This window comes from Actinospica durhamensis (assembly GCF_018139695.1).
GTDB lineage: Bacteria > Actinomycetota > Actinomycetes > Streptomycetales > Catenulisporaceae > Actinospica > Actinospica durhamensis.
In genome coordinates, this window is sequence record NZ_JAGSOG010000045.1 from 1 (window position 1) to 41,784 (window position 41,784).

Below are 41,784 nucleotides of genomic sequence, written 5' to 3' on the forward strand. Positions count from 1 at the left end.
CAACTACTACGGCGACCACGACCTGTGGCGCGAGCCGCAGGCGGACGACTCCGACACGACCGCCGCGGACTACTGGGCCGCCGAGCACCGGCCCGTGTTCGAGGCCGCGGCGCCCGGTGCGAAGATCCCGCCTGCGCGCCGTCCTGTCCGCCGCCGGCTTCGAGGTCGACCGCGATTTCCCCCACCTGCGCGGCGACACCACCGTCTCCGACGAGCCCTTCCTCACCCTAGGCCGCCTGCGCCCGGTCGTCGTCGAGGACCTCCTCGTGCTGCTGTACTGATAGAGTATTCTGATTTGATGCCGCGTCAGCGTATTGTCTGCTGGCTCAAGTAATTCAGTGGATATAATCCATGGTTTAGCTGGATCGTTTTAGGTACGGATGCGCAGGGGGAACGGGGCCGGTGTCGCGGGGAGGCCTCTCCGGAGGGTGAGGCGTCGAACGCGGGCGCGCGGAGGGCGCGCGGCGCGGCGCGCTACCGGCGTATCGCGTGGACCAGCTGACAGACACGCAGATGGCCGTATTCGTGCGCTATCAGGCGACGTAGCCGGGACGAGCCGGGCCGCGCAGCGGCGAAGGGGAGGCGTTTTCCTCAGCGATTGGCCCGGTTTCGCGGACTAGTACGCAGTCGGACTTCGTGATCTGACACCGGGTCGTGCGATGAGCGCGTAGCGTAGGCGGTGGTAGTGCCAGAGGGCTCGGGCCTGATGGCCTCGGCGCCAAGTGGACCAGGCGAGACAGTCGCCTACATCTGTGTTCCTGCGGTTTTGTCCGGGCAGCAGGGCGGGCAGGAGCCGCTGGAGTTCCGGGACGGTCAGCGCGATCATGCCGCAGTCTTTCGGCGCGGGCTGCTCGTCGTACTCGGGCAGCACGGGGGCCGGGTGCGTGGTCCTGGCCTGGGCGGCGGTGACGGCCGGGAGCGCGTAGGCCGCCATCACGAGGGTGACGTGGCGTTTCCACGCCCGGTAGCCGCGCACCTGGGTTCCGTCGAGGCAGGTGGCCTGCTTCGAGTTCTGCACGTACAACTCCCGATCGGCCAGCCCGTGCCCGAGCGGTGTGGCGTAGGTCGCGTAGACCGCGACGACGGCGTTCTCGATGCGTCCGGCGGTGCCGGTGTACTGTCGGCCCGCCCGCCCTTACACGCGCGGCGCAGGCCGCTCCGTATTCAGCTTGCGTCACACGATGACGATCAGTGCGGCTGCTTGTGCGCCAACCTTCTACCGGCCTCGATAGCCGAGGGGGCCCTCACGGCTCACCACGACTGACGGGGCACCAGGCGCGGAATGCGTGCGCGCAATCGGCCCCGTCGGAGCGGACTCGAATGGCCGTCCACGCCGTAGTCAGTGGCGGATGTTGGAGAATTCCCCAGGGACTCGGAGGTGGCGATGACATCGGGAAACGGGCTTGCGGAACTGCTGCGTACCGTCGCGACGCCGACGCTGCGAACATATGGATTTAAACGGGACAAGAACTACTACTACCGTTTCAACGACACCGGTGACGAAATGGTCGTGTGCTTCGACAACGCCATCGGAGCCCCGCCCGGCACGCCGTACGGCCCCGCCACGGAGATCGGTGCCGGCTACTTCCCCCGCTACTTCCTCGAAGACCTCCGCACGAGGTTCAAGGGAAAGAACCAGGCACCGCATTGGACCATGGCCCTGTTCTACTGGCGCGTGATCGCGCCGACCGAAGTCTCCTATGCCTCCGGTGGCGGGCAACCGTGGGATGAATGGTGGGCACTGGGCGAACGCACCGCGGACAGCGGCCGGGTGCTGGCCGGCATCCTTACCGAGAACGTACTCCCGTGTCTGGCACGGCTCGAGCCGCTCGAAGCCCAGTGCGCTGCCGCGGGCGGGACCGGGCCCGACGCGTTCACCTTCAGCGGCAGTTGGCACGGGCCGGTCTACGCGAGACTCGGCCGTGCCCCGCGCGCGGAGGTCGAGGCCACCCTCGTCTCGCTCGCGCCCGTCGGCTTCGACCAGGAAGACGTCGCACGGTTCACCGAAAGCATCCGCGGTCGGCTCGATGCGATCTACCCAGAGTAGGCCGCCTCACGTACTGGAGTAGATCAGCGGCAACTCCCCACCGCGCGTCCTGGACCAGTCCGAACGATGGCAGAAGTCGCCATCAGGCCCGTGCCCCCCGGCTCCACGACCACCTACGCTACGCGCTCATCGCCCAACCCGTGTCAGATCACGAAGTCCGACTGCCGTACTGGGTCTCGGCCGGCCGTCAGCGTATCTCCTACTTATCGCAGTGTGCTGGCGCGTCGAGAGCCCACTTCTGCGGAGGCGCTGGTGGGTTCGCTCTGTGTGTTCGCGGCGCGCACCTTGTCCAAGGAGTTGGCCCGGGGTACGCCCTCCACGGCTACGCAGATCCCGAACACGCGGTCGTGGCTCGTCCAGCCGTTCACGCGCCCGCGATTGTTGCTGATCTGCACCCGCTTCCGGGCCGGATCCAGGGACGAGACCAAGTGTAGATATACCGTGCCGGATACGCGGGCGAGGACGATGTCCCCGACCTCGAGCTTCGCGGGATCGACCGGCGCCACCACTACCGACTGCCGGCTGCGTATCAGTGGGACCATGGAAGAGCCGGTGGGCTTGAACTCAACGGTCGCTCCAGCCGCGATTCTGTCCGCTACTGCCTCCAACATGCCCATGCCCACAGCGTGGCGGGTCAGCCGAGGCGGCTCAACTGAGTTTCGAGTACGGGTGCGCAGGGGGAGCGGGGTTGGTGTCGTGGGGAGGCTTCTCCGGAGGGTGAGGCGCCGGACGCGGGCGGGTGGAGGGCGCGTGGTGCGGCGCGGTAGCGTCTGCGCGTGGACGAGCTCGCAGGTGGGCAGACGGCCGTGTTCGTGCGGTATCAGGCGACGCAGCCGGGGCGGACCGGGCTGCGTAGCGGCGTGTTCGGGCTGGTCAACGGGCTACACAAGCGAGGCGAGCTGACGCCCGAACAGGCCGAGTTCCGCCGGGTGGGCAACGCCTGGTACCACGCCCATCTGAGCGATCCCGGCGCGCTCGCGCCCGAGGTCTACGACAGGGCTCTTCATCCGCGGTCCTCAGCCTGGTTCAAGGAATCGGCCGTCGAGATGATCGAGCAGGTCGCCGGATATCTGGAGATCCTGGATGCGCACGGCGTGGCTTGGGAGTTGGTGCGCAGCACCGACCCGGGGGAGATCTTGTACGAGGACGTACACCAGGTCATCGCCGAGCCGCGTCAGGCGGTGCCGTCCGCCGGAACCGCGCCGCTCAGGTCGTCCGGGTGCCGGTGAGTGTTCCGGAGGCCAGGACGTGTCCGGCGAGGGCCGACGGCACGGCTTGCATGTCGGGGACGTCGGCGAAGTCGACGGCGGTGTCGAGGGCGTAGAGGTGGTAGCGGTAGCGGTGTGTGCCGTGGCCGGGAAGCGGCCTGGGACCGGCGTACTTGGCCTGGCCGCGGCGGTTGGGGAGGAAGTGGAAGCGCGGGTCGTCCGGGGTCAGGGCGCCCTCCGGAAGGCCGCCTTCGGTCGCCGGGAACGCGGCGATCGTGTGGATGCCGGGTACGGCGCCGGGGTTGTCGAGGTCTTCGAGGACGAAGACCAGGCCCTTCGTGCCCGCGGGCAGGGCGCTCCAGGTGAGGGCGGGGGAGATGTCCTGGCCGATGAACTGGCCGCAGTGCTTGGCGGGCACGACCTGGCCGTCCTGGAACGCCGGCGACGTCAGAGTGATGCGATGATCGGTCGCGAGCTCGGGGGCGTTGGCAATGCTCGCGGTCTCGTCGGGGCGCTTGTTGCGCAGCAGCCGGCCGACGGGGAGCAGCAGGGCTTCTATCGGATGCATGGTGGTCCTGTTCAGGAATCGGCGATGCGGAGCAGGAGTGGGGCGATCCGGAGGAGGTCGGCGCGTTCGGCGGCGGTGAGCTCGCCGAGTCGGGCGTTGAGCCAGTCCTGCCGGTGGCGGCGCGAGGCCGTGGACGCCTGCTGGCCCTGTTCGGTCAGGGCGAACACGACTTTGCGCCGGTCTTCCGTGTCGCGGGACTTGGTGATGTACGCGAGTTGTTCGAGCCGCCGAACCGTCTGGCTGATGGATCCGAGCGTGACCTTCGCGGCCGCGGCCAGGTCGCTCAGGCTCATCCCGCCCTGCTTGTCGAGGGTGATCAACACGAGGAGCGCTTCCTCGGAGACCTCTCCCTCCACCCGCTCGGAACGGAATCGGCTGTAGAGCCGTACGGCCGCGCGTCGCAGTTCCGCGCCGACCTCGTCGATGTTCTCGGGCACCGCGCACCTCCAGTTGCTTAGTAGACCATAGCATCTGCTTAGTAGTACTAATCAAATCGAGCGCGTGCTGAACCGGCTGACGGCGCGCCCTGCGTTCTACTGCAGTGCGTCGCGTAGGTCGGTGAAGGTGCGGAAGTGGATGGCGGGCATGCCGAGGGCGCGGGCGGCGGCTACGTGGCCGGGGGTGTCGTCGACGAAGAGGCAGTGGGTCGGGTCGACGCCCACGGTGCGGGCGGCGGCCTGGAAGACGCGGGGGTCGGGCTTGGCGAAGCCCAGGTGGGAGGTGTTGACGACGAAGTCGGCGATGTCCTCGATGCCCTGATTCCGAAGGTCGTCCTCGAGGCGGGTGGTGGCGTTGGAGACCAGGGCGACCGGCATGCGCTCGCGGGTGCGGCGGAGCAGGGCCACTACCTCGGCGTCGACGGGCGGCAGGACGGCCGACCAGGCTGCCACGACGCCTTCGGCTGCTGATATGCCGTGGTCGCGCGCGAGGGCGGCGGTGACGTCGGCTCGCCACTGCGGGTCGGTCGTGCCGCCGGTGATGGCCGGGATCAGGCGCTCGGCGGCGAACGCGGTTGCGGACAGGACGCCGGTGGGCAGGCCGTGCGCCGCCTCGATCTCGGCCATGCTCGGCCAGTGCCGCACTACGCCGTCGACATCACAGAGCACCGCTTGGATCTTGGTTCCGGTCATGCGGGGAGCTTATCCGGCGGGCTGATCGCGTGCGGTGGGTGTGGTGGGTGCGGTGGGTGTGGTGCGATCCGGCGATGCGATGCGATGCACAGCACAGCACCACACCACGTTCGGCCGCCCCCGCGCCCGTCACGCCCCGCGCCCATCAGCCCCCGCGCCTCAGCACGGCAGCGCGAGTTCGAACCAGACGCTCTTGCCGCCGGTCGTGTGGCGGGTGCCCCAGCGGTGGGAGAGTTCCTTGACCAGGTGCAGTCCGCGGCCGCCGTCGTCGTCGTGGCCTGCGGCGCGCAGCCGGGGGACCTCCTCCGAGGCGTCGTAGACCTCGCACAACAGGGTCCTGTCACGCATCAGGCGGACGCTGATCGGGCCGTTGGAGTACAGCAGCGCGTTGGTGACCAGTTCGCTGGCCAGCAGCTCCGCGGTCTCCTCGAGCTCGGCCAGGCCCCAGTCGCTGAGTGTGCTGCGCACGGCGCGGCGGGCCCGGGCCACTGCGGGCAGCTCGGGCTCGACCACCCACTGCGCGGTCGCGGTGGACGGGACGCCGCGCACGCGGGCGATCACCAGTGCGGCGTCGTCCATGGTGCGGTCGCCGCGCAGGCCGCTGATGACGGTGTCGGCGATGGCCTCCAGCGGCAGCGACGGGTCCTTGATCTCGCGGGCGAGGTCGCTCAGGCCGTCGTCGATGTCCCGGCCGGGCGCGCGGCTCTCGACCAGGCCGTCGGTGCACAGCACCAGCAGGCTGTCGTCCTCGAGCTCGATGTCGCGGCTCTCGAAGGTGTGCCCGCCCACGCCCAGCGGCACGCCCGGGGGCAGCTCGATCAGCTGCGGCGGGCCCTGGGCCGGGACCATCAGCGGCGGGATGTGCCCGGCCCTGGCCATCCGGCAGATCCGCGTGGTCGGGTCGAACACGGCCACCAGGCACGTGGCGAAGAGTATCTCGCCGTCGCCCAGGTGCTCGGCCAGCTCGTCGAGGTGGTGGAGCACCTCGGCCGGCTGCAGGTCCAGGCTGGCCACCAGGGTGCGGGTGGCGGTGCGCAGCTGGCCCATCACGGCGGCGGCGCGCACGCCGTGGCCCATGACGTCGCCCACCACCATCGCCACCCGCCCGCCGCGCAGGCCGATCACGTCGTACCAGTCGCCGCCGACGCCGGTCAGGTCGCTGGCGGGCAGGTAGCGGTGGGCCACGTCCACACCGGTGTGGTCGCCCGAGTCGGCCGGCAGCAGGGCGCGCTGGAGCATCAGGGCCGTGTGCCGCTCGTGGCTGTAGAGCCGGGCGTTGTCCACGCACAGGGCGGCGCGGGCGGCGAACTCCTCGCCCAGCACGGCCTCGCCGCCGGAGAAGGGGCGCCGGTCCGGGCCGCGGGTGAACATCGCGATGCCGAGCACGGCGCCGCGCGCGACCAGCGGCACCACCAGCATGCAGTGGCCTACCAGCAGCGGCGCGGGGGAGGGGTCGGACTCGGGCCACAGCTTCTGCGTGGCGGCCTGGTCCAGCGCCGGCAGCGTACGCGGCCGGCCGGAGCGCAGCACCTGGCCGAACACCGAGTTCTGGCCGTGCACCACGGTCTGGTCCACCGGCAGCAGCGCCTCGAGCGCCGGGTCCTGGGCCCGGGCGGCCACCCGGCGCACCCGCACCTCGTTGTCGGGGCGGGCCATCGGCAGCTCGAACTCGTCCACCACGGTCTCGAGCAGCGCCACCGACGCGGTGTCGGCGAATCGCGGCACGGCCACCGCGAGCAGCTCCCGCGCGGTCTGGGACATGTCGAGGGTGGTGCCGATCATGGTGTTGGCCTCGGTCAGCAGCTGCACCCGGCGCATCATGGCGACGGACGCGGCGTGCTCCTGGAACTGGCCGATCGCGGCGAGCGCGGCCTCGGCCGTGCCCAGCGGCGCGGGCTTCGCGGCGGGCGCGGACTGCCCGACCCGGTCGGTGACGACGATCAACGCCCCCGGACGGCCCCGTCTGTCCTGGATCGGCTGCCAGCCGCACTCCACCGGATGCACCAGGCCGTCGGCGTCGAGCAGGGGGAGCGAGCCGGACCAGCTGCGGCCGGTGAGCACGGTGCCGAGCAGCTCGTCGAGGGCGGAGCGGTCCTCCGGCCGTACCATCAGGGTCCGCATACGTCGCCCGCAGGCGCGGCCCGCGGACAGCCCGAACAGTGCCTGCGCACCGCGGCTCCAGCTGGTGATCCGTCCGTCCGTACCGACGGTCAGTGTGGCCGGCCACGGACGCTGCGGGGCTGCCGGGGCGGTTTCACCCCCGAACGCCCTGTTCCAGGGTGTTGCCCCCATTTCGAGCTCACTCTCGTTGTCCAGGTGGGCGGTCGGAAGTATACCGTCCTGTCAGGGTCGTGAATCAAGGGAGGCGGGCGAATTCGCAGGTGACCGCGGCCCTGGGACCGCCGCATAGGGCCTGTCCTCGCCCTACCCTGGCCACTCGGCGCACATGCGGGCGCGGTGGGGGCGCACGGAGGCTCGCGACGGCGTCCGGGGTGGTGCGCGCCGCGAAAAGCGCCCCCGCCGTGCCGAGGCGTACTCGGCACGACGGGGGCGCTGAGGGGCGCCGAAGCGCGCGACGGCGCGGGGTGGATCAGGGTTCGGAGACGGGGACCTCGGCCGCGTCGGCCTCGATCGCCGACGCCGGTGCGCCCGCGGTGACGGGCACGAGTCCGGCCGAGCTGAGCGAGTCGCTCGGATAGACGACCTCTTCGTGGATGGCCAGGTCCCCGGTTTCCAGTACGGAATCGGGGAGTCTGAGTTTGACGAACAACCCGACGCCCTTGAGGATCAGGAAGGTCATCAGCGCGGTCCAGCCGATCACCGTCAGCGCCGCGCCGGCCTGCACTTCCAGCTGATGCCAGGAATGCGAGCCGTAGAGCAGGCCGGTGACCGAGAACGGTGCCGTCTTCGTATCCTTACCCAGATACACCAGGACGTTCGGATCGGCGAAGATGCCCACCAGCAACCCGCCGCACAAACCCGCGATACCGTGCGTGTAGACCACCCCGAGGGTGTCGTCCACCTTCGCGAAGAACCACTTCTTGGACAGCTTGTACCAGCTGAGCCAGACGATCGCGGAGGTGATCGCGCCCAGGCAGATCGCGCCGAGGCCGTTGACGTAGCCGGCCGCCGGGGTGATGGTGACCAGGCCCACGATCATGCCGTTGATCGAGCCGAGCAGCGTCGGCTTCTTCGACGGGCTCCAGAACATGTCCATCAGCAGCCACACCAGCAGCGCCACCGCGGTGGCCAGGTTGGTGTTGACCACGGCCTCGGCCGCGTCCGCGCCGGCGAAGTACGGGTCACCGCCGTTGAAGCCGTTCCAGCCGAGCCACAGGATGCCCGCGCCGGTCGCGCACATCAGCAGGTTGTTCGGCGCGCCGTGTTCTCGGTCCTTCTTCAGGCGCGGCCCGATCACGGCCGCCGCCACGAAGCCGGCCGTGCCCGCGGACAGGTGGATGACGTAGCCGCCGGAGTAGTCCACCGCGCCGAGGCCGGCCCAGAAACCGCCGCCCCACAGCATGAACGCGTCCACGGTGTACACCAGCGTGGTCCACAGCGGGACGATGATCAGCCACGCCTTGAAGCTCATCCGGCCGATCACCGAGCCGAGCCACAGCAGCGGGGTGATCGCGGCGAAGACGAACTGGAAGTAGAACAGCGCCGACTCGGAGAAGTTGAACGGCGGCATCAGCCCATTGAGGAGCGGGACGTTCGCCTGCGCCTCCTGCCCGGCCCCGAGCGAGGTGCGGGGCAGGCCGACGAAGCCGCTGGGGTTGCCCGAGGCAGTGGTCTTGATCCAGGGACTGCCGAAGCCCATGTTGAACGCCCACAGCGCCCAGACCAGCAGCACCAGGGAGAATGCGCTGAACGCCATCAGCATCGTGTTGACGGCCCATTTCTTCTGCACAAGCCCGCCGTAGAGCACGGCCAGGCCGGGCAGGCTCATCAGGCCCACGAGCGTCGCGGCGGTCAACTGCCACGCCGCGTCGCCCGAGGAGTACCCGGTGGAGGGGTACGGGATGTAATCGAGGTGCACTGTGCGCTCCGTTCGTCATGGCGTGGAGAACGTAGGGCAGGCCGACGGCCTTCGTGCGAGCTGCGAAAACCGTGTGCACACGGGCATTTCCGCAACGTTGCGCGCACCTTGGCAGCGCGCCGTGACGCGGCGGTGGCGGATCTGTTTCCGGCCCGCTACGAAAGGCGCAGGGTTGTTACGTTCCGGGAAACCGGGGTGGAATGCCGCGATCCGGCGCGTAGGCGGTGTCTTCAAGCCGGCGCCGGGGCCGCGACGCCGGCTTGAAGACGCGGCCTAGCCCTTCGACTCGGCCTGGGCCAGCAGCGAGCCGACCCAGTCGCTGAAGTACGAGGCGTAGGTGACGTCCGGGGTGTCCCCGCCCGCCTCGAAGCCGCCGATCACGCCGACGACGGTGCCGAGGCCGGTGTTCGCGTCCACGTCGCGCAGGAACGGGCCGCCGCTGGTGCCGCCGGGGTAGTTCTGGCAGTCGAACTGCAGCTGCGGGGTCGTGAGCGACGGGTCGGACACCTGGGTCGTCATGTTGGTGCAGGTGATCGGCTTCTCCGTGTCCTGCGGGTAACCGACCACCTGGGTCAGCCCGGAGTAGGCCGGATCGAGCTGGAGCTGGTCGCCGCCGACCACGTCCTGGATCCGGGTGTTCGAGCCGGACTCGTGCACCACCAGGAAGGCCACGTCGTAGTCCGGGTCCTCGCTCGAGGCCCACTGCGCCGGGACCACCACGTCCGCGGGCGTCCACACGCCGTACGGGTCCTGGCCGTCGTGGTAGTCGGGCACGAAGGCCAGGTCGGTGTACGCGCCGTTGGTGTCGTAGACGCAGTGCGCGGCGGTCAGCACGATGTCGCCGTGCGGGCTGTTGATCACCGAGCCGCTGCAGTAGTGGCCCTGGCCCTGGACCGAGCCGTTGGACGCGCTGAACAGGGCGCCGATCTGGGGGGAGCCGCCGAACGGGGAACTGGCCAGCGGGTCGGACACGGCCATGGGGGAGCCGCCGGCCAGCACGGCCTGCTCGGCCTGGTCCCCGCTGCCGCCGGGCACGGGGCTGGGCAGGGCCGGGGTGGCGGCCAGGCCGTCGGCGGCGGTACCCGAGCCCGCCTGGGCGCTCGCGTTCGCCGTGCCGAGCCGTCCGGCCCAGTACGAGGCCGCGGCGTCGGCCGCGGCCGAGGGGATCGGGATCACCCCGCCGTTGGACTGGGCGTACGCGCCGCCGGGCCCGGCCGCGGCAGGCCACAGCAGCACCGCGGCGACGACGAGGACCGCCGCTCCGGTCGCGGCCAGTCCGAGGGAGCGCCTTCTGGCTCCCTCGTGCCGAACTCGGCCCATGGTCAGGTTCCCGCCGTCCGAGGAGTGTTCAGCCGCGACCGCGCACCGGCGCCCGGCGGCACGGATCACGACAAAGGCCATGATCCCCGCTGCCGGGCGCCGGCGCCAGATCCGACACCTGAATTACTCAGAAGCCCTTCGCGGCGCGGATGGACTCCCTCAGTGAACCCACGGTGGCGAGCACGGCCGAGGGCTCGTAGCCGCAGTGCGCCATGCAGTTGTCACAGCGCGGGTCCTTGCCGCGGCCGAACTTCTCCCACTCGGTGGTCTCGATCAGCTCCTTGTATGTCTTCGCGTACCCGTCGTTGAGCAGGTAGCAGGGCTTCTGCCAGCCGAACAGGGAGTAGGACGGAATGCCCCAGGGGGTGCACTCGAAGTCCTTCTTGCCCTCCAGGAAGTCCAGGAACAGGGGCGAGTGGTTGAACCGCCACTTCTTCCTGCGGCCGTCCGCGAAGGCCTTCTTGAACAGCTCCCTGGTCTGCTCCACGCCGAGGAAGTGCTCCTGGTCCGGGGCCTTCTCGTAGGCGTAGGCCGGAGAGATCATCATCTGATCGACCTTCAGGTCGTCGTTCAGATAATCCATCACGTCGATCACGGACTGCGCGGTGTCGGTGTTGAAGAAGGTCGTGTTGGTGTTGACCTTGAACCCGGCCTCACGCGCGATCCGGATGCCCTCGACCGCCTCCTCGAAGCCGCCGTCCTTGCACACCGACTCGTCGTGCCGCTCCTTGAGGCCGTCGATGTGCACGACCCAGGCGAAGTACGGGGAGGGCTTGAACTTGTGGATGTGCTTCTTGATCAACAGGGCGTTGGTGCACAGGTAGACGAACTTCTTCCGCGCGATCAGCTGCCGGACGATCTCGTCGATCTGAGGGTGCATCAGCGGCTCGCCGCCCGCGATGGAGACCATCGGGGCGCCGGACTCCTCGACCGCGCCGACGGCTTGCTCCACCGGCATGCGCTGCTTGAGGATCGAGGCCGGGTGCTGGATCTTCCCGCACCCGGCGCAGGCCAGGTTGCAGGCGAACAGCGGCTCGAGCTCGACGATGAGCGGGAACTTCTTGACCCCCTTGATCTTGTTCTTGAAAAGGTAGGTGCCGATCTTCGCGGACTGGCGCAGTGGAACGCCCATGATTCCCCTCTAGATTCTCTTCGTCGACGGCAACGCGGGCATCGGGGGGAGGGAGAAGCGGTAGGTCTCCTCGATCCCTGCGGGCTCCTCGCGGCGGATCGGGCCGAGCGCGGCGAGCGCGTCGACCACCGCCTCCACCAGCTGTGCGGGCGCCGAGGCGCCCGCGGTGATCCCGATGACGCCCGCTCCGGCCAACCAGTCCGGGTCGATCTGCTCGGGGCCGTCGACGAGGTACGCCGCCGCCCCGGCCCGCTCGGCCACCTCCACCAGACGCAGCGAGTTGGAGGAGTTCGGCGAACCGATCACCAGCACCACGTCCGCTTCGGCGGCCACGTCGCGGATCGCGCGCTGCCGGTTCGTGGTCGCGTAGCAGATGTCCGAGCTCGGCGGTTCGCCGATGCCCGGGAAGGCGGTGCGCAGCGCGTCCACGACCTGCGCGGCCTCGTCCTCGGCCAGGGTGGTCTGCATCAGGTAGGCCACCCGCTCCCGGTCCGGCACCTCCAGTGCCTTGGCCTGCTCCGGCGTCTCCACCAGGTGGATGCGCGGGCTGGCCGGATCCGGGTCCTCGCCCATCAGTCCCTCGGACTCGTCGTGGTGCGGGTGCCCGATGAACACCACCGTGTTCCCGTCCCGCAGCGCCCGCCGGGCCTCGGTGTGCACCTTGGCCACCAGCGGGCAGGTGGCGTCGACCACGGCAAGGCCGCGCGCGTCCGCCTCCAGCCGCACCGAGGGGGCCACGCCGTGCGCGGAGAGCACCACCGGCACCCCGTCGGGCACCTCGCTCAGCTCCTCCACGAAGACCGCGCCGCGCCGCTCGAGGTCGGCCACCACGAAGGTGTTGTGCACGATCTGGCGGCGCACGTAGACCGGCGGGCCGTAGCGCTCGAGCGCCTCGGCCACGATGTCGATGGCCCGCTCCACACCCGCGCAGAACGAGCGCGGCGAGGCCAGCACCACGCGCCGCTGCGGATGCGCCGCGGCGCCCCAGGACTCGAACGCCGCCACCATTCGGGTCAGGGTGCGCAGCGCGGCCCGGCCGCGGCTGAGCGTGGCCGGGTGCCACAGGCCCGTGCGCGCGTCGTCCACCACCACCCGTGCGGTGGCGAACGGCGCGTCGGTGAGCGTGCCGAGCACCGAGGCCTCCATGTCCACGGCGAGGTAGCCCTCCGCCGCGAGCCCGGCCCTGGCCTTGCCGTGCACCACCCGGTCGCTGGTCACGGTCGGGCCGAGGTGGATGCGCACGTTCCGCGGCAGCACCCGGCGCAGCGCCGCGGCCAGCAGCGGGGCGGCCGGGCAGCGCACCACGGCGCCGTCCGGGCCGTGCACCTCGGTGGAGACGACCACGTCGCCGGAGCGCACCTGCGGGTCGAGGCCGCCGGCCACGCCCGCCAGGACCACCGGAGCCCCGTCGCGCGGAAGCACCCGGGCGGCGCGCCCGGCCCGCATGCCCACCTGGACCACGCCCGTCTCGAGACCGGCCCCGCGGCGCAGCGCCCGGGCCTCCAGGGCCAGCGCCGCCGCGACCGTCACCGGCGCGCTCATCGGCGCTCCAGGCGGTCGAACTGGGCACTGTGCTGCTGATTCACACTGTAAAAGTGTACGGCGCGACCCAGCGCGGTCAGCGGAAAGACAAGCCGGTAGAGGTGGTAGTTGATGTAGAAGTCGCCCGGGAACCCGGTGCCGGTGAACAGGTCCTCGTCCCAGGTCCCGTCGGTGCGCTGAGTGCGGGTCAGGTACAGCACCCCGCGGTCGATCGCCCCGCGCACCTCGGCGCTCGCGCCGCTCGGATCCTCGGCCAGGGCCAGCAGCGCCAGCAGCGACCAGGCGGTCTGCGACGCGGTCGACTCCCCGCGCCCGATCCAGGCCGGGTCGCCGTACGAGCGCAGGTCCTCGCCCCAGCCGCCGTCGGCGTTCTGATGCTCGATCAGCCACCGGCTGGCCCGGCGCAGCGCCGGATGCCCGGCGCTGACCCCGGCCGCGGTCAGCGCCGGGACCACCGCGCCGGTGCCGTAGACGTGGTTGGCGCCCCAGCGGCCGAACCAGGACCCGTCCGGCTCCTGGTGGTCGAGCAGCCAGCGGATCCCGCGCAGCGCCCGCGGGTCGTGCGGCCGGCCCAGCACCGCGTACGCCTCCACGATGTGCGCGGTCACGTCCGCCGAGGGCGGGTCGATCACCGCCCCGAAGTCGCAGAACGGCAGCTTGTTGATGAGCGTGCGGGTGTTGTCCGCGTCGAACGCGCCCCAGCCGCCGTCCTTGCTCTGCATCCCGCCCATCCAGGCCGCGCCGCGGTCCATCGCCGCGCGGATGCGCCGCTCGCGCACCGGCTCGCCGTCGGGGTTGCGGGTCCGTTGCAGCGCCAGCAGGATCTCGGCGGTGTCGTCGGTGTCCGGGTAGCCGCTGTTGGCGAACTCGAAGGCCCAGCCGCCGGCCGCGAGCTGCGGACGGCGCACCGCCCAGTCGCCCTTGACCGTGATCTCCTCGCCCAGCAGCCAGTCCGCGGCGCTCACCAGGGCCGGATCGGAGGCGGGCACGCCCGCGTCGTAGAGCGCCACCACCGCGAGCGCGGTGTCCCACACCGGGGACTGGCAGGCCTCGAGCCGGCGCATCGGCCCGTCCGGACCGTCCTCGCGCACCAGGAAGCCCTCGAGCCCGGCCAGCCCGGCCCGCATCACCGGGTGGTCGAGCGAATAGCCCATCAGATCCAGCGCCATCATCGAGTAGACCCAGGGCGGCTGGATCCCGCCCCAGCCGCCGTCGGCCTCCTGCCGGGCGATGATCCACTCCGTGGCCTGGCGCAGCGCGGAGCGGCGCACCGAGCGCAGCGGGCGCCGCTCGTAGCGGTGCAGCAGCCGGTCGGCCCGGCGGAAGAACGCGGCGATCCGGTCCTCGTTCTCGGGCGGCTCCGGGATGACGCCGGTGCGCAGCTCGTCCACCCCGAACGGCAGCGGCCGGCAGGGTTTGAAGTGCCACATGATCGTCAGCGGCACCACGGTCTGCCGGGCCCAGCAGCCCCAGTCGTAGACGTTGAACGGCACCTGGGGCGGCAGGAAGATCAGCTCCGGCGGCATGGCCGGGAGCCGGTCCCAGTCCCACAGCCCGAACAGGGCCAGCCAGATCCGGGTGAACACCCGGGTGGCCTCCACGCCGCCGTTGGCCCGGATCCACTCCGCGGTGCGCGCCATCTCCGGGCCGGCGATCTCGTCCCCGGCCAGTTTGAGCGCCACGTAGGCCTCGACCGTGGTGGACAGGTCCGCGGGGCCGCCGTGGAAGGTCGCCCAGGTCCCGTCCGCGCGCCGCTGGGACCGGATCCAGCGCGCACTGAGCTCGATCGTGCGCGGGTCCCCGATGCCGAGGAACTCGCGCAGAAGCAAGTCCTCGGCGTCCATGGTGACGTTGGTCGCCAGCTCCCCCTTCCACCAGCCGGCCGGATCCTGCAGCCCGAGCAGATGCTCGCGCGCGGCCTCGGCAGCCTGATGCGCCGCCTCGGGCAGGCCCGGGGGGCGGCCGGTGTCCACCGGCCGTTCCGCAATCGCAGTCATGTCAGCGTGCCTCCTCGGCACGCCCCTTACCACGTCCGCGAGAGAAGAAACCTGGTGACTTCAGCGAGATCGGCGAGCGCGCGGGGGTGCGGCGCCAAACGGTCCAAGCGAGCTAAGGCCTCACGAGTGTGCAGGTCGGCGCGGTCCTGGGTCCAGGAACGACCCCCCGCCTGCTCCACCAGGTCGGCCGCGAGCACAAGATCGGCGTCGCTCAGGTCGCCCTCGGAGGCGAGTACCGCGCGCAGCCGGGCGCTCGCCGCGCTGCCCGCGGAAAGGGCCGCGACGACCGGTGCGGAACGCTTGCGGGCGTAGAGATCGGCGGCCACCGGCTTGCCCGTGGTGCCCGTCTCGCCCCAGATTCCGAGCAGATCGTCCACCAGCTGGAAGGCCATGCCGAGATGGTGGCCGTACTCGGCCAGCAACTGCACCTGCCCGCTCGCGGCGCCGTACGCCTGCGCACCGAGCGAGGCGCTGAGCGAGAGCAGGCTGGCGGTCTTGCCCGCCTCCATCTCCAGGCACTGATCCACCGTGGCCGCGTCGTTCCCGGCCAGATCGAGGTCCTCGCTCTGGCCGGCGATCAGCCACTGCACCGAGGCGCCCAGCGACGCGATCGCATGCGGGCTGCGCTCGGTGAGCACCTGGAAGGCCAGGGTCTGCAGGGCGCAGCCGGCCAGCAGGGTCTGGTCCACGCCGTAGACCGTCCACGCCGTGGGCCGGTGCCGCCGGGTGCGGTCGCCGTCCATGATGTCGTCGTGCAGCAGGGAGAAGTTGTGGATCAGCTCCACCGTGCACGCCGCGTCGAGCACCGCGGGCTCGTCACCCTCGGCCCCGACCGCCCGGGCGCCGAGCACGGCCAGGGCCGGGCGCAGCGCCTTGCCGCCGGCCCCGGCCGGGTCGGGCGTGCCGGCCGCGTCCTGCCAGCCGAAGTGGTAGCGGGAGATCCCGCGCATCGTCGGGTGCAGCGCGTCAAGGCGCCGCTCGAGCTGCGGGTCCACCAGCTTCTTGATCTCGGCCAGGATCTCGGCGGCGCCACGTGCGGCCACCGGGGTGTCCGTCTGGGCCCCCGCGAGGGTGTCGGTGCCGCCTTGCGTCTCGCTCAAGCCCGTGCTCCTGTCCGATGCCCGTTCGCTTTCTCCCACTGTTCTTGCGCAACCCGGGCCGCGTTAATCCCACTGCGCACCGCGCTTTCCATGGTGTCCGGCCAGCCGGTGGCGGTCCACGCCCCGGCCAGCAGCACACCGGGCGCCGCGGTCGCCGGCTCGGGGCGCAGCCGCGCGCTGCCCGAGGCCTGGCGGAAGGTCGCGTGTTTCTCCCGGGTGACGAAGAACTCCTGCACCGTCGCGCCGCGGGCGCCCGGCAGCAGACGGGTGAGTTCGTCCTCGAACAGCGCACGCAGCTCGGCCACCGGCTGCTCGATGTAGCGCTCCGCCGCGGAGACGGTCACCGCGACGTAGTGCCCGCGGCCCGGCAGCCCGCTCGGCCCGGTCCGGTCGAAGATCCACTGGGCCGGGGAGTCCACCCCGGCCAGGAAGGGCTGCCCGTCGAGCACCGGCCGGTCGTAGCGCACGTGCACGTTCAGGATCGGGCTGTGCCCGAGCCCGGCGAAGGGCGTGGGCAGCTCGGCCGGCAGCAGCGCGGCGGCCGCGTCGTGCGGCACCGCGAGCACCACCGCGTCCGGACGGGCGGACTCCTGCTCCCCGTCCCGGCCGCGCAGCCGCACGGTGCGGTCCGCGTCCACGGACAGCACCTTGGTCGCCTCGCGCACGGTCACGCCCGCCGCCTCCAGCGCCGTACGTGCCCGCACGTCGTGGATCTCGCCGAGCGGCACCGCGGCGTAGCCCAGGTCGGCCCCGCGCGAGTCCTCGAGCAGGCCGGTGCGGAAGACCTTGGCGGCCAACGCGAGTGACGCCGCGTCGGGATCGATGTTGAGCGTCGCGGTGCTGATGACCGACCAGAGCCGGTCCACCGCCGCCGTGCTCTGCCCGTGCTTGCGCAGGAAACCGCCGAAGCCCTGCTCGTCCACCCGCGCGTCGGCCGGGTCGGTGCGCCGCAGCGCCACCGCCGCGCGGCCCAGCGGCACCCGGTCGCGCCACCCGAGCAGCCCGTACCCGGCCAGCGAGCCGGCCAGGTGCAGCGGGGCCGGCGCACCGGTGCGCCGCAGCCGGGCCGAAGCGCCGTCGGGGGAGCGCAGCGGGATGTCGAGCCGCTCCTGAAGCACCGTCAGGCCGGTCTCCGGACCCGCGCCGAGGCGTTCGAGCAGGCCGCGGTAGGCGGTGCAGCAGCGCAGGAACACGTGCTGGCCGTTGTCCACGACCAGGTCCCCGCGCCGGTAGGAGGTGGCCCGGCCGCCGAGCCGTGGCCTGGCCTCGGCCACCGTCACCCGCCAGCCGCGTTCGGCCAGCACCAGCGCCGCGGTGATCCCGGCCAGGCCGCCGCCGACCACCAGCGCGCTCGGCGCGTCCCCGTCGGCCTGGATCCGGGCGGAACCCGCCGGCCGACTCATCGGCCGCGCCGGGTGTCGGCGGAGCCGTCGGACGAGGCGGCGGGCGCGGCGGCGCGGGCGCTCGAGCGCGGGGCGAACGGCCGGGGCGCGAGCGCGCGGGCCGCGACCGCCAGCTTGGTCGAGGTCGGCACGGACATCCGGGCCCCGAAGGTGGCCTGCGGGTCCGCCGCGATCTGCCCGAGCAGCGCGTGGTAGATGCCGGAGAGCGCGCCGCAGCACCCGCGCGAGCGCCAGTCCAGCAGCGGCAGCAGGTCGAGGCCCTCGGCGTAGAGCGCCTGCGCCCGCGCCGCCTCGAACCGCAGCGCCGCGGCCAGCCGCCCGTCCTGCGGGTCGAGCGTCCCGTCCTCGCGCAGCACGAGCTCGCACCCGTGGGCGTCGAGCGTCTCCTGCGGCAGGTAGACGCGCCCTCCCTGCAGGTCCTCGCGCACGTCGCGCAGGATGTTCGTCAACTGCAACGCGAGGCCGAGCCGGTCGGCGAGTTCCTCGGTGGGCTTGGGATCGGTGTGCAGCGCCGGCGGATTGAACACCGCGAGCGAGAGCCGCCCGATGGACCCGGCCACGTTGCGGCAGTAGAGCGAGAGCTCGTCCCAGGTCTGGTAGCGGGTGCCGACCTGGTCCATCTCGCACCCGTCGACGAGTTCGCCGAAGCACCCCAGGTCCAGCGGATAGCGCCGCGCCGTGTCGGCCAGCGCGACCAGGACCGGATCCTCCGGGAAACGTTCGGGATTCTCCGCCTGGCGCCGGGTCTCGGCCAACCCCGCCAGCTTCTGATCCATCGGCAGGTCTCCGTCGCCGATGTCGTCCACCCTTCGGGCGAACGCGTAGATCGCCGAGAGTGCGCGCCGTTTGGGTCCGGGCAGGAGCCTGATGCCGTAGGAGAAGTTCTTCGCCTGACTCCCGACGATCTGCTCGCACAAGGCGTAGGCGGCTGCAAGCTCTGTACTGCTGGTCACCCGGGCATCCTACGCCGTGTGTCCCCGGCGTACGGCGCGTCCAGCACGCCGGATCGGCCGATTACGCCAGTTGACCGCCGAACGGTCGTTCGAAGTCGGGGCGCCGGTGGAACTCGCGTGACGCGGTGCCCGGCGGTGCGCGATCCTGCCGCGGTGAGCACTCTGCGCCCCGTCGCCGCACTCGACTCCGGCGATCCCGTCCCCTGGTGGCCGGTCCCGTCCGACGCCCCGTTCCGGGTGCTCGTCCTGGACGGCCGGACGCCTCCGCTCGAGATCGGGGCCCTCGTGGGGCAGCTGGCGCGAGCTTGCCGGCCGGAGAGCGCGCCCGAGGATGACGCGCGAGTCTCGGCCGCTCAGGCCGTGGGGTGGATCCTGGCCGCGGGCGAGGAGTGGCCGATGGTCCCGGGCGGTCTGCGGGTCGAGGACGGGGCGGGCGTCCGCATCGATCCGGGCTGCTGCGCCGACCTCGACGACTGGCGGGAGCGGACCGGATTCCGCGACCGCAGCCCGGCCTGGTGGCTCGGCCACGACCCCGACCCGTGGGTGGAGTACCGCGAAACCGGCCTGCGGGTGCATCCCCGCGGCGGCCTCGAAGCCCCCGGCGCGAGTGAGCCGGCCTCGTCCGGATTCGTCGAGTTCTCCTACGGCGAAATGCCCGGGGCCCTGGAATCCGTGCGGCGCGACCTGCTCGCCTTCCTCGACGCGCTCGGCGACTGGGCCCGAGGGGTCGTACCGGACCAGGCCGCCGCGCTGGCGGCGGCCCTGGACCAGCGGATCGGGATCGGCCCGCCGCTCGCGTGAGCGCCGGGCCGATCCGCGGCCGTCTGCTGCCAGTCGGGCGGCCCGGCGCCTACCGCTTGCGCCCGGCCAGCACGCCCAGGGCCGCGCGGACCACGCCCTGCTTGGTCGTCTCCGGCGCGCCGGCCAGCACGTCGTAGTCGATCTTGCGCAGGGCGCTGAGCGCGGCGCGGCCGCCGGCGACGTAGCCGATGACGGCGGGCCTGGCCCAGCCGCGCAGCCGGCGGGTGAGCGGGACGCCCTTGCTCAGCATCACCGCGGCCCGGCCGGCCTCCCAGCGCAGCAGGGCCTTGAGATCCTCGTCGGAGTGCGGGAAGTCGAGCTCGTCCTCGCGCACGCCGAACGCGGTCAGGTCCTCGCGCGGCAGGTAGACCCGGCCGTTGCCGCGGTCCTCGGCCACGTCCTGGATGTGCTCGACGATCTGCAGCCCGGTGCACACCGCGTCCGAGTCGGCCACGTTCTGCGGCGTGGCCTGCCCGGCCAGGTGCAGCACCACCCGGCCCACCGGGTTGGCCGAAAGGCGGCAGTAGGAGACCAGCTCGGCGAACGTCGCGTAACTCGTCTTGTACTGGTCCATCAGGTTCGCCGCGACCAGGTCGTGGAACGGCTCGATCGGCACCCGGCCGTCCGCGGTGATGCGGGCGAGACCGCGCACCGGGTCCAGCTTCGGCGTTCCGCCCGAGGCCAGCCGGCCGAGGTCGGCGTCGACCTCGCCCAGCGCGGCCACCCGGTCGCCGGTGTACTCGTCGCCGATGTCGTCGACGTAGCGCGCGAAGACGTAGAACACCGCCAGGTCCTCGCGCACCGCCTTGGGCAGCATCTTCAGGGCGACCGGGAAGTTCTCGGCCGAAGCCTGCTCGGCCGCCTTCGCGGCGAAATAGGCAGGATCGTCGGTGCGCGCGGGCGCCGGCTTCGGCTGGGCCGGTTCTATCGTCACTTCGTCCTCTTCGTCGAGGTGGACGTGATTACGCACGGGCACGGAGGACGTGCTCACCCCCGCCGCACCGCCTGCGTCACCAGCGTGCGCCCGAAGTCCCACATGAGGCCGGTGCCCTTGTGGGCGTCGCGCATCACGTCGTCGAAGGCGGCGAGGAAACGTTCCACCTCCACCTCCCCGATCGTCAAGGGCGGCAGCAGTTTGATCACATCGATGTGGTCGCCGGAGACCTGGGTCAGGATGCGGTGGCGCTGGAACAGCGGGACCACCACCATCTGCGCGAACAGGCCCTTGCGCGCCGCCTGCAGGGTGTTCCACCCGGCCTTGAGCTTGAGCGAGCGCGGCTTGCCGAATTCGAACCCGATCATCAGGCCTCGGCCGCGCACCTCGGCGAGCATCTCGTAGCGCTCGAGCCGCTCGGCCAGCTGCTCGCGCAGCAGCGTGCCGATCCGCTCGGCGTTCTCCACCAGCTTCTCGTCCTCCATGACCTGGAGGGTGGCCAGGCCGGCCGCCATCGCCATGGCGTTGGAGCCGAAGGTGGAGTCGTGCACCAGCACCCGGTCCATCGAGGAGTAGACCTTCTCGAAGATCCAGTCCTTCGCCAGGGTCGCGCCGACCGGCACGAAACCGCCGGACAGGGCCTTGGCCACGGTGACGATGTCCGGCTGCACGTCGTCGTACTCGTACGCGAAGAAGCGCCCGGTGCGCCCGACGCCGGTCTGCACCTCGTCGCAGATCAGCAGCGCGCCGTGGTCCTTGAGCAGGTCGTGCGCGGCCCGCAGGAACCCGGCCGGGGGCTGGTGCACGCCCTTGCCCTGGATCGGCTCGATCAGCAGCGCCGCCACGCCGCCCCGGCGCAGCTCGGCCTCGAGCGCGTCCAGGTCGCCGAGCGGGATGCGGGTGTCCGGCAGCAGCGGCTCGAACCCGTCGCGGAACTCCGCCGCGCCGTTGACCGAGAGCGAGCCGGTGGTCAGGCCGTGGAACGCGTGGTCGCAGTACAGGATGCGCGGACGGCCGGTGGCGTAGCGGGCGAACTTGATCGCCGCCTCCACCGCCTCGGTGCCGCTGTTGCCGAAGTAGACCCGGTCCAGGTGCGGCGCGCGCGCCAGCAGCTTCTCCGCGAGCAGGCCGGCCAGCAGCGGCGAGTCGAACTGGACCATGTCGGCGAGGTCCGCGTCGAGCACCTGGTGCAGCGCGGAGCGCACCACCGGGTGGTTGTGTCCGACCCCGTGCACGCCGAAGCCGGCCAGGAAGTCCAGGTAGTCGTTGCCCTCGGCGTCATACAGATAGGCGCCCTCGGCCCGGGTGTACGTGCGGTCGAACCCGATCGCGTGCAGCATCCGGGGCAGCTGCGGGTTGAGCATTCGCCCCTGCAGTCTGTGGCCCTCCCCGGCCCGCTCGCCGAGCAGCCGTCCGAGGTCGAAGCCCGTGTCCATATATGCCGACCCTTCTCGCGCCTGTTACATCTGTGCGCCCCCTACCCATACGGGGCCCGACGTAGACGGTCACGTTTGGATATACCTCCTCGCGCCCGGTCTGAGCAGATGGTAGCTATACGTGCGACGCGCCGGGGTGCCTTCGCGCTCTGAGCCCCGGCGCGTCGCACACCCGCGTCGCCAAGCGGTCCTCGGCCAACTCTTAGCCCCCTCCATGAGCAGGTCTCAGCGGCCTCTCAAGTTGCCCGGGGATGGTCGGACCATGACCGAGACGCCGCAGCACCCCGCCACGCCGAACCCGCAGCAGCCGCAGCAGCCTCACCCGCAGCACGCGCAGGCGCCGCAGCAGCCGCAGCCTCAGCAGCAGCCGCCGCACTACCCCGCCGGAGCCTGGGCCCAGCCCGTCCCGCACGCCGGCGCGGCCTTCGAGAAGCCCGTGGTCACGGCCGACACCGGCGAGTACGCCTGGGCCGCCAACCCGGACGGCACCTGGGGCGGCGACGGGAGCCAGCTGCCCCCGGCCCCGCCGGAGCACGCGGCGGGCGGCGGCAAGCCCAAGCGCGGTCCGATCAAGCTCGGCATCGGCCTGGTCGCCGCGATCGCGATCCTGGCGGCGGGCGTCGGCGGCGTCTCCGGCGCGGTGTTCGACCACAGCCAGAACAGCTCCTCCTCGGTGAGCGTGGTGACCGGCTCCAACAGCTCAGACACCACGACCACGGTGGGCGCGGTGGCCAAGACCGTGCTGCCGAGTGTGGTGAAGATCACCGAGACCACCAACAGCGCCGAGGGCATCGGCTCCGGCATCGTGGTCTCCAGCGGCGGCCTGATCGTGACCAACAACCACGTCGTCGCCGACTACGTCTCCGAGGGCGGCACGCTCAAGGTGACCTCGTACGACGGCAAGACCTACGACGCCAAGGTGGTCGGCTACATCGCCGCCGACGACATCGCCGTGATCCAGGTCGAGAACGGCCCGACCTGGAAGGCCGCGACCTTCGCCGACTCCAGCCAGGTCCAGGTCGGCGACCAGACCGTCGCCATCGGCTCCCCGGACGACCTGCAGAACACCGTGACCAGCGGCATCGTCTCCGCGCTCAACCGCACCGTGTCGGTGACCGAGTCCACCACCGAGGGCCAGGGCTTCAGCGGCAACGGCGGCTTCCCCGGCTTCAACTGGGGCCAGGACACCTCGACCACGGTGACCTACTCCGCGATCCAGACCGACGCCTCGATCAACCCGGGCAACTCCGGCGGCCCGCTGCTCAACTCGGCCGGCGAGGTGATCGGCATGAACTCCTCGATCTACTCCTCCTCCTCGAGCTCCTCGTCCGACTCCTCCTCCGGCTCGGTCGGCCTCGGCTTCGCCATCCCGTCCGACAAGGTGGTCCAGGACGTCAAGAAGATCGAGGCGGGCCAGGGCGACTCCAGCTCGACCAGCAGCTCGAACAGCAACTCGAACAGCTACTCCGGGACCTCCTGATCCGCGGACGGGCGGGGGCCCGCGGATTCGCGATACCTTGAGGGCGCGTGCCCGGGAGACCCCCGGCTCGCGCCCTCGAGTCCGTTCCCGCCCACGACCTGGGCGGCCCGTCACGTCGGAGTGACCATGGATGCCGCACGCCGCGCCCTGCTGCCCACCGAAGAGGCCGAGGCGCTGCTCGAACTGACCGGTGAACTCGGTGCCAGGGAACTCGCCCCGCGCGCCGCGGCGGCCGAGGCCGCCGGCGAGTTCCCGCGCGACGCCTTCCGCCTGCTCGGCCGCTCCGGACTGCTCGGGCTGCCCTACGCGGAGAAGTACGGCGGCGCGCAGCAGCCGTACGAGGTCTACCTGCAGGTCGTCGAGGAGCTCGCCCGCAACTGGCTGGCCGTGGGCCTCGGCGTCTCCGTGCACACCCTCTCCTGCCACGCGCTGGCCGAGTTCGGCACCGAGGAGCAGCGCGCCCGCTGGCTGCCGGACATGATCGGCGGCGAACTGCTCGGCGCGTACTGCCTGTCCGAGCCGGGCCACGGCTCCGACGCGGGCAACCTGATCACCAGGGCGCAGCCGGTGGACGGCGGCTACCGCATCGACGGCACGAAGGCCTGGATCACCCACGGCGGCGAGGCGGACTTCTATACCGTGCTCGCGCGCACCGGCGAGGAGGGCCCCAAGGGGATCAGCGCGTTCCTGGTGCAGGCCGGCGCCGAGGGCCTGAGCGCGGCCAATCCGGAGCACAAGATGGGCATGCGCGCCTCCACCACCGCGCAGATGCGGTTCGAGGGCGTCGTGGTGCCCTCGGAGCGGCTGATCGGCGAGCCGGGCCAGGGCTTCGAGGTCGCGATGCGGGCGCTGGACTGCGGCCGCCTGGGCATAGCCGCGTGCGCGGTCGGGCTGGCGCAGGCCGCCCTCGACGCGGCCACCGCGTACGCGAAGGACCGGATCCAGTTCGGCAAGCCCATCATCGAACACGACGGCGTCGGGTTCCTGCTGGCCGACATGGCCACCCGCACCGAGGTGGGACGGGCCGCCTACCTGGTCGCGGCCCGGCTGCGGGACAAGGGCCTGCCGTTCGCCCGGCAGGCCGCGATCGCCAAGCTGCACTGCACCGACGCGGCGATGCAGACCACGATCGACGCGGTGCAGGTGCTCGGCGGCGCCGGCTACACCACCGACTTCCCGGTGGAGCGGTTCCTGCGCGAGGCCAAGGTGCTGCAGATCGTGGAGGGCACCAACCAGATCCAGCGGATGGTCATCGCGCGCTCCCTTGCGCGCGGGTGACCCGAGACGGATCCGAAGCAGAGGCAAAGGCTGACGAATCGTCAACCGCGATACCCTCGCACCCCTCTGAGACCCTTATCACGGCGCTAGGCGCGGCTCAGGCCGGGTATGTTACTGCCAGTCAGTAATCGGCCAAGGCCTTGAGCACACCTTAGGCGGCGCAGATGATACGAGGTGCGAGCGGTACGCGCGTGTTCGGCTTCGCCCACGCGGTGGCGGTGGCCGCCCTCGTCGGCGGCTACGTGGTGGGCGGCGCCCAGGGCCTGACCGTGGTGGCGCTGCTGGGTGTGCTCGAGGTCGCGGTATCCTTCGACAACGCGATCGTGAACGCGACGATCCTGGCCCGGATGGACCGCTACTGGCAGCGGATGTTCATGACCGTCGGCGTGGTGATCGCGGCGATCGGCATGCGGCTGGTGCTGCCGCTGATCATCGTGGCGATCGGGGCGCACCTGGTGCCCTGGCGCGCGGTGGACCTGGCCTACTCCGATCCCACCCGCTACCACGACCTGCTGCTCGCCGCCCAGCCCGGCATCGCCGCGTTCGGCGGGATCTTCCTGCTGATGATCGCGATCGCGTTCTTCCGCGAGGAGCGCGACGTGCACTGGTGGCCGCCGGTCGAGCGCAGGCTCCCCGCGCTGCTCGACCACCGCGGCGTCCCGCAGGTGGTGGCGCTGGCCTTCACCGCCGTCGCGGGCGTGACCGTGCCCGGCCAGATGCGCGGCAAGGTGGTGCTCGGCTGCCTGCTCGGCCTGGTCTGCCACCAGGCCATCAAGCTGCTCTCGGACCAGGTGGCCGAGCGCGCGGACGCCGACGGGGAGTCCCGGCCGCGCGCGACCGTCCAGGGCCACGGGGCGCTGCTGCTGTTCATCTACCTCGAACTGCTCGACGCGACGTTCTCGATGGACTCGGTCATGGGCGGCTTCTCCGTCACCGTCAACATCGCCCTGATCACCCTCGGCCTGGCCATCGGCGCCGGATACATCAGGGCGCTGACGGTATACGTGGTGCGCCGCGGCACGCTCGAGCAGTACCGCTACCTGGAGCACGGCGCGTACTACTCCATCGCGCTGCTCGCGGTGCTGCTGCTGTGGGAGGTCTGGCGCGACGTGCCGGACTGGATCACCGCCTGCACCGGCGCCTTCGTCATCACCGCCGCGTGGCTCACCTCCATCTGGGCCGCCAAGCGCCAGCAGCGGCGCGAGGCCGAGGCGGACCTTGACGCACCCGAGGCCGAGATCCAGAGCCTGCTCTCCCCGCCCGGCCAGCAGGCGTCGAAGGGCTCGAACGCGGCCTGACCGCGCGTCAGCCGCGCGGGAGCGCGCGGCCCGGCTTGGCGGCGCTGCGGGTCGGCGGGCGCTCGTCGGCGAAGGTGAGCTCGACCGCGCGGCGCAGCTGCTCGAGCCGGTAGGGCAGCGGACGCCAGCCGACCGAGCCGGCCAGCTCGGCGTTGAGCTCGACCACGGCGCGGGTGTAAGCGCGCTGCAAACCCCGCGGACGCAGCGGCATGCCGGGCGGGCGGCGCACCGCGTGGCCGTCGGCCGCCGGCAGCCCCGCGTGGTTCCCGGCCACCGAGACCCACAGGGTCTTGACACCGAGGTGGAACTCGTCGATCAGCTCCTGGCGCCGCGCCAGCCAGTGCCCGAGCGCCGCGATCGTGCCGGGGGAGAGCGTGACCAGCTCCGTCACCGGCTCGGCCACCCGGCGCGCCTGCGGCATCCGCACGATCCGCACGGTCGGGCGCTGCGCCTCCAGATCCAGGTCCTCCAGCGTCAGCGCGCACAGTTCGCCGACCCGCGCGCCGGTGTCCAGGACCGTGCCGATCACCGCGAGCAGGCGCACGTGCGCGGCCAGCACCGGCGGGTTCTGCGCCCGCTCGAGCAGGTAGGCGCGCAGCTGCGAACGGGTCGGCGCGTCGACCGGCTCGCGCACCTGCGGCGGGTCGACCCGCTCGCCGAGCTCCACCGGCACCGAGAGCTCCCTGGCCAGCAGCTTCAGGCAGTCCTCGCGCACCCGCATCGAGGCCGGGCTGGAGAGCGCGCCGGGGACGCGGCTGGCCCGGGTACGCAGCTCGCCCCGGCGCCCGAGGTCCAGATACGAGCTCACCGCCTGCGCCGTGAACAGGTCGGCCGCGGTCTCGATCGCGCCCGGCGGCCGGTACTCCGGATGCGCCAGCGCCAGTCGCAGCTCCTTGACGAACCAGCGGATCTGCCGCGCCCGGGCGGCGCTGGTGCCCTCCCGCGCGCACAGCCGTTCGGCCGCCGCGGTCACCTCGTCGACGGCCGCACCGGCCTGACCTTGCGTCATATGCCGCAACGATAGCGGGCCGCGCCGACACCGTCCGCGCCGGATGGCGAACCGGCGAACGCGCCGTGTGGCGGGGGCGACTACGGTAAGGCATGTGGAGGACATCGACGTACAGATCATGAAGCTCCTGCTGGAGGACGGCCGGATGAGCTACACCGACGTGGGCAAGGCCACCGGCCTGTCCACCTCGGCCGCCCACCAGCGCGTTCGCCGGCTCGAGCAGCGCGGCCTGATCAAGGGCTACCGCGCGGTGGTGGACGTCGAGGCGCTCGGGCTGCCGCTGACGGCGTTCGTCTCGGTCAAGCCCTTCGACCCGGCCGCACCGGACGACGTACCGGAGCGGCTGGCCGGCCTGTCCGAGATCGAGTCCTGCCACTCGGTGGCCGGGGACGAGAACTACATCCTCAAGATCCGGGTGGCCACCCCGGCCGACCTCGAGGGGCTGCTGGCCCGGATCCGCTTCGCCGCGAACGTCTCCACCCGCACCACGATCGTGCTCTCGACGCCGTTCGACGGGCGTACCCCCGATCTTCCGGGCAGTCGTCCAGTCGGTGGCTAAGGTGATCCCGTGACCAGTGACGCGCTTCCCGCCTCCGAGACCCGCACCACCCTGCTGCGCAACGGGGCCGTGTACAACCCGGCCGAACCGTACGCGACGGCCCTGCTCACCGTGGGCGACACGGTGGCCTGGATCGGCTCGGAGGACGGCGCCGACCTGCACGTGGACGCGGCCGACACGGTGATCGACCTCGAGGGCGCGCTGGTGACCCCGGCGTTCGTGGACGCGCACGTGCACGCCACCTCCACCGGCCTGGCGCTGACCGGTCTCGACCTGGCCGGCACCGTCTCGCGCGAGCAGGTGCTCGACCGGGTCGCCGCGTTCGCCGCGCACCTGCCCGCAGACGCGGTGGTGCTGGGCACCGGCTGGGACGAGACGCACTGGCCGGACCAGGCGCCGCCGACCGCCGAGCAGCTCGACCGCGCTGCCGGGGGACGGGCGGTCTACCTCTCGCGGGTGGACGTGCACTCGGCGGTGGCCTCCTCGGCGCTGCTCGCGGCCGCGCCCGACGCCCAGGGCGCGGCGGGCTACCGCGGCGCCGGCCTGGTCGCGCAGGCCGCGCACCACCTGGTCAGGACCGCCGCGTACGGCCAGGTCAGCCCGGAGCAGCGGGCCGACGTGCAGCGCGCGGCCCGGGCCCGCGCGGCCGAACTCGGCGTCGGCGCGCTGCACGAGTGCGGCGGGCCCGACATCTCCGGCGAGGACGACTTCACCGGGCTGCTCGAGCTGGCCGCGGACGAGCCGGGACCTTACATCTTCGGGTACTGGGGCGAGCTGACCGACCCGGTCAAGGCGCTCGAGCTCGGCGGCGTCGGCGCGGGCGGGGACCTGTTCATCGACGGCGCCCTCGGCTCGCGCACCGCCGCGCTGCGCGACCCGTACGCGGACGCGGCCGAGACCGGCGACCCGGAGCACGGCGGCGTGACGTACGTGGACGGCGAGGAGCTGGCCGGATTCCTCGCGGCCTGCGTGGAGGCCGAGGTGCAGCCGGGCTTCCACGTCATCGGCGACTACGCGATGGACCTGCTCGTCGGCGCCCTCGAGCTGGCCGCCGCGGCGGTGGACGAGAACCGGCTGCGGGCGCTGACCGTGCGCGCCGAGCACGCCGAGATGGCGGACGCCGTGACCGTGGCCAGGCTGGCCCGCTTCGGCGTGGTGGTCTCCGCGCAGCCGGTCTTCGACCAGGCCTGGGGCGGGCCGTCCGGGATGTACGCCAAGCGCCTGGGCGCCGAGCGGGCCGCGACGCTCAACCCCTTCGCCGCGTACGGCGCGGCCGGGATCGTGCTGGCCTTCGGCTCGGACTCGCCGGTGACCGCGCTCGGACCCTGGGCGGCCGTGCGCGCCGCCGCGTTCCACCAGACCCCGGGCTCGCGGATCACCGCGCGGGCCGCGTTCTCCGCGCACACCCGCGGCGGCTGGCGGGCGCTGCGCCCCGGCGCGCCCGGCGTGCCCGAGGACGAGCAGGGCGTGCTGACCCCCGGCGCCGCGGCCACCTACGCCGTGTGGCGGGCCGGGGACCTGCTGGTGCAGACGCCGGACTCGCGGGTGGCCGCGTGGTCCACCGACGAGCGGGCCGGGGTGCCCGGACTGCCGGATCTGACCCCGGGACTCGAGCTGCCGCAGTGCCTGCGCACCGCGGTGCGCGGCCAGGCCGTCTTCGACCGTCTGGGCCGGGGATGAGAATCCGGTCAACCCGGTCCTCACGTGCGCGGGCGAACGGGTCGAAAGCGCCCCGGATGAACCGGCCAAGCTAAAAAGTGCGTGGGAAAGGGCGAAGGAACCGTCCTCGGCCGTCCTACCGTCGATACCGGTGCGCCATGATTGAGCAGGCGCGTACGGCGTTCGCGCCGAGTTGAACCATCGACCCCCAGGAGCGGAAGGGCCATCCGTGGCACACCTCTGGCGTCCCCGGCGCCCCAGGCCCGGCCGGGCCTGGCTGCCGCACCTCGCCGCGCTCGCCTCCGGTCTGGCGCTCTACCCCGCCTTCGCTCCGATCGGCTGGTGGTGGCTCGCGCCGCTGAGCGTGGCCGGGTTCACCCTCGCGGTCGGGGCCGCCTACCGGGGCCGGGTCGAGCGGGGCCGGCGTCGGCCGTGGGCGGCCGGGGCGTGGGCCGGATTCTGGTTCGGCCTGGCCTTCTGCTACATCATCTTCCGCTGGGTCGAGGTCATCGGCGTGGACGCGCTGGTGGCCCTCGGGCTGATCGAGGCGCTCTACTTCGCCCCGCTCGGCGCGGCCGTGGCCTCGGTCGGTCGGCTGCGCGGCGCCGCGTTCTGGCAGGCGCTTTTGTGGGTGGCCGAGGAGTTCTTCCGGGACCGCTGGCCGCTCGGCGGCTTCTCCTGGGGCCGGCTCGCCTTCAGCCAGGCGCAGACCCCGCTCACCAAGGTCGTCGCGCTCGGCGGCGCCCCGCTGCTCACCTTCGCCACCGCGCTCGTCGGCACCGTGCTGGCCTGGTACCTCCAGCGGCTGCTGCGGGCCCGCGCGCTGCGCCGGGACGAGGGCGAACGCCCGTCCTGGGCGCAGGCGATCGGCTGGCGCACCGCGGCCGGCTGGCTCGGCGCCGCGCTGGTGCTGCCGCTGGTGGGCAACCTGGTGCCGATCCAGACCACCGCGGGCAAGCCGGTGGAGCTGGCCGCGATCCAGGGCGACGTGCCGCGCACCGGCCTGGACGCGTACGGGCAGGCCTCGGCCGTGCTGGACAACCACGTGAAGGTCACCGAGGAGTACGCCCAGCAGATCGCCGAGGGCAAGGCCAAGCAGCCGGTCGCGGTGTTCTGGCCGGAGGACTCCGACGACGTGGACCCGTTCACCGACCCGACCGCGTACGCCAAGATCAGCGAGGCGGTCTCGGCCATCGGGGTGCCGACCCTGGTCGGCTCGGTGGTGGACGTCGGGCAGAACAACGCCCAGAACCTCGGCATCGTCTGGGACCCGCAGACCGGGCCCGGGCAGACCTACGCCAAGCGGCACCTGGTCCCGTTCGGCGAGTACATCCCGTTCCGTACCGAGCTGACCAAGTTCATCTCCGAGATATCCCTGGTCCCGCGCGACTTCGTGCCCGGGCACACCCCGGGCGTGATGACCGTGGGCGGCGTGCACATCGCCGAGGTGATCTGCTTCGAGGTGGCCTACGACGACATGGTGCGCTCCTCGGTGCTCGGCGACGGCGGCGTCCTGGTGGTGCAGACCAACAACGCCACCTACGGCCGCACCGACCAGCCCGGCGAGCAGCTCGCCATCTCCCAGCTGCGCGCCGTGGAGACCGGCCGGCCGGTGATGATCGCGGCCACCAGCGGGATCTCCGGCTACATCGACGCCTCCGGCCGCATCGTCGAGCAGACCCGGCAGTTCACCGCCGCCGTCGTCTCCGCCGAGGTGACCCCGCGTACCGGCCAGACCCTGGCCGTGCGCCTCGGCGCCGCGCCGGAGTGGGTGATGATGGGCCTCGGCCTGCTCGCCTGGGCCTGGGCCGCCGCGGCGGGGCGCCGGCGGCGCCGGGAGGCCCTGGCCTTCCAGTCGCTCGACCTCGCGGCGCGGCCGCTCCCGGAGCACGCGGGCGCGCCGTCGGCCGACAATCCGGTAACGGCTTCGTCCATCTCCGGCGGCCCGGCCGTTGACGGTGCTCCGGACACGGTAGGCTCGCTGCCCGCGCCAGCTGCTACGACCACCACCCCTCTGACGAATGATGCAAGGAAGGCTCGCACGTGACCGACTCGAACAGCCCGGCAGCCGTCTCGCCGGAAGCCGGCGAGCTCGCCCCTGTCCTGGTGATCATCCCGACGTACAACGAGCGCGACAATCTCGAGTCGATCGTCTCCCGGGTGCACCAGCACAATCCCCAGGTCCACGTGCTCGTCGCGGACGACAACAGCCCCGACGGCACCGGCGAGATCGCGGACAAGCTCGCCGCCGCGGACGAGCGGGTCAAGGTCATGCACCGGGCCGGCAAGCAGGGCCTGGGCGCGGCGTACATCGCGGGCTTCCAGTGGGGGATGGACCACGGCTACCAGGTCCTGATCGAGATGGACGCCGACGGCTCGCACCGGCCGGAGGACCTGCCCTCGCTGCTGCGCGCGCTCGAGCAGCAGCGAGCCGACCTGGTGATCGGCTCGCGCTATGTCAAGGGCGGCGAGATCCAGAACTGGCCGAAGTCCCGCGAGATCCTGTCCAAGGGCGGCAACACCTACATCCACCTGATCATGGGCCTGAGGGTGCGCGACGTGACGGCCGGATACCGGGTCTTCCGCCGCTCCACCCTCGAGGCGATCGGCCTCGACTCGGTGCGCTCGGCCGGCTACTGCTTCCAGACCGACCTCACCCGCCGGGTGAACAACGCCGGGCTCAAGATCGTCGAGGTGCCGATCACCTTCGTCGAGCGCGAGCGCGGCCAGTCCAAGATGAGCCGCAGCATCGTGGTCGAGTCGCTCTGGCGGGCCACCTCCTGGGGCGTGCAGGACCGCTTCGCCCAGCTCACCGGCAAGAACAAGCAGCGCTAAGCCGTTCGCGCGCGCCGCCGGGCGCGCGCGAACGGTGGCGGGACCTGCCGGCCGACCCACGAGGTCCGCAGGTCCGGAAAAGCCGAGTGCGCGCCACACCGGGCGCGCACCTCATCCAGGGCGCCCCTCGGGCGCCACCGCCGTGTTCGGCTGTCATTGTTTTACGTTGCTCTGGTTCTGCTGGGCGTGACCGCCTCGGCCGCGCGGCTACGGCTTCGTGGCCGCGGTCTTCCTGGCCGGCCGGTCCGACGACTTGGCGGCCGTCTTCCTGGCCGGAGCCGCGCCCGGCTTCTTCGCCGCGGTCTTCTTGACCGTCTTGGCCGGGGCCGTCGCGGTGGCCGCCCCGCCCTCGGCCCCGGGCGCGCCCTTGGACAGGTTCACCGGCGGCGCGGTGTGCGCCGACCTGCGTCCGAAGCCGCCGTCGCGCAGCAGCGCGAGCCGCTCGGCGAGCACCTCCTCGAGCTCCGGAATGGACCGGCGCTCGAGCAGCATGTCCCAGTGCGTACGGGCCGGCTTGCCCTGCTTGTGGTCCTCTTCCACGGTGCCGCCCACGCGCAACGCCTGCGCGCCGCACACGCGGCACTCCCACACCATCGGCACTTCGGCCTCCACCGAGAAGGGCATCTGGAAATGATGGCCGGCGGGGCAGGCGTACTCCACGTCCTGCCGCGGTGCCAGGTCTATCCCGTTGTCCGTCTCGTAACTCGTGGCGCCCAACCTGGTGCCACGCAAAGCCCTCTCACTCATCCCCACTACCTCCTCAGGCCTCACCGTGTCCACCCGGGGCAACGCCTCAAGGCGCCGCAATGTTCCCGCGCGCTCCCAGGTGGGCCCGGAACACTGCATACCCGGACATTCTTCAGCTAACCGGTATTGATGTCAGGTGGTGGAGGAACGGGACGGATGACGGTCGGGCAAAGGCTTGGCCAAGCTTCGCACCCGGCGCCCCGCCTGCCCCCGACACGCCCGTACGGGCCCTCGGCCGCGTGGTAAAGTCCGGCTCTCGCGAAAGACGAGTTGGCGCGGGGTGGGACAGACGGAGGCTCGAGGGTGGGCGTGACGACCGGTGTGGTGGCACAGGTCGGGCGTGTCCCGGGCCCGCGGCGGCCGGACGACGGCGCGGCGGACGAGGACGCGACGCGTTATCTGTGTACGGCCGCACATATGGACGAGCGCTTCGGCCGCGCGCTGATCCGCAACCTGCTGGTGCGCGAGGACCGACAGCCCGCGGCGGCCCGCGGCGTGGACCTGGTGACCGTGGCCCGGCACGCGGTGGCCGCGCGCACCCGGCGGCTCTACCGCGACGGCGCGATAGCCGCGGTGGTCGTGGTGGCCACCGGGCTGGGCGGCTGGCCGGTGCCGTGGGTGCTGGTGTGGCTCAGCGCCATGGTGCTCGCCGTGCGCGCGCTGAGCGTGCCGCCGCGCGGCGAGGACGCGCCGCCGCGTCCCGGCCCCTCGGCCGGCGGTTCGGTCGGGACCCGCTCCGGCGCACCGTCCGCGTCCGCGAGCGGTTCCGGCGGTGCCTCGGGCCCGCGGACCGGTGCGGTCCTGGCGGGCCTGCGCCGCGGCGCGGGAGCGCAGGCGACGCTGTTCCTGCTCGCCGTGTTCGGCGGTCTGATGGTCATCCTGGCGCTCAGCCACGCCGACCCCTTCGGCCTGCGCGAGACGCTGCACATACCGGCCCCGGCGAACACCGGCGACCGGCTGCGCCGCCTCGGCGCCCCGCTCGCCGCCGCGTTCGGCTGCTGGGCGGCGGTGTTCGCCGAGGAGCTCGCGGCCCGCTCCGCGGTGGCCGAGCGCCTCGCCCCCGGCCGGTTCACCCCGAGCCGCTGGCTCTCCGCCGAGCCCGCCTGGGCCCAGCGGGCGATGGGTGTGCTCGGAGCCCGCCTCGCCGCCGCCGAGGCCGTACGGCCCCCGCTGGCGGCCCCCGCGGAGCCGTTCCTGGGCGCCGGACGCCAGGCGCTGCGCCGGCGCTGGCTGATCGAGCTCGGCCCGGCCGCCTCGCGCTCCGCCCCGTTCGACACCGAAGACCTGCTGGACCGGGCCTGCGAGGCCCTGAGCGAGGGGCTCGGCCCGCTGGACCCGGGCGGCCCGGCGCTGGTGCTCGTGGACGACTTCCCGGTGGCGGCGGGCCCGGCCCTGGCCACCCGCGGCGACGGCGACCTGCCGGTGCGGCTGCTGCCGATGCCCGCGGCCACCTCGCGCGGCCACTCCAGCGCGCGCCGGTTCCGCCGGGTGCGCATCAGCCGCGGCGCGGCCGGGCTGACCGTGACCGTGTTCGTCGGCGCGACCGCGGGCAACGGCCTGCTCCAGGTCGAGCTGTACGGGTACGTACTCGCCCCGGTGGCCGGACGCTTCCGGATAGCCGACCGGCTCACGCCCTGGGGCTGGGAGAGCGTGGGCGCGTGCGCGGCCCGGGCGGCGCGGCGTACCCCGGGCCGGATCCTGTCCGCGCCCGGCGCGCTGGCCCGCACGGTCGCCGATCCGTTGCTGCGGCGCCACTACGGCGCCGTCGCGCAGCGCGCGGCGCAGCACGGCACCGAGCTCGACGCGGGCGCGCGCTTCGATCCGCGGGCGCGGGTGTGCGCGGATCCGGGGGAGGACTTCTTCGCCGACGAGGACGCGAACCTCTACCTCGCCGTGGTCGAACGCCGGGTGCGCGCGGAACTGCGCCATCTGCTTCCGGCCGAGCAGGCAGACTTCTGACACGCCGCGGGATACCGCGGGTCCGATCCGCGCTCTGATATCCGCTCACGCCTATCCGCGTTCGGCCTCCGCCGCCTCCCGTGGACGGGCGGGCGGGCCGGGGTCCTGTGACCCGTCTGGCCGTGCTCTGCGACGGCGGGCCGATCAGGGTCGTGCGGATGTGCGGGATCGTCTCGCCGTGCGCCCGGGGCGCCGGTACGGGCGTCCGGCCGCCGGGTAGCGCGAAAGGTGCGGCGCCGCAGGGCCGTGAGGCGGCCGTACGGCGCCGCGTTTCACGACGCAGGGGGTTGAAACCGTCCGGCCGAGCGCCGGGTTATACGCAAGTCCCCCGCCCAGCGAGGCTAGGCGGGGGCGGACCCGCGGTGGGTGTGCGCGGGCCGGGAACGTGCGGTCAGAGCTCGCTCAGCGCGTTGCCGAGCTTCTCCAGGTGGTCGACGACGACGCCGTACTCCTCTTCGGTCAGGGTCTTGCGCACCGTGCGCTCGAGCGCGCGCACGCGCTTCTTGGCGGTGTCGAAGGCCTCCTGGCCGAGCGGGGTGACCGTGGTGGTGATCACCCGTCCGCCGCCGGGGTGCGAGGTGCGCGCGATGTAGCCCTTGCGCTCGAGCGCCGCCACAAGGCCGACCATGGCCTGCGGGGTGACCTGCACCGACCGGGCGAGCGTGGCCGAGGAGGCGCTCTTGAGGTGCACCAGAGCCTGCAGGACGCCGTACTGAGCCTCCGTCAGGTCGACCTCGTCGAGGACCCGGTCGACGTGGCGGCCGAGTTCCCGGTTGCACCGCGTCAGCAACCAGGACAGGTAACCGTTCTGCGGACGGTACGAGGCCTCCTGGGCGCGGACGGCCTCCGCTTCGGCGACCTGTCGGGCGCGCCGCGCCGAGCGTCCGCCCGTGGGCAGCAAGGGCTGATTCTTCGTCGGTGTGCTCATGATGTGCGTGTGACCCCTTCGCATCCTGTCTTCGCGGCCCACCCCACGGCCGGAGGTCGCAGGGCGCTGAGGCGCGGCGCGCGGGAAGGGCGCGTCCGCGCCGTCGGCGGGCCTCTCCAGGCCATGATAAACCCGAATGGAGCAACCCGGAACCACTGTCAGAAAAAACGCTGATGGACTTTACTTCGGGCCAGAACATCAGTCGTCGTGAGATCATGACAGCGGACGAGTGTGCGGCCAGGCATTAGGCCTGATGACACGTCAGCTGTAAGCGATTCCCCAACGGTGCGTCACCAACTGGCCCGGCTCGAGTCTGATCAGATCGGTCCCGGAGTTGAATGCGTCGGGCGGACAGGACATCGGCTCCACCGCCACCGCGGCCCGCCTGTGGTCTCCGGCCAGCGCGTCGCCTGTGAACACCTGGACCCACTCCAGGCCCCGATCCAGCCAGAGCGTGACCGCGCCGCCGTCCGGAGCACTCACCCTGATCCGGCCGAGGCCGTCCAATTCCCGCTGCAGACCGCAGAACGCGGTGTCGAGCACGGACCCGGAGAGCGGCCGCGGCTTGCGGAAGTCATAAGGGCTCGAATCCACCTCCAAAGCGCCGCTGGGAATCATCCGCTCGTCCACGGCGAGATAATGCTCGGCGGGAAGATGCAGGCTCCACTCGTCCGCCGCACCGGGCCGCGGCGCCACACCCGGGGTCAGGTACGGGTGCGCGCCGAAACCGTACGGCGCCGTCCCGCGCCCGATGTTGCGCGCCTCGATCTGCACACTGAGACCCTCGTGGCCGACGCGGTAGTCCGCGGCCAACTCGAGCGTGTGCGGATAGCCGGGGACCGGGTGCACCCGCACCGTCAGCCGCACCCGGTCGGCCGCCTGCTCGGTGGCGTGCCAGGGCAGCCAGCGGGTCAGGCCGTGGATGGCGTTGCCGGTGGCCGGCTCGGTCAGGTCCAGCTGACGGCGCTCGCCGTCGATCGTGTAGGAGCCCGCGGCGACCCGGTTGGGCCACGGCAGCAACAGCTGCCCGGCGCCCGAATGGACGATCTCTTCTTCCCCGTACCCCGCCACCAGCGGCCGGCGCGGGCCGTCCCCGTCGTACTCCAGCACGCGCAGTCCGGCGCCCACCTCGGTCACCACCGCGCGGTATCCACCGCCGTACAGCTCGAACTGACGGCCCGTCGGAAGTGCCGCACCCCCGTGCGGGGCGAGTGTCTGCTGCTGCGATTTCACGTCGTCCATGAGTGGATACTCTCGCACACGCGGTCCGCGCAGCCGCAAATTCACGCGCGTGCGACAGCCGTCCGGGCGCGGAGTCAAGGGGGGAGAAGCACCGCGCGGACGGACGGCTGTAACGCTTTTCACGCTAATCGCGCGGCCGGTGTTCCGGAAAGCGGCATTCGCGCGATTTGAGGATTTCTTTGCCTAGTCCGGGTGAAACCTACACGTCCGGTGCGGCGGAGCGCGGCCAGACCTCCCCGCGGCGGCTCGGAGCCGATCGTCTAAACTGACGTTCATGAGCGCCGAGCCCGAGTCCGAGCCCGACCCCACGCCCGGCCCGCAGCCCGGCGCGCCGGCCCCCGGCTCCGCCGAAGCCCCCCGCGACGCGATCTGGACGATCCCCAACGCGTTGAGCGTGCTGCGCCTGCTCGGGGTACCGCTGTTCATCTGGCTCATCCTCCAGCCGGCCTTCCACGGCCCGCACTACGACGGCTGGGCCATCCTGGTGCTCGCCGTCAGCGGCCTGACCGACTACCTCGACGGCAAGATCGCCCGCGCGCTCAACCAGACCAGCAAGCTCGGCGCCCTGCTCGACCCGGCCGCCGACCGCCTCTACATCCTGGCCACGCTGGTCGGGCTGGCCTGGCGCGACATCATCCCGATCTGGCTGGTGGTGCTGCTGGTCGGCCGGGACGTGCTGATGGGGATCCCGCTCGCGGTGCTCAAGCGGCACGGCTACGGCGCGCTGCCGGTCCACTTCCTCGGCAAGGCGGCCACCTTCAACCTGCTCTACGCCTTCCCGCTGCTCCTGCTGGGTGACGGCCACAACGCGCTCAACGACGTGGCCGGCGCGATCGGCTGGGCGTTCGCGATCTGGGGCACCACGCTCTACTGGCTCGCCGCCGGGCTCTACGTCATCCAGGTGCGCCAGGTGGTACGCGGCGACGGCCCGGCCCCGGCGGCGGCTTAGCCTTTCGCCGTGCGGGTTCCGAAATAGGCCGAAGGGTCGAAAGCGGCGTTCCTCACGTATTTTCTTCGATTATCGTCGGCCGGAGGGGGCAGGGGTAGGACGCGCGGAGAGCGCCCATGCGGCGCTACTCCTTTTGCGCCCCCCGTGAACAGCCGACGACCTGGGAGCGAAAACCCGTGAAAGCCGTCGTGATGGCCGGCGGAGAAGGTACTCGGCTGCGGCCGATGACCTCCTCGATGCCCAAACCGCTCTTACCCGTGGCCAACCGTCCGATCATGGAGCACGTGCTGCGCCTGCTGCGCCGGCACGGTCTGACGGACACCGTGGTCACCGTCCAGTTCCTCGCCTCGCTCGTGCGCAACTACTTCGGCGACGGCGAAGAACTCGGCATGTCCCTGTACTACGCGAACGAGGAGGTGCCGCTCGGCACAGCCGGCTCGGTCAAGAACGCCGAGGAACAGCTCTCCGGAGATTCCTTCCTGGTCATCTCCGGCGACGCGCTGACCGACATCGATCTCAGTGCCCTGATCGCTTATCACAAGGCGAAGGGCGCGCTGGTGACGGTGTGCCTGACCCGGGTCCAGGACCCGGTGGAGTTCGGCATCACCATCACCGACGAGGAAGGCCGGGTCGAGCGTTTCCTGGAGAAGCCCACCTGGGGCCAGGTGTTCTCGGACACCGTCAACACCGGCATCTACGTGATGGAGCCGGAGGTCTTCGACTACGTCGAGTCCGGAACGCAGGTGGACTGGTCCAGCGAGGTCTTCCCGCGGCTGCTGGCCGAGGGCAAGCCCGTCTACGGCTACGTGGCCGAGGGCTACTGGGAGGACGTGGGCACGCACGAGTCCTACGTCAAGGCGCAGGCCGACGTGCTCACCGGCGCGGTCGAGACCGAGATCGACGGTTTCGAGACCGCCCCCGGCGTGTTCGTGGCCGAGGGCGCCGAGATCGACCCGGCCGCGATCCTCAAGGGCCCGTGCTACGTCGGCCCCTACGCCAAGATCGAGGCGGGGGTGGAGCTGCGCGAGTACACCGTGCTCGGCTCCAACGTCGTGGTCAAGTCCGGCGCCTTCCTGCACCGCGCGGTCGTGCACGGCAACGTCTACATCGGCCCGCAGGCCAACCTGCGCGGCTGCGTCATCGGCAAGAACACCGACGTGATGCGCGCCGTGCGGATCGAGGACGGCGTGGTGGTCGGCGACGAGTGTCTGATCGAGGAGGAGTCGGTCCTCTCCGGCGGCGTGCGGGTCTACCCGTTCAAGACGGTCGAGGCCGGCGCCGTCGTGCACAGCGACGTGATCTGGGAGCAGCGCAGCTCCCGCTCGCTGTTCGGCCCGCGCGGCATCAGCGGCGTGATGAACGTGGAGATCACCCCGGAGCTCGCGGTCCGGCTCGCCGGCGCGTACGCCACCACGCTCAAGAAGGGCGACACGGTCACCTGCGCCCGCGACGGCTCCCGTGCCGCGCGTGCGCTCAAGCGCGCCGTCATCGCCGCGCTCACCTCCAGCGCGCTCAACGTGCGCGACCTCGAGTCCGTGCCCACCCCGGTGGCCCGGCTGCAGACCGCCCACGGCTCGGCCGGCGGAGTGCTGATCCGCACCACCCCGGGCGTGCCGGACTCGGTGGACATCTCCTTCCTCGACTCCTCCGGCGCCGACCTCTCGCCCGGCGGACAGCGCAAGCTCGACCGCATCTACTCCCGCGGCGAGTACCGGCGCGCGTTCCCCGGCGAGATAGGAGACCTCGGCACCCCCTCGCGCATCTTCGAGAGCTACGTGCAGGAGCTGCTGGCCCGGGTGGACATCTCCGGGATCGCGGACGCCGGCATGAAGATCGTGGTCGACGTCGGCGGCGGCGCGGCCGGGCACGTGCTGCCCTCGCTGCTCGGCCGGATCGGGGTGGACGCCTACACGGTCAACCTCGGCATCGACGAGGCGCACCCGACCGAGTCCCCGGGCGAGCGGCACACCGCGCTGCGCCGGCTCGGCGCGCTGGTGGCCTCCTCCGAGGCGGCCTTCGGGGTCAGGTTCGACCCGGTCGGCGAGCGGATCTGGCTGGTCGACGACACCGGCGCGCGGATCGACGAGGACCGGGCGCTGCTGGTGATCCTGGACCTGGTCTCGGCGGAGAAGCGCGGCGGCAACGTCGCCCTGCCGGTGACCACGACCCGGGTCGCCGAGCGGGTGGCCGGATTCCACGGGGTCTCCATCACCTGGGTCTCCACCGCGCCGGACCAGCTGACCACGGCGTGCACCAAGGCCGGCACCATCTTCGGCGGGGACGCGCGCGGCGGGTTCATCGTGCCGGAGTTCCACCCGGCCCTCGACGGGATCGCCACCTTCATCAGGATGCTGGGTCTGGTCTCGCGCACCCACCTGACGCTCTCCCAGATCGACGCGCGCATCCCGCACGCCCACGTGCGCCGGATGGACGTGCCCACGCCCTGGGCGGCCAAGGGCATGGTGATGCGCACCGTCGTGGAGGCCGCCGAGGGCCGCGAGGTGGACACCACCGACGGCGTGCGCATCGTCGAGGCCGACGGCAGCTGGACCCTGGTGCTGCCCGACCCGGCCGAGGCCGTCACCCACCTGTGGGCCGAGGCGCCCGAGCCGGACGCGGCCGACCGCCTGCTCGGCGCGTGGGCCTCGGTGGTGGAGCGCTCAGGCAGCTAGGGGCCCCCTGCTCGGCGAAGCCGGAGCGGTCCCGGTCGCGTCACGACGTGGTGACGCCGACCGGGCCCCGCGCCGGGTTCGCGAGTGGCGTGTGGAGTGGCGGCGCACGGACCCGGTAAGGTCGGCCGCGTGGCCCGCGCGGGGAAGGCGGGCGGTTGTTCGGATGAAGAGAGCGATGGAAGAGCCGTGACGACGACGCCCGAGGACCTGAAGTACACCAGTGAGCACGAGTGGGTGCGCGGCACGGGCCCCGTGGTGCAGGTCGGCATCACCGACTTCGCCCAGGACTCGCTCGGCGACATCGTCTTCGTCACGCTGCCCAAGCCGGGCGACGCGATCACCGAGGGCGAGCCGTGCGGCGAGCTGGAGTCCACCAAGTCGGTCAGCGACATCTACGCCCCGGTGACCGGAACGGTGACCGAGGCCAACGCCGCGCTCGAGGCCAACCCCGAGCTGGTCAACTCCGAGCCGTACGGCGAGGGCTGGCTGTTCAAGGTCGAGCTGGGCGAGGGCGTCTCGGTGGACGTGCTGCTCGACGCGGCCGGCTACACCGCCACGCTCGGCTCGTAACGCGGCCGGTCGGCGCCGGCGGGCGGGACGGGCGGACCGTCCCGGCTCCGCCCCGCCGACGTGTCGGTTGACCGGGCCCCCGACGGGGCTCTAGGTTTCGATGCATTGTCAGCTGAGTACCCATTACTCCGTAACGTGTCCGCGAACCCACGGGGGCACCCGCCCCTGACCGCAGCAGGAGGTCGAATCGATGCCACCGTCGACAGGCGTGGACCCCTCGCTGTGCTCGCGGTGCGGGCATGTGAACACGGCCGGCAGCCGGTTCTGCTCGAACTGCGGCAATCCGCTGGTGGTCGGCCAGCGGCCGACCGAGGTGACCTCGACCATCGCCTTCGGGGCGCTGGGCCTGGCCGAGCCGCCGGACGAGACCGGCGAGGTGCCCGCGTACGAGGACTTCGACGCCGCCCTCGTGGTGCGCCGCGGCCCGAACGCAGGCAGCCGCTTCCCGCTCAACACCGAGGTGACCACGGCCGGGCGGGCGCAGGACAGTGAGATCTTCCTGGACGACGTGACGGTCTCGCGCCGGCACGCCGAGGTGACCCGCACCGCGCAGGGCTTCCTGGTGCGCGACGTCGGCTCCCTCAACGGCACCTACGTCAACCGCGAGCGGATCGAGGAGACGCTCCTGGCGGACGGCGACGAGGTGCAGATCGGCAAGTACCGCCTCGTCTTCCACGCCGGCCGCGGCTGACGCGGGTGGCGCAGCGCGTCGGGCCAGGGTCCGGCGAGCCCCGCGTCCGGGGCCTGACCATCGGCGAGGCCGCGGCCAGGCTCGCCCGGGAGTTTCCCGGACTGCGCCCGGAGACGCTGCGGGTGATGGAGCGCCAGGGACTGCTGGAGCCGCGGCGCACCCCGTCCGGCTACCGCCGCTACGCGGAGCGGGACCTGGAGGCCGTCCGGCGCATCCTGGCCGGAGCGCCGCAGCAGCGGGCCGAGCCGCCGCGGGCGCAGCCCGGCCGCGCCGAACCCCCGCCGCCGCGGGCGCAGCC

General features: G+C 72.1%; 36 protein-coding genes and 2 pseudogenes. 17 read left to right on the forward strand and 21 right to left on the reverse strand.

Annotated features, from left to right (window positions below; genetic code table 11):
• Positions 1-116 precede the first annotated feature (116 nt).
• On the forward strand, positions 117-281 hold the full coding sequence (locus KDL01_RS11950) for a hypothetical protein (RefSeq protein ID WP_212528502.1): 165 nt from the start codon (positions 117-119) through the stop codon (positions 279-281).
• A gap of 335 nt (positions 282-616) precedes the next feature.
• Here KDL01_RS11950 and KDL01_RS11955 read toward each other — a convergent pair whose 3' ends face one another.
• Together KDL01_RS11955 and KDL01_RS46765 are read right to left on the reverse strand one after the other, a co-directional pair.
• Positions 617-1,018, reverse strand: a complete 402-nt coding sequence (locus KDL01_RS11955; protein WP_212528503.1) for a hypothetical protein — start codon at positions 1,016-1,018, stop codon at positions 617-619.
• A pseudogene (locus tag KDL01_RS46765) lies at positions 1,007-1,123 on the reverse strand (IS701 family transposase); the annotation flags it as partial. The gene KDL01_RS11955 and the pseudogene KDL01_RS46765, both read right to left, overlap by 12 nt.
• 255 nt (positions 1,124-1,378) lie before the next feature.
• On the opposite strand from KDL01_RS46765, the gene KDL01_RS11960 reads away from it, so the two are divergent.
• Positions 1,379-2,047: a hypothetical protein gene (locus KDL01_RS11960; RefSeq protein WP_212528504.1), complete on the forward strand. Its 669-nt coding sequence runs from the start codon at positions 1,379-1,381 to the stop codon at positions 2,045-2,047.
• A gap of 203 nt (positions 2,048-2,250) precedes the next feature.
• Here KDL01_RS11960 and KDL01_RS11965 read toward each other — a convergent pair whose 3' ends face one another.
• Complete coding sequence (locus KDL01_RS11965) at positions 2,251-2,664, reverse strand: S24/S26 family peptidase (RefSeq protein ID WP_212528505.1); 414 nt, start codon at positions 2,662-2,664, stop codon at positions 2,251-2,253.
• Positions 2,665-2,823: 159 nt separating this feature from the next.
• Here KDL01_RS11965 and KDL01_RS11970 point away from each other — a divergent pair, with 159 nt between their 5' ends.
• The gene (locus KDL01_RS11970) at positions 2,824-3,276 is read left to right on the forward strand and encodes a hypothetical protein (protein WP_212528506.1); all 453 of its coding nucleotides are present in this window, start codon (positions 2,824-2,826) and stop codon (positions 3,274-3,276) included.
• Here KDL01_RS11970 and KDL01_RS11975 read toward each other — a convergent pair.
• The 12 genes from KDL01_RS11975 to KDL01_RS12030 form a co-directional block, all read right to left on the reverse strand.
• A complete protein-coding gene (locus KDL01_RS11975) occupies positions 3,254-3,823 on the reverse strand; it encodes a YbhB/YbcL family Raf kinase inhibitor-like protein (protein WP_212528507.1) in 570 nt (189 codons plus the stop codon). The two genes, KDL01_RS11970 and KDL01_RS11975, sit on opposite strands and share 23 nt — an antisense overlap.
• Positions 3,824-3,834: 11 nt before the next feature.
• Positions 3,835-4,260 carry a MarR family winged helix-turn-helix transcriptional regulator gene (locus tag KDL01_RS11980; RefSeq protein ID WP_212528508.1) on the reverse strand — a complete coding sequence of 142 codons (426 nt, stop codon included), beginning with the start codon at positions 4,258-4,260 and terminating at the stop codon, positions 3,835-3,837.
• Positions 4,261-4,356: 96 nt separating this feature from the next.
• Positions 4,357-4,953 (reverse strand): HAD family hydrolase, encoded by a 597-nt coding sequence (locus tag KDL01_RS11985; protein WP_212528509.1) that lies wholly within the window; start codon positions 4,951-4,953, stop codon positions 4,357-4,359.
• Positions 4,954-5,112: 159 nt separating this feature from the next.
• Positions 5,113-7,245, reverse strand: coding sequence for a SpoIIE family protein phosphatase (locus tag KDL01_RS11990; RefSeq protein WP_212528510.1), 2,133 nt, complete (start codon positions 7,243-7,245; stop codon positions 5,113-5,115).
• 298 nt (positions 7,246-7,543) lie between these two features.
• Positions 7,544-8,992 (reverse strand): ammonium transporter, encoded by a 1,449-nt coding sequence (locus tag KDL01_RS11995; protein ID WP_212528511.1) that lies wholly within the window; start codon positions 8,990-8,992, stop codon positions 7,544-7,546.
• Between the two features lie 273 nt (positions 8,993-9,265).
• On the reverse strand, positions 9,266-10,393 hold the full coding sequence (locus KDL01_RS12000; protein ID WP_212528512.1) for a trypsin-like serine peptidase: 1,128 nt from the start codon (positions 10,391-10,393) through the stop codon (positions 9,266-9,268).
• Positions 10,394-10,439: 46 nt separating this feature from the next.
• On the reverse strand, positions 10,440-11,444 hold the full coding sequence (gene hpnH / locus KDL01_RS12005) for an adenosyl-hopene transferase HpnH (RefSeq protein WP_212528513.1): 1,005 nt from the start codon (positions 11,442-11,444) through the stop codon (positions 10,440-10,442).
• A gap of 9 nt (positions 11,445-11,453) precedes the next feature.
• Positions 11,454-12,986: a 4-hydroxy-3-methylbut-2-enyl diphosphate reductase gene (gene ispH / locus KDL01_RS12010; protein WP_212528514.1), complete on the reverse strand. Its 1,533-nt coding sequence runs from the start codon at positions 12,984-12,986 to the stop codon at positions 11,454-11,456.
• Entirely contained in the window at positions 12,983-14,983 is a 2,001-nt protein-coding gene (shc, locus tag KDL01_RS12015; RefSeq protein ID WP_212528515.1) for a squalene--hopene cyclase, read from the reverse strand. Before shc ends, ispH begins: the two co-directional genes overlap by 4 nt.
• 26 nt (positions 14,984-15,009) lie before the next feature.
• Complete coding sequence (locus tag KDL01_RS12020; protein WP_212528516.1) at positions 15,010-16,083, reverse strand: polyprenyl synthetase family protein; 1,074 nt, start codon at positions 16,081-16,083, stop codon at positions 15,010-15,012.
• Complete coding sequence (gene hpnE / locus KDL01_RS12025; RefSeq protein ID WP_212528517.1) at positions 16,080-17,486, reverse strand: hydroxysqualene dehydroxylase HpnE; 1,407 nt, start codon at positions 17,484-17,486, stop codon at positions 16,080-16,082. Before hpnE ends, KDL01_RS12020 begins: the two co-directional genes overlap by 4 nt.
• Positions 17,483-18,439 carry a phytoene/squalene synthase family protein gene (locus KDL01_RS12030; RefSeq protein WP_212528518.1) on the reverse strand — a complete coding sequence of 319 codons (957 nt, stop codon included), beginning with the start codon at positions 18,437-18,439 and terminating at the stop codon, positions 17,483-17,485. Before KDL01_RS12030 ends, hpnE begins: the two co-directional genes overlap by 4 nt.
• Before the next feature lie 153 nt (positions 18,440-18,592).
• Here KDL01_RS12030 and KDL01_RS12035 point away from each other — a divergent pair, with 153 nt between their 5' ends.
• A complete protein-coding gene (locus KDL01_RS12035) occupies positions 18,593-19,240 on the forward strand; it encodes a hypothetical protein (protein WP_212528519.1) in 648 nt (215 codons plus the stop codon).
• 49 nt (positions 19,241-19,289) lie between these two features.
• On the opposite strand, the gene hpnC is transcribed toward KDL01_RS12035, so the two are convergent.
• Both hpnC and KDL01_RS12045 read right to left on the reverse strand, forming a co-directional pair.
• On the reverse strand, positions 19,290-20,174 hold the full coding sequence (gene hpnC / locus KDL01_RS12040; RefSeq protein WP_212528520.1) for a squalene synthase HpnC: 885 nt from the start codon (positions 20,172-20,174) through the stop codon (positions 19,290-19,292).
• Between the two features lie 53 nt (positions 20,175-20,227).
• Positions 20,228-21,610, reverse strand: coding sequence for an aspartate aminotransferase family protein (locus KDL01_RS12045; protein WP_212528521.1), 1,383 nt, complete (start codon positions 21,608-21,610; stop codon positions 20,228-20,230).
• A 262-nt stretch (positions 21,611-21,872) separates the two neighbouring features.
• Between KDL01_RS12045 and KDL01_RS12050 the strand changes: the two genes are divergently transcribed.
• From KDL01_RS12050 to KDL01_RS12060, 3 genes are all read left to right on the forward strand, one after another.
• Positions 21,873-23,090, forward strand: coding sequence for a S1C family serine protease (locus KDL01_RS12050; protein WP_212528522.1), 1,218 nt, complete (start codon positions 21,873-21,875; stop codon positions 23,088-23,090).
• A gap of 126 nt (positions 23,091-23,216) precedes the next feature.
• Complete coding sequence (locus tag KDL01_RS12055) at positions 23,217-24,368, forward strand: acyl-CoA dehydrogenase family protein (protein WP_212528523.1); 1,152 nt, start codon at positions 23,217-23,219, stop codon at positions 24,366-24,368.
• A gap of 164 nt (positions 24,369-24,532) precedes the next feature.
• Positions 24,533-25,666 carry a DUF475 domain-containing protein gene (locus tag KDL01_RS12060; protein WP_212528524.1) on the forward strand — a complete coding sequence of 378 codons (1,134 nt, stop codon included), beginning with the start codon at positions 24,533-24,535 and terminating at the stop codon, positions 25,664-25,666.
• A gap of 7 nt (positions 25,667-25,673) precedes the next feature.
• On the opposite strand, the gene KDL01_RS12065 is transcribed toward KDL01_RS12060, so the two are convergent.
• Positions 25,674-26,675 (reverse strand): tyrosine-type recombinase/integrase, encoded by a 1,002-nt coding sequence (locus KDL01_RS12065; RefSeq protein ID WP_212528525.1) that lies wholly within the window; start codon positions 26,673-26,675, stop codon positions 25,674-25,676.
• 94 nt (positions 26,676-26,769) lie between these two features.
• Here KDL01_RS12065 and KDL01_RS12070 point away from each other — a divergent pair, with 94 nt between their 5' ends.
• The 4 genes from KDL01_RS12070 (at position 26,770) to KDL01_RS12085 (ending at position 31,728) form a co-directional block, all read left to right on the forward strand.
• Positions 26,770-27,234 carry an Lrp/AsnC family transcriptional regulator gene (locus KDL01_RS12070; protein WP_212528526.1) on the forward strand — a complete coding sequence of 155 codons (465 nt, stop codon included), beginning with the start codon at positions 26,770-26,772 and terminating at the stop codon, positions 27,232-27,234.
• Between the two features lie 9 nt (positions 27,235-27,243).
• On the forward strand, positions 27,244-28,914 hold the full coding sequence (locus tag KDL01_RS12075; protein WP_307846264.1) for an amidohydrolase: 1,671 nt from the start codon (positions 27,244-27,246) through the stop codon (positions 28,912-28,914).
• A gap of 208 nt (positions 28,915-29,122) precedes the next feature.
• Positions 29,123-30,940, forward strand: coding sequence for an apolipoprotein N-acyltransferase (lnt, locus tag KDL01_RS12080; protein ID WP_212528527.1), 1,818 nt, complete (start codon positions 29,123-29,125; stop codon positions 30,938-30,940).
• Entirely contained in the window at positions 30,937-31,728 is a 792-nt protein-coding gene (locus KDL01_RS12085; RefSeq protein ID WP_212528528.1) for a polyprenol monophosphomannose synthase, read from the forward strand. The genes lnt and KDL01_RS12085 overlap by 4 nt, the downstream gene beginning before the upstream one ends.
• 417 nt (positions 31,729-32,145) lie before the next feature.
• Here the strand turns inward: KDL01_RS12085 and KDL01_RS43275 are convergent.
• A pseudogene (locus KDL01_RS43275) lies at positions 32,146-32,475 on the reverse strand (RNA polymerase-binding protein RbpA); the annotation flags it as partial.
• A gap of 303 nt (positions 32,476-32,778) precedes the next feature.
• Between KDL01_RS43275 and KDL01_RS12095 the strand changes: the two are divergent.
• Entirely contained in the window at positions 32,779-34,434 is a 1,656-nt protein-coding gene (locus KDL01_RS12095) for an AbeC-like domain-containing protein (RefSeq protein ID WP_212528530.1), read from the forward strand.
• Positions 34,435-34,825: 391 nt separating this feature from the next.
• Here KDL01_RS12095 and KDL01_RS12100 read toward each other — a convergent pair whose 3' ends face one another.
• Both KDL01_RS12100 and KDL01_RS12105 read right to left on the reverse strand, forming a co-directional pair.
• On the reverse strand, positions 34,826-35,362 hold the full coding sequence (locus tag KDL01_RS12100; RefSeq protein ID WP_212528531.1) for a MarR family winged helix-turn-helix transcriptional regulator: 537 nt from the start codon (positions 35,360-35,362) through the stop codon (positions 34,826-34,828).
• 261 nt (positions 35,363-35,623) lie between these two features.
• Positions 35,624-36,604, reverse strand: coding sequence for an aldose 1-epimerase family protein (locus KDL01_RS12105; protein ID WP_212528532.1), 981 nt, complete (start codon positions 36,602-36,604; stop codon positions 35,624-35,626).
• 274 nt (positions 36,605-36,878) lie between these two features.
• Here KDL01_RS12105 and clsA point away from each other — a divergent pair, with 274 nt between their 5' ends.
• The 5 genes from clsA to KDL01_RS12130 form a co-directional block, all read left to right on the forward strand.
• Entirely contained in the window at positions 36,879-37,553 is a 675-nt protein-coding gene (clsA, locus tag KDL01_RS12110) for a cardiolipin synthase ClsA (RefSeq protein ID WP_212528533.1), read from the forward strand.
• A 176-nt stretch (positions 37,554-37,729) separates the two neighbouring features.
• The gene (locus KDL01_RS12115; protein ID WP_212528534.1) at positions 37,730-40,225 is read left to right on the forward strand and encodes a mannose-1-phosphate guanyltransferase; all 2,496 of its coding nucleotides are present in this window, start codon (positions 37,730-37,732) and stop codon (positions 40,223-40,225) included.
• Positions 40,226-40,411: 186 nt separating this feature from the next.
• On the forward strand, positions 40,412-40,795 hold the full coding sequence (gene gcvH / locus KDL01_RS12120; RefSeq protein WP_212528535.1) for a glycine cleavage system protein GcvH: 384 nt from the start codon (positions 40,412-40,414) through the stop codon (positions 40,793-40,795).
• Positions 40,796-40,985: 190 nt separating this feature from the next.
• A complete protein-coding gene (locus KDL01_RS44520) occupies positions 40,986-41,486 on the forward strand; it encodes a double zinc ribbon and FHA domain-containing protein (RefSeq protein ID WP_212528536.1) in 501 nt (166 codons plus the stop codon).
• Between the two features lie 5 nt (positions 41,487-41,491).
• Positions 41,492-41,784, forward strand: a 293-nt coding sequence (locus KDL01_RS12130) for a MerR family transcriptional regulator (protein ID WP_212528537.1), incomplete at its 3' end; no start/stop codon positions are given.

What these genes read in the sequence shown, in the direction of transcription:
- KDL01_RS44520 (WP_212528536.1), top strand. Translation starts at nt 40,986, where the DNA reads ATGCCACCGTCGACAGGCGTGGACCCCTCGCTGTGCTCGCGGTGCGGG.
- KDL01_RS11990 (WP_212528510.1), bottom strand. Translation starts at nt 7,245, where the DNA reads ATGGGGGCAACACCCTGGAACAGGGCGTTCGGGGGTGAAACCGCCCCG.
- KDL01_RS12000 (WP_212528512.1), bottom strand. Translation starts at nt 10,393, where the DNA reads ATGGCCTTTGTCGTGATCCGTGCCGCCGGGCGCCGGTGCGCGGTCGCG.
- KDL01_RS11965 (WP_212528505.1), bottom strand. Translation starts at nt 2,664, where the DNA reads ATGGGCATGTTGGAGGCAGTAGCGGACAGAATCGCGGCTGGAGCGACC.
- clsA (WP_212528533.1), top strand. Translation starts at nt 36,879, where the DNA reads ATGAGCGCCGAGCCCGAGTCCGAGCCCGACCCCACGCCCGGCCCGCAG.
- KDL01_RS12100 (WP_212528531.1), bottom strand. Translation starts at nt 35,362, where the DNA reads ATGAGCACACCGACGAAGAATCAGCCCTTGCTGCCCACGGGCGGACGC.
- KDL01_RS12055 (WP_212528523.1), top strand. Translation starts at nt 23,217, where the DNA reads ATGGATGCCGCACGCCGCGCCCTGCTGCCCACCGAAGAGGCCGAGGCG.
- KDL01_RS12045 (WP_212528521.1), bottom strand. Translation starts at nt 21,610, where the DNA reads ATGGACACGGGCTTCGACCTCGGACGGCTGCTCGGCGAGCGGGCCGGG.
- KDL01_RS11975 (WP_212528507.1), bottom strand. Translation starts at nt 3,823, where the DNA reads ATGCATCCGATAGAAGCCCTGCTGCTCCCCGTCGGCCGGCTGCTGCGC.
- shc (WP_212528515.1), bottom strand. Translation starts at nt 14,983, where the DNA reads ATGACTGCGATTGCGGAACGGCCGGTGGACACCGGCCGCCCCCCGGGC.
- KDL01_RS12105 (WP_212528532.1), bottom strand. Translation starts at nt 36,604, where the DNA reads ATGGACGACGTGAAATCGCAGCAGCAGACACTCGCCCCGCACGGGGGT.
- KDL01_RS11985 (WP_212528509.1), bottom strand. Translation starts at nt 4,953, where the DNA reads ATGACCGGAACCAAGATCCAAGCGGTGCTCTGTGATGTCGACGGCGTA.
- KDL01_RS12065 (WP_212528525.1), bottom strand. Translation starts at nt 26,675, where the DNA reads ATGACGCAAGGTCAGGCCGGTGCGGCCGTCGACGAGGTGACCGCGGCG.
- hpnE (WP_212528517.1), bottom strand. Translation starts at nt 17,486, where the DNA reads ATGAGTCGGCCGGCGGGTTCCGCCCGGATCCAGGCCGACGGGGACGCG.
- hpnH (WP_212528513.1), bottom strand. Translation starts at nt 11,444, where the DNA reads ATGGGCGTTCCACTGCGCCAGTCCGCGAAGATCGGCACCTACCTTTTC.
- ispH (WP_212528514.1), bottom strand. Translation starts at nt 12,986, where the DNA reads ATGAGCGCGCCGGTGACGGTCGCGGCGGCGCTGGCCCTGGAGGCCCGG.
- KDL01_RS12060 (WP_212528524.1), top strand. Translation starts at nt 24,533, where the DNA reads ATGATACGAGGTGCGAGCGGTACGCGCGTGTTCGGCTTCGCCCACGCG.
- KDL01_RS12050 (WP_212528522.1), top strand. Translation starts at nt 21,873, where the DNA reads ATGACCGAGACGCCGCAGCACCCCGCCACGCCGAACCCGCAGCAGCCG.